The sequence below is a fragment of the Nonomuraea sp. NPDC049750 genome, from assembly GCF_040659625.1.
Classification (GTDB): domain Bacteria; phylum Actinomycetota; class Actinomycetes; order Streptosporangiales; family Streptosporangiaceae; genus Nonomuraea.
Genome location: NZ_JBFANB010000002.1, coordinates 56,162 through 111,815 on the forward strand (window position 1 = coordinate 56,162; position 55,654 = coordinate 111,815).

The window sequence follows — 55,654 nt, forward strand, 5'->3', positions numbered from 1 at the left end:
CCACCCGCGCCCCGCCGGACTCGACGGCATGGCGAGCGTAGGAGGTGCCCCGAGAACCCGCGCCGACGATGGCGAGAGTCACCATGTACGCCTCCACTTATGTAACCAGTTTCCGTATGTCGGCCGATGCTAGGATCCGCGGAGTCGGTCGTCAATAGGGAAGTTATGAGAGAGGGTCACGAAAGTTGACCGAGCTCCGGCCGGGAGACGCTTCGCTGTTGCGCAAGGTCAATACCCAGGCGACGCTCAGGGCCCTGCGGCGCGAGGGCGTGTCCACGCTGACCCGGCTCGGCCGGATCACCGGGCTGTCCAGGCAGACCGTCGAGACGGTGCTCGACGAGCTGACGGAGCGGGGCTGGGTCAGGGAGGTGCCGCCCGACGAGGGGGTCATGGGACGGCCCGCCCGCCGGTTCGAGTTCCGGGCGGACGCCGGCCACGTGGTGGGCGTCGACGTGGGCGGCGAGCGGATCGTCGCCTCGGTGGCCGACCTCAACGGCCAGGTCGTCGCCTGTGAGCGGGCCGCCGTCTCCGAGGAGGCCGCCGCGCCCGAGCGGCTGGCGGCGGCCCGCCGCGCCGCGCTGGCCTGCGTCGACGGCGCCGGCATCTCGCGGACGCGGGTGCTGGCCGTGTCGGTGGGCACACCGGGCATCGTCGACCGCTCGGGGCGGGTGTCGCTGTCGATCACGCTGCCGGGGTGGACGGGCGTGGACCTGGCGGGGGTGGCCGGACGGTGGTTCGGCTGCCCGGCGCTGGCCGCCAACGACGCGAACCTGGCGGCGCTCGCCGAGCACTGGCGGGGCAGCGCCCAGCACGCCTCCGACGTCGTCTACATCCTGGTCGGCCACCGGCCGGGTGCGGGCATTCTCATCGGCGGGCGCCTGCACCGCGGCCGGTCGGGAGCCGCGGGCGAGATCGGCACGCTGCGCCAGGTCGGCTGGGAGGACGCCGCGATGGAGCTGGGCGCGAGGGAGCTGGGCGCGAAGGAGTTGGGCGCGAGGGAGTTGGGCAGGGAGGGCGGCGCGGCGGAGGTGTTCGCGGCGGCGGGCGCGGGTGACGCGCACGCGGCGCGCCGGGTGGACCGCTACGCCGAGAACCTGGCGATCGGCGCCTCGGCGCTCGTGCTGACCGTGGACCCCGATCTGCTGGTGATCGGCGGCGGTTACTCGCGGGCGGGCGACGTGCTGCTCGGGCCGCTCCGCCGCCACCTGGCCGAGCTCTGCCTGAGCGCGCCCGAGGTGGTCGCCTCGACGTTCGGCGACGAGTCCGTCGCTCTGGGCGCGGTACGGCTGGCACTCGATCACGTCGAAGGCGAAGTGCTGGGCCTCTAGCCGGTGACCCGTCGCTGATCCTCGAACGAGGCATCATGAAATAGCGGGATAACGGCCGACAAAGGAGAGAACCCTTGGCAACTGGATCGTTGGCCATGCTGAACGAGTGCCTGGACCGTGTCGGTACCGATCAGGACCTCTCCCGCACTCTTGATCCGGCGCTGCTCGAACACGCCCACCGCCTGTTCGCGGCCCACGATGACGAGTTCCCCGACATCGAGGTTCTCTCAGCTGTGGGGTGCTTCCACTATTTCCGGTTTCTCGCGCTCGACGGGAAGAGCCCCGATGAGATGGAAATGGCGGTCAGGGCGTTCGCCCGCCTTCAGATCTATGGCGACGAACCCCTGCCGCAGAGCATCGTTCCTCATGTGCTCGACGAGGCCATGGATCTGGCCACCGACCTCTTGCACCGGACAGCGGCCTCCGACGACTCAGACCTCGCCGACCAGGCCGTGGACGCGTGGCGCCGCATCGAGGCCGCCATGCCCGCCGACAGCCTCAACCGGGCCTCGGTGCTGAACAACCTCAGGGTCGCGCTGTTGATGCGGTTCGGGGACACGCTGGAACTGGCGGATCTGGAGGAGGCGGTCGCCGTCGGAAGGCAGGCGGTGCAGGCCGCCACCGCAGACGACCCCGACCGGGCCACGTACCTGATCTACCTCAGTGACACGCTGCGGATGTGGTCCCGGCAGGCCGGGGAACCCGCGCACGCGGAGGAAGCGATCGCCGTCAGGGAGCAGGCGGCGCGGGCCGCCGAGGATGCGGGAGAAAGCGAGTGACGGGCCGCTAAATGGCCAGGGCGGTGCGGACCAGCAGGTCGCGTACCGTCTCCTCGGGCAGGTCCATCGTCTGCACGACGCCCCACTGCAGGGCGCCGATCACGGCCCAGCCACGGATCCTGGCACCGGCGTCGGGGTCGGGACCGGCGAGTCTGGCGAAGATCTCGTCCCTGAACGGCCTGATGGCCTCGCCCCGCGAGCCCGGCAGCGCGTCGTCGGCGCCGACGATGTCCTCCATCAGCAGGCGGATCACCGTGCGGTGCCGTACCACGAAGGTCGCCAGCGCCTCGACGAACGCCTGCCTGTCGCCCGCGAAGTCGGTGTCCAGCAGGACCAGGACGTCGTCGCCGGCGGGCGCGGTGAGCTCGGCGGCCAGCCGGTCCTTGGGATGGAAGTGGTAGGCCACGGCCGTCTTGGTCAGGCCTACGGCGGCGGCGATGTCGGCCAGCGAGGTGGCCGCGTAGCCATGGGTCGCGAACAGCTCCCTGGCGGCGGCCAGAATCCGGGAACGCGTGTCGTCGGGTGTGTTCATCATCTCATTTCCCCGTGATCTACAGCCTTCCGGATATTTCGTGTTTAACGTAGCTCTGTACGACCGTACAGGACGGCCGTCGAGTTGGGGGATCTGGCGATGACGCGCTTTCTTGGACGACTGGGTGGCTGGTGCGCGCGGCACGGGCGGATCGTGCTTGCGTTATGGGTGATCGCGGCGGTCGGACTGATGGGCGGCAGCCTGGCGCTCGGCCGTCCGGTGAGCAGCGACGTGACGATCCCCGGCACCGACGCGCAGCGGGCGCACGACCTGATGCTCACGGGCTTCGGCCCCGGCCTCGCGCCGGGCGGGACCGTGCAACTCGTCCTCTACGCGGACAAGGGCACGCTCATCGACCAGCCCAGGAAGCGGGCCGTGGAGCAGGCGGCGGACCGCATCCGCACGATGCCGCACGTGGTGGCCGTCGATACGCCGGGCCGGAGCGGCGGCCTCGCCCCGAACCTGCGCATCGGCCTCATCACCGTGCGCATGGAGGGGCACGACAACACCAAGATCGCCGAGACCACGCAGGCGCTGTCCAAGGCCGCGGACCCGGCTCGGGCCGCCGGGCTGGAGGTCGTGCCCGCGGATGCCTCGACTCCGGCCGACAAGGAGATCAAGACCGGGCCCAGCGAGATCATCGGCGTGGTGTGCGCGCTGCTGGTGCTGGTGTTCGCGTTCGGGACGCTGACGGCGGCGCTGGTGCCGATCTTCACCGCGCTGGTCAGCGTGACGGCGGGACTGGGCGTGATCGGCCTGCTCGGGTACGTCGTGGACGTGCCGAAGCAGGCGGGCATCATGGCCACGATGATCGGGCTGGGCGTGGGCATCGACTACGCGCTGTTCCTGCTGTCGCGCCATCGCCGGCTGCTGGAGACCGGCGTGGGCGTGGCGGAGTCGGTGCGGCGTACCGTGGCGAGCTCGGGCGGCGCGGTCGTGTTCGCGGGCGGCACGGTGATCATCGCGCTGAGCGCGCTGATGTTCGGCGGCTTCCCGCTGCTCAGCACGCTCGGGTGGATCACCGGTGTCTCCGTGGTGAGCGCCGTGCTCACCTCCGTCACGCTGGTGCCCGCCCTGCTGGGGCTGCTCGGGCACCGCGTCAACTCGCTGCGGATCCCGTTCCTCGGCAGGAAGCGGCCCGAGGGGTCCGGGTGGGCAGGTCTGGGGTCGTGGGTGGCGCGGCGGCCGTGGCGGGCGCTGCTGTCGAGCGTGCTCGTGCTGGGCGCCCTCGCGGCGCCCGCCCTGGCGCTCAAGCTCGGACCCCTCGACGCGGGGTACGGCGCGCAGGGGACGGACTCGCGGCGCGCGTACGAGCTCATGGCCACCGGGTTCGGCCCCGGCGGCAACGGCCCGCTGATCGTCATCGCCACGCTGCCCGGCAAGGTCGCGCGGGCCACCGATCCCGTCGTGGACCGGATCTCGCGGGAGATCGACGCGGTGGACGGTGTCGCGCACGTGGCCCCGGCCAAGGTGAACACCTCGGGCCGCTCGGTGATGATCCAGGCCATTCCCGACTACTCGCCGAGCGACACCCGCTCCGCCCAGGTGGTGCGGGACGTCCGGGCCATCTCCGTGCCCGGCGTCGAGCTGCACGTGGGTGGGAAGGTGGCCGCCATGGTGGACGCGGGCGACCTCATGGCCGAGCGGACGCCGCTGGTCATCGGTGTGGTCGTGCTGTTCAGCGCGCTGTTGCTGCTGCTGGCCTTCCGCGCGCCGGTGGTCGCGATCAAGGCGGCGCTGATGAACCTGGTCTCCCTGGGAGCCGCCTTCGGCGCGCTGGCGCTGGTCTTCTCCTTCGGCCTGGGGAGCGGGCTGGTCGGCATGGACGCGCCGTCCAACGCCTCGTACCTCCAGACGATCTTCTTCAGTGTGCCGATCGAGAGTTATGTGCCGTTGATGCTGTTCGCGGTGCTGTTCGGGCTCTCGATGGACTATGAGGTCTTTCTGTTGACGTCTGTACGGCAGGCGTACCTCAAGCATGGTGACAACAGTCGCGCGGTCGCCGAGGGGCTGGGTGCGACGGGGCGGGTGATCACGTCGGCGGCGCTGATCATGGTGGCGGTGTTCGTCGCGTTCATCGCCTATCCGGATCCGATGGTCAAGACGTTCGGCGTGGGGCTGGCCGTGGCCGTCGCGGTGGACGCCACGATCATCCGGGGGTTCCTCGTTCCGGCCACCATGGTGCTGCTCGGGCGGCTGAACTGGTGGTGCCCGCGGTGGCTGGACCGCCTTCTGCCCAACCTGTCGGTCGAGGGGCATGAGGAGGAGGCTGCCGCCGAGGGGCCGGCCAAGGATCTCGTCACCGCTGGTTCGGGCGGCGGGTCTCAGACTCTGTGACGGTCCGTGGGGGCTGGTGTCCTTTTGGAGTGATATCCCCCTTCGGGGGAGAGTGCTAGCGGATCCACAGGCAGAAGGGGTGGCCGGCGGGGTCGAGGTAGACGCGGACGTCCTCCTGTGGCTGGTAGTCGGCCAAGGTCGCGCCTGCCGCCACCGCGTGGGCGCCGGCCTCGTCGAGGTCGTCCACCTCAAGGTCGAGGTGCATCATCATCTGCTGGTCGCCGGGGCCGGCCGGCCAGACGGGCGGCACGTGTGCCTCGTCGGTGTTGAACGCCAGTCCGGCGCCACCGCCGTGCGGGGGGCGGAGGGTCACCCAGCCGGGTTCGTCCTCGCCGATCTGCCAGCCGAGGAGGCGCTGGTAGAAGAGCGCCAGGGCCTTGGCGTCCCTGGACTCCAGCACGGTGGCCGAGAGGGTGAAATGTGGCGTCACGGGACCATGTACTGGTCGTGGCGCAGGTACAGGTCCGTCCACTCCTCGTCGGTGAGCTGCCTGCCGGTGCTGACGATGTCGGCCAGCTCCTCGAAGTACGCCTCGCGTGGCGCCCCCGGCGTGAACAGGATCAGCATCGAGGCGGGCGCGCCGGACTCGTTGCGGAACCCGTGCACGCCGCCCTCCGGCACATGCAGGAAGTCGCCGGTGTTGCCCTCCGCCCACGCCTTGCCGTTGTAGAGCTTGACGGTGCCGGACAGGACGTAGAAGGACTCGGTGATCGTCCGGTGGAAGTGCGCTCCGGCGCCGCCGGGGCGGGGGCCCATCTCCCAGCGGTACAGGCCGAAGGCGCCGTTGGTCGTCGCGCCGGTGCCCAGGTAGTGGACATCGGTGCCCCGGGGATCGGCACCGGGGGCGTACATGCGGAGGTCCGGTGGTGTGTCGGCCGAGCGCAGGATGCCGCTCGCCTCACCGGTGTCGGCCAGGTATCGCGCGTCAGGGTATGACATGTCGTGACTCCTCGCTGTTCCTTATGGAATGCGAGGTTAGAAGACGACCACCGTTCTGGCCACCGCGCCCCGCCGTACCTGCTCGACGGCCTCGTTGATCTGCTCCAACGCCACCCGTTCGGTGATCAGCCCGTTGAGGTCGAGCCGGCCGCGCAGGAACTGACCGGCCAGCATCGGCAGGTCCCGGTGCGGGGCGGCGTCGCCGCCCTGGGTGCCCATCAGGCGGCGCGAGGAGAACAGCAGAGCCGGGTCGATCTCGACAGGCTGACCGGCGGGCGGACTGCCGACCATGACCGTGGTGCCGCCCGGCGCGGTCGCCGCGAACGCGCTCGCGAGCACGCCGGGGACGCCGGTGACGTCGAAGGCGTAGTCGACGCCGCCTCTGACCAGCTCGCCGACCTGGGCGGGGAGGTCGTCGGGCACCAGGGTGTGGGTGGCGCCGAACCGCTCGGCCAGTTTGAGTTTCTGGTCGGCCACGTCGGCGGCGATGATCGTGGTGGCGCCGGCCAGCACCGCGCCCTGGATGACGTTGAGCCCGACGCCGCCGCAGCCCACCACGAGGACGCTGGAGCCGGGCGCGACCTGGGCGACGTTCATGACGGCGCCGACGCCGGTGACCACGCCGCAGGCCAGCAGGCACATCGCGTCGAAGGGCGCGTCATTGGGGATCTTCACGCAGGTGGCCTCGCGGACCACGGCGTACTCGGCGAACGAGCCGATGCCGATGAACCGCCGGGTCTCCTGGCCTTCGAGGGTGATCCGCGGCTCGCCACCCATGATCGCGGTCATCCTGGCCGGGCCGGAGCACAGGGGGAAGCGGCCGGCGCCGCAGTTGCGGCACTTGCCGCAGGGTCCGCTCATGGAGATGATCACGTGGTCGCCCGGCTTGACGGCGGTCACGCCGGTGCCGACGCTCTCGACGACGCCCGCGCTCTCGTGGCCGAGGACGAACGGCAGCTTGTGGACGACCGGGCTCTTGCCGTCGATGGCCTTGAGGTCGGAGCCGCAGACGCCGGACGCCTTGATCTGTACGCGTACCTCGCCGGGGCCGGGGTCGGCGATCTCCACCTCGCGGATCTCCATGGGCTGGTGGAAATCGGTCAGTACGGCCGCGCGCATCAGCATGGGGCTCACGCTAGCCGGGCGGTCGATCGTGAGCAAGCGATTGCTCGGCACCGTTGACACCCCTCGCGGGCAAATTTACGCTGACCAAAAACCAAGCGAGCGCTAGGCCAAAGCGGCTGCGCGCCTTGCCGTACAAAGGTGAGAACGATGATGCGACGACATCAACGGCGGGCCGCGGCGGTGATGCTGGCGGTAGCCCTGCTGGCAGGGTGCGCGGCCCAGCAGAAGAGCGCCGGCGGTGGCACGGCGGGCGTGACCGACACGAGCGTGAAGGTCGGCGGGGTGCTCACGAAGACCAGCGCCAGCGGCTACTCCACAAAGGACGCCGAGATCGGGGCGAAGGCCAGGTTCGAGCGGGCCAACGCCGAAGGCGGCGTCAACGGGCGGAAGATCGAGTTCGTCGGCGCGGAGGACGACGGGCAGGACGCGGCCAAGGGCGACGCCGCGGCCAAGAAGCTCGTACAGAAGGACCAGGTGTTCGCGCTGGTGCCGGTGCACGCGCCCAACTTCGGCGGGGCCGCCTTCCTGGAGCAGCAGGGTGTGCCGTGGTTCGGCTGGGCGACCGGGCCGCAGTGGTGCGGCACGAAGACCGGGTTCGGCTACAGCGGCTGCCTGGCGCCCAAGAAGGGCGCGGGCTCGCAGACCTGGTGGGGCAGCCAGATGGCCGACCTGCTCGGCGGCGCGAGCGGCAAGACCGTGTACGTGCAGACCACCGACTCCAGCGGCAGCAAGTACGGCGGCACCACGATCTCACAGTCGTTCCAGGCGGCGGGGTTCAAGCTGGTCGGACTCAACTCCGGCCTGCCCGCCGCAGCGCCGCCGCCCGACTGGCTGCCGTACGTCAACAAGATCATGACGTCCAACGGCGGCAGGGCGCCCGACGTCCTGGTGTCGATCATCGCGGGCACCAAGTTCAACGTGGGCCTCTACTCGGCGCTGAAACGGGCCGGCTACAAGGGCGTGCTGACCGACGCCACCAGCTATGACCCGGCCATCCTGAAGGACCCGGCCAGCGCGCAGGCGCTGGAGGGCGTGGTGGCCGCGCCGATGTTCGAGCCGTTCGAGTCGAGCGCGCCGGAGATCGCCGCGTTCAAGGCCGACGTGGAGAAGGTGTCGCCTGGCGCCACGCTGACCCAGCACATGGCCATCGGCTACTGGGCGGCCGACATCTTCCTCGACATGCTGAAGAAGACCGGCAAGGACCTGACCAGGGAGAAGTTCTTAGCCGTCGGCAACGGCTCGTACACCTACGAGAACGCCGGCTTCGGCCGGGTCCAGTACCCCAAGGACCACAGTGAGCCGAACGGCTGTGGCGCCCTGGTCAAGCTGGAGGGCGGTGCCTTCCAGGTGGCCAAGAGCATGAAGTGCTTCGACAACGTGCCGCTCAAATGATCCTTGGCTACCTGCTCAGCGGCCTGGTCACCGGGGCGATCTTCGCCGTCATGGGGTCCGGCCTGACGCTGTCGTACGCGGCGACCGGGGTGTTCAACTTCGCCCACGGCGCCGTCGGGTTCCTGACCGCCCTGCTGTTCTACCAGCTCAACCTGGCCGCCGGGCTGCCCGCCTGGGCGGCTGGGCTGCTGGCCGCCGGGGTGTTCGCGCCCGCGCTGGGCTACCTGCTGCACCTGGCCATGTTCAGAGGGCTCGCCCAGGCGGGGGAGACCGCGCAGATCGTCGGCACGATCGGCCTGACGATCGCGCTGCCCGCGCTCGGCCTGTTCGTCGTGGACCTGCTCGGGCTGCCGAGCGTCGATGGCACGACGCTGCCGCGCGGGCTCGGGCCGCATCCGGCGCTCGGCTTCGAGGTGCTCGGCGCGCGGCTCGACACCGACCAGCTCATCACGTTCTGCTTCTCGGCGGTGGCCGCGCTCGGGCTGTGGGCGTTCATGCGGCACACGCCGTACGGGCTGCGCATGCGGGCCTCCGTCGATCGGCGGCGGCTGGCCACGCTGCGCGGCATCGACGTGGACGCCACCTCGGCCCTGGCCTGGATGCTCGGGTCGGGGCTGGCGGGACTCGCCGGGGTGCTGGCCGTACCGGTGCTCGGGCTGGACGCCACCGCCTACACCGTGCTGTTGTTCGCCTCGGCGACGGCCGCGGTGTTCGGGCGGCTGCGGTCGATCCCGTGGACGTTCGCCGCCGGGCTGGCGCTCGGCGTGGTGCAGAACCTGGTCGCCGGATACACCGACTTCCTCCAGGAGATCACCGGGCTGCGGACGGCGGTGCCGGTCATCCTGCTGTTCGCCGGGCTGGTGCTGCTGAACCGGTCGCGCGAACGGGTGGCCGGGAGCGCGGCCGAGGACGCGCCGCCGCCCGACCACCTGGCGGGCGTGCCGCTGTGGCGACGGCGGCTGCCGTGGGTGGCCGGGCTGGTGGCGCTGCTCGGCTTCACCTTCGCCGGTTCCGAGTACTACGTGGGCCTGGCCGCCCAGGGCCTCGTGCTGGCGCTGATCTTCTGCTCGTTCGTGGTGGTGACCGGGATCGGCGGCATGGTGAACCTGGCCCAGGCCGCCTTCGCCTCCATGGCGGCGCTGACCTGCGGGTGGGCGTTCTCGGCCGGGTGGCCGCTGTTCGCGGCGATCGTGGTCGGGGTGCTGGCGGCCGGCGCGGTGGGCATGCTGGTGGCACTGCCCGCGCTCCGGCTCGACGGGCGGGTGCTCACCCTGGCCACGCTGGCGCTGGCCCTGCTGGCCGACCAGGTGCTGTTCCAGGTGGACGCCTTCAGCAACGGGACGATCGGCTGGGCACTGCCGGCGCTCGGCTTCGGATTCGCCGACACCTCCGATCCACGGGTGCGGGTGGTGCTGCTGCTCGCGCTGATCGGCCTGGTCGGGCTGCTGGTGCGCAACCTCGAACGATCGGCGTCCGGGCGGGCGATCCTGGCGGTCCGCTCGGCTCCGGCCGCGGCGACCACCTCGGGGCTGTCGGGGCCGCGGGCCAAGATCGTGCTGTTCGCGCTGGCCTCGGCCATCGCCGGGCTGGGCGGCGTGCTGTTCGCCGTGTCCAAAGGGTCCATCACCGCCACCGACCTGCCGGCCTTCTCCGGGTTCGTCTGGCTGGCCGTGGTGGTGCTGCAGGGGGTACGGCGGATCGGCGGGGCCGTGCTGGGCGGGCTGGTGGCCGTGGCGGTGCCTGAGCTGCTGGCCACGTGGGGGGTGTCGGCGCAGGTGGGGGCCATTCTGTTCGGGGCCGGAGGGATGATCCTGGCCAAGCATCCGGACGGGGTGCTGGCCCAGCTCGCCGAGTCTCGCCACCGGAGGCGTCAGGGACGGGCTCGGTCCGCCGTCCCGACACAACCCGTGGCCGCCGCCACCCCGGTACGGGCCACCTCCGCCGTGCCCATCACCCCGAGCGTGCCCGCCACCTCCGCCACGCCCGTCGCCCCGAGCGTGCCCGCCACCCCGAGCGTGCCCCTCGTCCCGAGCGCGTCCGGTGCGCCCGTCCCGGAGGCGTTGTTCCGGCTCGACGGGGTGGTGGCGGGGTACGCCGACTGCACGATCCTGCGGGGCGTGGATCTCGACGTACGGCCCGGCGAGGTGGTGGCGCTGCTGGGCGCCAACGGCGCGGGCAAGTCGACCACCTGCGCCGTCGCGGCCGGCGATCGGCCGGTGTCCGCCGGACGGGTGCTGCTCGACGGCGTCGACGTCACCGCCTGGCCGGCCCACCGCCGGGCCCGGGCGGGCGTGCTGCTGGCTCCCGAGGGGCGGGGGGTGTTCCCCGGTCTCACCGTGGAGGAGAACCTGCGTACCTGGCTGGCCGAGCCCGACGCCGTCTACGAGCGGATGCCCCAGCTCGCGGCCCGTCGTACGGTGCTCGCCGGCGCGCTGTCCGGCGGCGAGCAGCAGTTGCTCACGCTCGCCCCCGCGCTGGCCCGGCCGCCCAGGGTGCTGATCGCCGACGAGCCGTCGCTGGGCCTGGCGCCGCTGATCGTACGGCAGGTGTTCGAGGTGTTCGCCGAGCTGCGTGAGCGCGGGGTGGCGCTGCTGCTGGTCGAGGAGAAGGCCACCGAGGCGCTGGCGATCGCCGACCGGGTCGCCTTCATGCGGCTCGGCCACGTCGTGTGGGCCGGACCGCGCGCCGAGGTGGACGGCGACCGCCTGACCGCCGCCTACCTGGGGGTGACGTGATGTCCGTCGTACGGGACGCCGAGCGCACCGACTACCTGGAGGTGCCGTGATGTCCGTCGCGCGGGAAGCCGAGCGCACCGACGTGATGCTGGCCGTGCGGGACTTGTCCGTGGCGTTCGGCGGGGTCACGGCGCTGGACGCGGTGTCGTTCGAGGTGCCCGAGGGACAGGTCTGCGGGGTGATCGGGCCGAACGGGGCGGGCAAGACGACGCTGTTCGACGTGGTGTCGGGGCTGCGCCGGCCGAGCGGTGGCCGGGTGCGCGTGGCGGGCGCGGACATGACCGCGGTGGCGCCGGTCAGGCGGGCTCGCGCGGGCGTTCGCCGTACCTTCCAGCGGACGCAGGTCTTCGGGCGGCTCACCGTGGCCGACAACGTGCTGGCGGCGCTCGACTGGCACGGCGGCGGGGGCGGCCTGATGGCCGACCTGACCGGCCTGCCCGCGCGGCGGCGGCTCGAACGCGAGCGGCGGGCGCGCGTGGCCGAGGTGCTGGAGCTGTGCGGGCTGGCCGCGCTGCGCGACGCCTACGCCGCCGCGCTGCCCGTCGGCCAGCGCAGGCTGGTCGAGCTGGCCCGCGCCATCGCCGACCGGCCGCGCCTGCTGCTGCTCGACGAGCCCACCTCGGGCCTGGACGCGGACCAGACGGTACGGCTGCGCGCGGTCGTCGCCGCGCTGGACACCACGGTGCTGCTGGTCGAGCACGACATGGGCTTCGTCATGGACACCTGTGACCGGCTCGTCGTCCTGGACCTCGGCCGGGTCATCGCCACCGGCACCCCGGCGCAGGTCCGCGACGACCCCGTGGTGCGGGCCGCCTACCTCGGCTGAAGGGATTCTGTCCGCCGGGAATATTGACAGTTAAACCGTGCAGGTCTGTCGTTCGCCTAGGAAGAAAGGTGACCGGCATGAACCAATGGGACGCCACCTCGTACGAAGGCAAGGACACCATCCTGCGGGTCGTCGGCGACGAGGCCGAGCGGCTGTTCGCGCTCGCCGAGCCGGAGGAGGCATGGGAGGCGCCGACGGCGTGCGTCGGCTGGACGACGCGCGACGTGGTCGCGCACATCGTCGACACGACCGAGGGCTACCTCGCCGCGTTCGACCTCGTACGCTCGGGCGGGAACCCGGACGCGGCCTTCGGGCTGCCCGGCATGGGCGAGCGGGTCAACGAGCAGGCCATGGCGCTGCGCGGGGTCCCGCAGAAGGAGCTGCTCGACCGGCTCAAGACGGACTTCGAGCAGATGATGGCGATCCTGCGCGACCTCGGCCCGGACGACTGGGCCGGGCTGACCGTCCCGCACTTCTACATGGGGCCGCTGCCCGCCTACTTCTACGCGGCGGGCCAGCTCATGGACTACGCGGTGCACTCCTGGGACATCCGCCAGGGCACCGGCCGGGCGCACGGACTGTCGGGGGAGGCCGCGGACCTGCTGGTGCCGTTCATGTTCGTGCTCTGGCAGTCGACGGTCAAGGCGGACGCGGACCTGACGCCGTTCCGGCTCGGTGTACGCGTGGGCGGCGTCAACGGGGGCGACTTCCGGGTGGAGGTCGGGCCGCAGGGCATGAGCTACACCCCCGGTGATCTGGGCGACCTGCCCACGCTCATCGAGTTCGACGCCGGGAGCATGGTGCTCACGACGTTCGGCAGGAGCAACGCCGGAACCGCCAGGGGGGACCTGTCCATCGCCGACCGCTACCTGAACTTGTTTTTTCGGATCTGAAGGGTCCTCGTAGCGGGCCGCCTTGACCACGGCGCCGCGCCCTGTGGTCAAGGCTCCAGCGTGATTCCCTCCCGGCGGAGGTCCTCGATGATCCCGTCCACCAGCCGCGTGCTGACCGTGTGGTCCAGCCGCCCGTTCTCGCGCAGCTCCCGTACGGCCGGCACCGGGTCAGGGTCGGCGAACAGGCGCTCGTCCGCGTAGTCGACCGGCCGGCCGGTGGGGTCGATCGTCCACCAGGAGGCTTCCAGCGCGATGCCGTTGGGGTCGCTGAAGTAGATCGACCGAAGGAAGCCGTGGTCGATCACGTCGGTGACCTCGCAGGCGTGCGCCTTGAGCCGGTCGCGCAGCCTGACCAGGGCGTCCTCGTCGGGCAGGTGCAGCGACAGGTGGTCGAACTGGGCGGCCTTGGCGTAGGGGACGCCGGCGGGCTTGGCGAAGCTGTCGAGCTCCTGCCCGGTGTATTCGAAGAAGGCGACGGTGTTACCCGGCGCCACCTCGAAGAAGTAGTGCTTGAACGCGGGGATCGCCAGCGTGGTGACGAGGCGGGCGTCGAGCACGCCGTGCCAGAAGCGCACAGTGGCGTCCATGTCCGCAGTGACCAGGGCGAGGTGGTGCACACCCCGCCAATGCACCGTTTCAGGGTTTTCAGCCATACGTTGACCGTACGCCTTTCAACTATCGCTGGCTATGAGGCCCCGTGTCAGTAAGCGGGGGCTGATTTGAGTGCCGCCAGCAGATGCGCGTGCACCCTGGCGACGGCGGCCCTGGCCAGCCCGCCCGAGCGGACCGCGAGATATCCGGTGTTGATCGGCGCCAGCTCCGGCTCCGCGAGCGTGACCAACCGGCCCGCCGCCAGATCGGCCCGGCACAGGTACGCGGGCAGGACGGAGACGCCCATTCCGGCCCGTACCGCGTTCAGCACGCCCCGCAGGTCGGGGATCACCACCTGCGCGGCCATCGACGGCCGCTTGCCGAAGACCGTCCGCCAGTAGCGGCGCACGATGGGCAGGTCCTCGGCGTAGGCGATCAGCGGCACGTCGGCCAGGCGCCCGGCAATGGCGCTCTCGGCGGCCACGCTCTTGGTGGTCAGGTTTCGGTCCGCCGCCAGGCAGGGGTCGGCCACCAGCAGGAACTCTTCGTCGTAGGCGGCCTCCGCCTGGATGCCCCGCGCCCTCGGCCTAATCGTGGACACCACCAGATCAAGCCGTCCTACGGTCAGGTCGGTGAGCAGCTCGTCGGACAGCCCGAACGTCGTCCGCAGCCGCAGACCCTCCCGCACCAATGGCGCGAGCAGCGGGATCACCACCTCCGAGAGGAACTCGGCAGGGCCTCCCAGCGTAGCAGCTCGATCGCGCGCTATTACAACACCTATTGGGTGAGCGCGATCGGGGAATTGCAAACCTGCCGGTCAGCGATCGAACAGGCGGGCTATCGGATCAGATTGGTCGTCGACGCATCCGAGAGTCAGCTCCCCTACTGGCGGCTCAGTCTCGCCTATTCATCCCTTGCCGAGAAGGACCGTACCGAGATTCGTCAGCGGGAAACGGCGCACTTTCATTCCGCCATGCTAAGTGCGTACCGAGCGGGGGAGGTCCAGTATTTCCACGTGATCGCGTCGCGTTCGGAAACCGCGGCGTCCTCAATGCGATGAGAAAGGTACAGCAATGGTGCCCGTAGTTCGCCCGTCCGGCATATCGCCATATCGGCCGACGGTAACGGCAGATGGGCGACGAGTCGCGGACTGCCCAGATCCGCGGGACACGATGCCAGCCGGGAAGCCTTCGCGTCAGGCCTTTCCGCCTGCGTCGAGCTGAACATACCTTATCTCTCGATTCATGTGTTCTCGTCCGAGAACTGGGGACGTCCCGAGCCGGAGGTCCGCAAACTCATAGAACTGTTCAGCCGAGTGCTTGCGTTGTCACTGCACGACTTCAACGAGCTTGGTGTGCGATTCCGGCGCACCGGGAGCAGGCTGGAGGTTCCCGCTGACCTGCGTCGGACAGTGGAGGCGATCGAGAAGACCACCTCCGCGAACGGCCACGTCACGCTGCAGTTCGGGCTCAATTATGGCGGCCGCAAGGAATTGGTCGATGCCGCGGCCGGCCTGGCGAGAGCCGCGATGGCAGGAGAGATACGTCCTGAAGAGGTGGCCGGATTTCCGCAAGCCGGACCTGATGAGCGCCTTGGAGCTGTACGCCCGAGCGGAGCGGTCATTCGGGAATGTCGAGTAAGCACACCCGACGACGACCCGCCCCGAGACGTCCCGCAGGAACCCGGCTCGGTCGTCGATGACGAATCCCCGGAGCTGAGCCGACCGGTTGGCGGGCAGAGCAGGGGGAAACGCCGCCGCTTGGCGGTTGTCCCCCTGCCGCCGCCCTTCCATCATCGAGACGTACGGTGAGGTCTCGTGGAGGGAAGCGACATGGCGGTTCATCCCAATCTCGACCCGGAGCTGAGGGCGGCACTCGACCAGTTGGTCATGCCGTCGACGGATCTCAGCGACCCGGCCCTCGATCTCAGCGGGCACCGGGCGCAGATCAACGCCATGCTCGCGGCCGCCCCCAGGCCGGACACCGAGGTCGTCATCGAGGACCGGTACGTGCCGGGGCCCGAAGGCGCGCCCGACATACGGCTGCGGATCTACCGGAAGCCGGGGACGGACACCGGCCGGCCTGGCCTGTACTGGATCCACGGCGGCGGCATGATCGTCGGCACGCCGGACATGGACGACCTCATGATGATCGGGTTCGCCGAGCAGCTCGGCGTCGTGATCGTCTCCGTGGACTACCGGCTCGCGCCCGACAACCCGCATCCGGCGCCGGTCGAGGACTGCTATGCCGGACTGGTGTGGACCGCCAAGAACACCGGCGACCTCGGCATCGACCCGGCCCGGCTGGCCGTGGGCGGGGCGAGCGCGGGTGGCGGGCTCGCGGGGGCCACCGTGCTGCTGGCCCGTGACCGGGGCGGCCCCGACATCTCGTTCCAGCTGCTGGTCTGCCCGATGCTCGACGACCGCAACATCACGCCGTCCAGCCACGAGTTCGCCGAGGCGGTGGTCTGGAACCGGGCCGCGAACCTGTTCGGGTGGAAGGCCCTGCTCGGTGACAAGGCCGGGACCGAGGACGTCTCTCCCTATGCCGCTCCGGCGCGGGCCACGGACCTGTCCGGGCTGCCGCCGACGTTCGTGGACGTGGGCGAGCTGGAGGTGTTCAGGGATGAGTGCATCGACTATGTGCAGCGGCTGGTGCAGGCCGGGGTGTCAACGGAGTTCCACCTCTACCCGGGGGCCTTCCATGGGTCTGACGGGCTGATTCCGGACACGGAGCTGAGCAGGCGGGCGCGGGCGGCTCGGCTGGCGGCGCTCCAGCGGGCGTACCGGCAGGACGGCTCGCAGGGCGGCTGAGCGCTGGGCGGCGTTCCGTTCGGACGGTTCATAGTACGGCTGAGCGCGGAGCGGCGTTCCGTTCGGACGGTTCCTAGAACGGCTGAGCGCTGGGCGGCTACGGAGTCGAGGTCGGGCGTCGGTGGAGTTTCAGGTCGGAGGGCAGGCCATGGCGGGCACGGTAGCCCGCCGCGCCGATCTGGTGCTTGGCGACCGCGTGCGCGGCCAGGCCGCGGGTCCATGTGCCGCACTCCAGGCACACGAGCTGGCCGTCGCGTTCGGGCTGTCGGCCGTACGGGACCGCCGCCAGCTCGGCCGCCGACAGCGGGGGATGGGGGCGCGGCGTCCTGGGCACGAAGCCGACCGGCCGCGCCCCTTTCGGCGGGGTGAAGCCGTGCCGGTGGCGTAGCTCACGGGTCTTGCGCTGGGTGACGCCCAGCAGTGCGGCCAGGTCGGTGCCGTTCCAGTCGGCGGTGGCGGTGAGCAGGTCGGCCAGCGAGGCGTAGCCGAGCTCACGGGCCCGTGTCTCATGCGGGTCGATGTCGTGCCGGGTCAGGTAGTCGGCCATCTTGACGCCGTGCATCACCGACACGTGCTGGACCAGGGTCTTGAACCAGCGCCCGCACTCCAGGCACAGCAGGTGACCGTTGCGGGTGGGCTGCGTGCCGTTCGGTACGGCCGCGAGCTCGTCGGCCGGGATCGCCGGGAGCAGCGCCGGGTTTTTCACGACATAGTCCTTGGCCCAGCGGCCGGGCGCCTCGAATCCCAGCCGCCGTCGCAGCTTGTAGACCCGGCCCTTCGAGATGCCCAGCATGGAGGCGATCTCCTGGTTGGTCAGCTCCGGGTGGCGGGTGAAGAGCTGCTCGATGCTGACGTACCCCGCCGCCCGGCACCGCTCGGCGACCTCGGCCGCGAGCTTGGCCTTGCGGGCCGCGGTCCCCAGATGGCCGTATTTGACCACGGTTCCGCCGGTGCGGCGCGCGGCCCGTACGCCCGCGCGGGTCAGAGAGTCGCGCCCGGCCGCCTTCGACAGCTCGGCCAGCTCTTCCCGGGAGCGTTTGGGGCGCAGCCGGGCCCGGAACTCCAGGTCGGTGTCCCATTTGGCGCGCTGCGCCTGCCTGCGGACCGCCTTGACCGGGGTGGAGTGCAGGCCGAAGCCTCGGGGCAGTTCGTGGTCGCGCCGGTAGTCATCGGCAGACATGTCGTGTTTTGCCACGACGTGCTGGCCGAGCTGCTTGAACCACAGGCCGCATTCCAGGCAGAGGAGTTTGCCTTCGGACTCCGGCTGTACGCCCGGCGGGATGTCGGTGGGCTTGCCGGGCGGGATCCAGTGTCCTGGCCGGCCGTTCTGGTTCTTGGTCACTGGGTCCCACTTCTGAAGATCATCCAGTTTCGCCATTGGCGCGCAGCCGTACAAGGGCCAAAGCCAGGTGGGCGCGGAGCCGTCCGGCGGAGTCGGCGAGGGAGAAGCCCAGGGCCGATTCCGCTCGTGCGATCCGTACGGCCATCGAGCTGTGGTGCAGGTGCAGGACAGTGGCGGCCCGGCGTACCGAGCCCTCGGCACAGAGCGCCCGCACGGCCGTGCGGCCCTCGCCGCCGAGCCGCTCCATCGACCGCACGTCGGCCAGCTCGGCGATCGCCGCGTCCGGCACGTCGGCGTAGAGGGCCAGCGCGCCCAGCTCGGTCCAGCGCACCACGCGGTCCTGTGGGCCGGTGAAGCGCAGCGCCGTACGCGCGCCCGCCCACGACTCGGCCACCCGCGAACCGGGCAGCTCGGGGCCGATGCCGACCCGCGCCGAGTCGGGCAGGCGTGGCAGCGCGGCGGCCACCAGCACCGCCTCCGTGTCGCCGATCCGAGCCGCGCGTACGTGGTGCCCCATCGTGCGCATTCCGGGCACCAGGGCGAAGCCCTCGTCCGCGGGGACCGCGATGGCCAGCGCCTGCAACGGCGTCGCGGGATCGAACCCCAGCAGCCGCAGCGCCCGCGCCCGCTCCGCCTCACCGGTCTCCGCCGACAGCGCCAGCTCCACCAGCGCCGGGTCCCTGCCCTCCCGGGCCAGCGCGGCGGCGCGCTCCAGCGTGACCTCCGCCGCGGCCGCGAACCGTTCGAGGACGATCTCGTCCAGCCCGTGCGGGGTGCCCTCGCGCTCCATCCAGACCGCGCCGAGGCCCGCAGTCAGTTCCCTGAGCGAGGCAAGTCCTGCGGCTAGTTCCCTGACCGTGCCCGGCTGGTCGGGGTGGTCGATGTGGTCGACCTGACCGCCGGGGTGCCTGCGGGTGGCCCTGCCGGTGGCCGCGTCGAGCAGCCCCACTGGGCACTGGGTCAGGTGGGCGGTCGCCGAGAGCAGCACCGGGACGCTCACGTGGTCGCGCACCAGCGAGTCGAAATAGGCGATGACGCGCACGGCGCTCTCCGCGTCGGTGTCCAGTGTCGACAGGCGGAGCAGCAGTCCTTGCACCGCTTCAGGGTATGTCCGATTACCGCCATCTGGCGACGCGACCAAGCGTGCGCTAGGTTGGTCTTTGTGGATCTCGACTTCTCCGCGGCCGAGCAGGATTTCCGTGCCGAGGTTCGCGACTGGCTGGCCCGGCACGTACCCGGTGGGCTGCCGTCGATGGACACTCCCGAGGGTTTCGAGGCGCATCGCGCGTGGGAGGCGCTGCTCGCCTCCGCCCGGCTGTCCGCCGTCTCCTGGCCGGAGGAGTACGGCGGGCGGAACGCCTCACTGATCGAGTGGCTGATCTTCGAGGAGGAGTACTGGGCCGTGGGCGCCCCCGGCCGGGTCACCCAGAACGGGATCTTCCTGCTGGCCCCGACCCTGATGGCGTACGGCACGGAGGAACAGCGACGGCGCTGGCTCCCCGGGATGGCCCGCGCCGACGAGGTCTGGGCACAGGCATGGTCCGAGCCGGAGGCGGGGAGCGACCTGGCCGCGCTGAAGTCCCGCGCGACTCGGGTGGAGGGCGGTTGGCGGCTGTACGGGCAGAAGACGTGGAGCTCCCGCGCCTCTTACGCCTCACATGGGTTCGGCCTCTTCCGTACCTCGGAGGAGGGTCGGCACCGGGGGCTGACGTACTTCATGTTCCCGCTTGACCTCGACCTCGGCGAAGTGACGGTCCGGCCGATCGCGCAGCTCGACGGGCTGCCGGGGTTCGCCGAGCTGTTCTTCGACGGGGTCTTCGTGCCTGACTCGATGGTGCTCGGCGCGCCAGGGGAGGGGTGGCGGATCGCGATGGCTACGACCTCGTCCGAACGCGGTCTGGCCTTGCGCAGCCCCGGCCGCTTCCTGGCCACCGCCGACCGGCTCGTCCACCTGGCCCGCGACGCGGGTCCCGAACTCGCCGACCGGGCGGTCCGCTGCTGGACCGATGCCGAGGCGTACCGCCTGCACACCTTCGCCACCGCCCGCAGGCTCATGTCGGGTGCCGAGATCGGGTCCGCGTCCAGCATGGGCAAGGTCTTCTGGTCCGAGCTGGACCTGCGGATGCACACCCTGGCCATGGAGCTGCTCGGCGAGCGGGCGGGGGAGACGCCGTGGCTCGACGGGTTCCTGTTCGCGCTGGCGGGGCCCATCTATGCGGGCACGAACGAGATCCAGCGCAACATCATCGCCGAACGAGTCCTGGGGCTGCCTCGATGAGAACTCCAGTTCCACGAACTCTGGCTCGACGAACGGCGGCTCCATGAACTTCGCCTTCACCGATGAGCAACTGGCCCTGGCGGCGACCGTACGGGATGTGCTGCGCGCCCACTGCCCGCCCGCCGCACTGCGCTCCGAACGCCGCCCGGCCTGGGAGCAGCTGGCCGAAATCGGGTTCTTCGGACTGCTCCTGCCCCCGGACGCCGACGGGCTCGGGCTCATGCTGGTGGACGCGCTCCCCGCGCTGGAGGAGACCGGTCGGGCCTGCCTGCCCGGACCGATCGTGGAGACCGCCGTGGCGGCGCCGTACCTGCTGGACGACATTCCCAAGCTCGCCTCCGGGTCGGTCTGCGTGAGCGTGCTGCTGCCCGGCCAGACGTACGCTCCTGACGCCGACCTGGCCGACCTGCTCGTGGTCGCGCGCGCCGACGGCCTGCACCTGGTCACCAAGGAGTCCGTACGGCTGGCGGCCCGGCCTGGTGCCGACCCGTGCCGGAAGCTGTTCGATGTCTCCTTCGACGACTCCGTACCGCTGGACCGCTCGTACGTCCCCGCCCTGCGCCGGGCGACCGTGGCGACGGCGGCGCAGCTCATCGGGGTGGGCAGGCAGCTGCTGGCGACCGCCGTGGCGCATGCCCAGGTCAGGACCCAGTTCGGGGCGGCCATCGGGTCGTTCCAGGCGGTCAAGCACCAGCTGGCCGACGTGGCCATCGCCCTGGACTTCGCCGCCCCCCTCGTCCACCGCGCGGCGCTGTCAGTGGACGAGCCGGTGCTCTCGGCGGACCGGCAGGCGGACGCTCCGTCGGCGGCGCGGCCGGGACGCGAGCCTGATCATCCGGTGACGAGCGTGGACCGGGACGTCAGCGCCGCCAAGGCCGCGGCGGGCGAGGCGGCCGCGCTGGCGGCCCGGGTGGCGCTCCAGGTGCACGGCGCGATCGGCTACACCGACGAGCTGGACCTGCGGTTCTGGCTGGCGCGGGCGTGGTCGCTGTCGGCCGCCTACGGTGGCTCCGCCGTACACCGGGCCCGTGTGCGAGAGTCGTTGATCGGCGGCGATCTGAGGCGGTACCCGTGAGGTACGGCGTCCCGCTCGGCCTCATCCACCCGGCCGCGTGGAAGGACGTGGCGGTGGCCGCTGACGAGCTGGGCTTCGAGTCCGTGTGGCTGCCCGAGCACCTCGTCTTCAGCACCGACCTGTCGCTGGCCCTCTACCCGGGCACCTCGGAGCCGGGCATCAAGCCGGGCACGCCGCTGTTCGACGCGCCCGCGTACCTGTGCTGGCTGGCCGCGCTGACCTCCCGGATCAGGCTCGGCACGGCCGTACACCTCTTCGCGCTGCGCCATCCGTTCGTCTCGGCCCGCGCCTTCGCCACGCTCGACGTGGTGTCGTCAGGCCGGGCGATATGCGGAGTAGGGGCGGGTTGGTACCAGGGGGAATGGGACGCGGCCGGCATCCCCTTCGCTTCGCGCGGGGCCCGGCTGGACGAGGCGATCGAGGTGGCCAGGCGGCTGTGGAGTGAGCCGGTGGTCACGCATTCGGGGCGGTTCTACTCCTTCCCAGAGGTGGCGTTCGAGCCCAAGCCCGTACAGCACCGGCTGCCGATCCTGTGCGGCGGCGAGTCGCCGGCCGCCCTGCGCCGGGCGGCGACGCTGTGTGACGGCTGGATCAGCATGCCGCACACCCTGGAGTCGATCAGGCCGCAGCTGTCCCAGTTGGCGGCGCTGCGGGAGGAGCGGCGTTGCTCGGTGACGGCGCACGCGTACTCGCTGGCGTCGCCGGAGGAGGTGGCGGACTGGGCGGAGCTGGGGGTGGACCGGTTGATCGTCCGCCCGTGGAAGCGCAGCCGCGACGCCGTCGCCAGCCTGGCCGCGTTCGCGGCCGAATACGGCGTCACATCGCGTTAGTGGTTCGAAGGGGTTCCGAGCCTGAGTCGCCCGACAAGGAATTGCCGCCGCCCGGCAGATCGCCAGGCAACGCGCGGATTAGGATCACGCCGTATGGGACCTGTGGCCGGTACGCGCGGTGTTCTCTACCTCATGGCGTGCGCAGCACCTGCGGCAGCCGATCTGCATCACCTGGTTCCGCGGGCCCAGGCGGCCGGCTGGCAGGTGCATGTCGTAACGACACCGATGGGTGAGCGTTTCCTCAACGTTCCGGAATTGGAGCGGCTGACCGGTGATCGGGTGCGCAGCACGTACAGGATGCCGGAGGAGCCGAAGGGCCTGCCTCCCGCAGACGCCGTGATCGTCGCTCCGGCCACCTTCAACACGATTAACAAGTGGGCGGCTGGGATCGCCGACACGTTCGCGGTCGGTCTGCTCTGCGAAGTAATGGGCTTCGGCGTGCCGATCCTGGCCGTACCGCTGCTCAAGGCGGCGCTCGCCCGGCACGTGGCCTTTGTCCGCAACCTCGCCTGCCTTGAAGAGATGGGCGTGCGGATCCTGTTCGATCCCGACGCTCCGCCGGAGTCCCGCATGCCATCCTGGGAACGCATCATGCAGGAGCTGCACACCGTGGTCGGGGAGAGACAAGCGCGGGAGTGATGTTCATGGGCGTCCGGCAGGAGATCGGCGAACGTATCGCCCGCGCCCGCCGTCGGCGGGGTCTGTCTCAAGCCGTCCTGTCCGGCCTGGTCGGCCGCTCTGAGAGCTGGCTTAGCCAGGTGGAACGAGGGGAACGCTCGGTAGACAACCACACCGTGATCAACGCTCTCGCCGAGATCCTGGGCCTGCCCGTCGACGAACTCACCGCGAAGAAGAGCACCGCCATGATGCGCTACCAGGCCGCCCCCGGCATTCGGCGGGCCATGATGGGCTACGACGGTTTGTCCGCGTCCATCGACTCCCGCCTCGCTGAAGGATCGGTGGAGTCCCTCGTCTGGCTCCAGCATGAGATCCGCAGGGTGAACGGGCTATATCAGGCGACGCGCTATGACGAGGTCGGTCGAAGGTTGCCGCGCCTGATCGTGGCGACGGAGCTGGGCAGCCGTCACGCGCCCGCAGGCGCGCGACGGGCTTATCAGACGCTCCGGTCACTTACGTACCACTGCACCACGACCACGCTTCGGCGGGTGGGCGAGCCTGAGCTGGCGTGGGTGGCGGCGGATCGCTCTCTCGCCGCCGCGGAGGAGGCCGACCGGCCGCTGCTGGTGGCCGTGAGCGCATACCGGCTCGGGTACGTCCTGATCAGGCTGCGGGAGACAGAGCGGGCGCTGCGAATGGTCCTTGAGGCGGCTGACTCATTGCGCCGGAGTCCACGATCCCTGCCCGTGCTCGGCGCGCTCTACCTGATCGCCGTAACGGCCGCTGCGGCAGCCTACGACCGGGCCGCTGTCCTGGGCTTCCTCGCTCAGGCAAGGCAGGCAGCCGAGACGATCGGCGAGGATCGCAACGACTTCTGGACGGCCTTCGGTATGACGAACGTGGCCATCCATGAGGTGTCGGCAGCCATCGAATTCGGTGACGTACGGCGAGCGATCAGCACGGGTGAGTCCCTGAACCTGTCGGCGCTGGCAACCGGCCTCGTCGGGCGACGGGCTCAGGTGCATCTGGACCTTGCGCGGGCGTACGCGGTCCAGCGTAAGGACGCCGCATCGGTGAACATGCTCCTTCAAGCGGAACGGCTCTCGCCCGAGCTTGTGCGGTACGGCGGGCGTCCTCGCGAACTGCTGACCCAGCTTCTCAAGCGTGAGCACCAGGCGAGCACGCCTGAGCTCCGGCCGCTGGCACACCGCGCCGGCATCGTCTGACCCGCACTTCTCTGCGGGTTTTTGACCTTCACGGCGCTGCGGGCTGTCCTGATCGGCCCTGCCTATGGTTCCTGCTGACCCGATCCCCCGGCGTCAGGAGGCACTACCCATGAGCGTTCCCGCCGAGTATGAGCAGGCGACTTCTCTTCCCGCCTTGGCCGCCGAAAACCTCCGGATGGCCCTAAAGGATCACGGCATCGCCGCTGATGTCCATGACGGGTATGGGCTCGCACTGGTTTCGGTCTGGGTCGGGTTGGTGGTGTGGTGTGACTCCAACCGGTACTGGTGGCGCGCGGGCTGGGACGCAGAGAGGAAGAGCGTCGTCTACGCCTGGCACCCGGCCCTGGAGCCTGAGCGAGCTGCCCGCCGCATCGCCTTCCGTTACGCGATCCTTCGGCGGTCGGACTCGCTGTCGGAGGTGATCACGGATCTTGCCGCCGCCAACGGTACGGCGGGTGCGTTCCCGCGATGAACGAGCCTCGGTCGGTGGTCGGAAGTAGAGCGAAGGTCGTCGATCTGCTGCACAGTCCGGCGCGAACTCGTTCCTACTCAAGGTGGCTGCTCAGCCGGTGTGGTCTCATCAGGGCTCTGATGCGATACGGCTCCGTCGCCCTGCTCGAACTCGACGGTGAGGCACACCAGCTGCCCGCTGGCGCGCGGCGTTGGCCGGTGCATCTGGACGATCTGCTCATTGAGCCTGCTGCGCAGACCTCTCGTCAGGCGGGCAGCTTGTACACCATGGGTATCTCAGCTGTTGATGGCGCGATGGTTCTGCACGCGGTGCTGGGGCTGGATGAGCGCAAGGCCCTGTGCGGGGTGCAGGTCCGCCCACTGCCGATATGCGGCTGGTCCCTGTCCTTCGTGTCTACGGCCCGGCGAGCCTGCCCAGGCTGCCTCCGTCTAACAGCAGAACGCAATGACGAGGAGTTGGGGCTTACTCCGCTTTCACCACCTGGCCAAGGCCGCCGTCGCTTGGCTCGCCACTTCCGGATGGGGGTCCTGGGCCAGGTTCTCCAGAATGCCGAGGGGCGTGGTCGGACAGGTGGCTAGCCACCACCTGACATTGACCGATCGATCGTTGGCCAGCAAGCGGAGCTCCTCTTCTTCCAGTTCCACGAACTTCAAGAGGTTTGCCCGTACCAGCGCGGCCGGATCACGTGCCAGAGAGTGCCGTTGCTCGGGCGTCGTCTTCGGGTTCTGTGCCGCACCAGCGCGGACTTTGGGGTTTGGATGGGCGGCCAGCGTGCTGAGCACATCGGGAAGAGTGGTGTGTGCCGCGAGGCTCTCCTTGATCTCAGGCGAGTCGTCCATGAGAAGGCGGGCAATTTCTGGCTCAAGTTCATCGGATTCGGCCAGGAGCCGACGGAGCGTGCTGTCCTGGGATGCGGTGATCGCTCTTCTCACGCTGATGTCTGTTCGGGGGTGGGACGGTATCGCCCAGCGAACGGATTCATGGGGATCGTTGACGAGTTCGCGGAGGACGTCAGCTGAGCAGTGTGGGTTCGCGACGACGGCTTGGCGTGTCTTCAGATCGGGGTCGCCGCCTAAGGTTCGGAGCAGGTCGGCAACCTCCGGACCCTCCCACGCGGCGACAGTTCGCCGCACGGCCGATGCTTCATCGGCAACCAGAAATTCAAGTATGTCCCGGCTGGCATCAGGGGACCGCGCTGCGGTCACGCGGGACTTCACGCGCTTGTCCTTGGCGAGCTTCCACAGCATTTCCGTGTTAGTGCGTTCGCCGCTTTCCGGGTACATCGCTACTTCCGGCCTTTGTTGGTTGTGACTCTATGATGCACTGCTCGTGGGCGAGCGGCGGCGGCACGAGGTCCGCCGCCGTCGCTAGGTCAGTCGCAGTGGACGGTCGAGGCGGTATATGTTCCGTTTGGACCGGTCACCGTGACGGTCATGGTGTAGCAGACAACCTCGCTGGCGATGCTCTTGAGCTTCATCCAGAAATCGGAATCACCGTTCCCGCCGCTCCACGGCATGGCTTCGACGCCTCCCGGATATTGGGTCCAGCCACCGCCGCCTCCGGGGGAGATGGGGACAAAGCGCGGCATGTCCCTTGGGTCGCACACCGCGCCCTGAGACATCAGCCTCATGCCCTTCTTGGCGCGGTTGCCGACCTGCTTCGCCCATTTCGAGTTCTGCATTTGTATCGAGGCGGCGAGGAAGTTGCCGGACTTCACGGCATTGATCACTCCCGTGAACTGCCCGAAGCGTGTGGGGCCGAGGTTGTACATCATGTCGATCAGTACGACCTGCCTCGCCGACGACAGCGAGTTGAAGTTGTCGATCACCCGGCCGACGTTCGCGACGGCGGCGCGGTAGTCGCCCTTGAACAGGGTGATGATCTGCAGCGGGGTCAGGTCCTGGGTTCCGGCACGCACCGCGGCGTAGTTGGCGCCGACGGCCGTCAGCAGGGCTTCGGCGTCGGAGCGGTCGAGGTTGAAGCCCACACCCACCGTGGGGTGCGGGGGGACGGCGCTGTCGAGGTAGACGTGCGTGTCTCCGTACAGCCCGTTTCGGCTCTCGTTCTCCGCTACGTAAGCCTCCATCTGCTCGGGCGTCAGCTGCGGCTCCTGGCTCGGATCTTGGTCGGGGTCGTCCGGGATGCCGCCGGGGCCGCTGCCGCCGGGGCCGCCACCGGTGCTGGTGGAGCAGGGGCCGTCGGCGAAGGCGGGGGCCGCGGCGACCGTGATCGTGGTGAGGGTGGAGAGGAGGAGGGAGGTGGTGGCGAGTACGGTCGCGAGGAGTTGTCGGCGCGGAGCTCTGCGAGGGGTCATGAGACCTCCTGGTCCGGGCGGGGGGGTGACCAGCTCATGATCACCGCGCGGAGCTGTTCATGAATATCCCAGGAATCTGGGATATTCCGGGCGCCCGGTTAGGCTGCCGCCGTGATCTCGCGCAGGACAGCAGAGCGCCAGGTGATCTCCGATTTACGGGACCTGGCCGGGGCGGAATTGACCGCGGCGCAGGTGTTCCGGCAGGCCGATCCGGTGCTGCGGGACGCGCTCGGATTCGACGCCGTGTGCTGGCATACGACCGATCCCGCGACGGGCCTGGTCAACTCGGTGCTCACCGAGGACCTGAGGCTGGACGATTTCCACCAGGCGGTGCAGCTGGAGATCTGGGGCGACGACACCGCGCGGTTCCCCGAGATCCGGCTCAGCGGCCGAGGCGCCGACACGCTCAGCCGCGCCACCGGCGGGGTCCTGCGGCGCAGCCTGCGTTTCCGGGAGCAGATCGCGCCGGCGGGCTTCGGCGATGAGCTCCGCGCCGTCTTCGACGCCGGAGGCGGGATGTGGGGCTGCGCGGCGTTCATGCGCGCTCCTGACCGGGGTCCGTACCGGCCCGGTGAGCTGGCGCTGGCCCAGCGCGCGGCCCGGTACCTGGGTGTCGCCCTGCAGCGCAGCCAGCTGCTGCGGTCGCCTGCTCCGCCGGCGCCGATGCCGCCCGCCGTGGTGCTGCTCGGGCCGGACAATCACCTGGTCAGCGCCGACGAGCGGGCCGAGCGGCTGCTGGGTGAGTTCATCGATGACTCGGCCTCGATCTTCACCGTGCCGACGTCGTTCGTCATGGTGGCCGAGCAGGCCAGGGGAGCGGCGGCCAGCGGCCGTACTCCTCCTCCGCTTCGGGTACGTGGCCGCGATGGCACCTGGTTCGTGCTGCACGCCTCGCTGATGGGCGGCAAGGCGGACGGGGCCTCGGCGGTGGTGATCGCCCCGGCCTCGCCCGCCGACATCATGCCAGTGGTGTTCGCCTCGTACGGACTCACCCCCCGCGAGCGCGAGGTCGCCGTGCGCGTCGTCCAGGGCCGAGCTACCGAGGACATCGCGCGGGCCCTGTGCACCACGGCCCTGACCGTGCAGGACCATCTCAAATCGATCTTCACCAAGGCGGGTGTCCGTAGCCGGCGCGAGTTCGTCGCTCAGCTTCTCACGGCCCATCCCCCGGAGGTGTGGACCTGACGGGCGTCCCGTCCCTGGGGGCGGTCAGGCGCGGTGGCGGCCCCTGCGGGAGCCCGGCTTACGGGATTCTCGCGCCTCGACGACGGTGCTGCCTTGCGTGTGTGCGGCCGTCTGCAGACGGTCGTCCTCGGTACGCCTGGCCGCCCAGAGGAGGTCGTTCGCCGCGCGCTCGTCGTCGCCTCCCACAGCCAGGGAGGTGGATGTCACGGTCTCGTGGTTTCGGTGGCGGCGGCCATGGAGGGTGGGGTCGAAAGGCTCGGTGCCGAACAGTTCGAGATGGGACGGGGCGGCCAGCGGAGAGCGGTGGCGGCGGCCGTGCGGCGAGGAGTCCTGAGCGAACCCCTCGGTGGGGTGAGGAGCGGGGGAGCGGTGGCGTCGGCCGCGCAGCGGGCCCTCGGACGTGAAGGGGGCCGGTTCCTCGATCGGGTGCCCGCTGCGGCGACGTCGGCCGTAGTAGCCGCCCGTCTGAGAGCTGTGCGTCTCGCCGGGAGCGGGCCAGGGCTCGGTCGCCCTTGTGTACGGCGTGCGCCCGCCGGGGTGCTGCGACGCGGCACTGACACGTCGTGCGGTGGCACTGGAACGGGCGCCGGGGTGTTGTCCAGCGCGGGACATGGGGTGGTGTGGGGTGGCGGCGCGGCGGGTGGAAGGGGTGAAAGCGTCGAACGTCGCCGTCGTCTCCCAAACAGTCGTCTCCCAAACAGGGGAGAAGGCGTCGAATGGCGCCGTCGTCTCCTGAACGGAGGAGAAGGCGTCGAATGTCGTCGTCGCCTCTGGGATGGGGATCGAGGCAATGGACAACAACGCGGCGATCGGCTCGACCGGCTCCAGGCGGTTCGCTGCCGGCGCCAAAAGCTCGGCCGGCTCTAGGTGGACCGCTGCCGGCACCGAAAGCTCGGCCGGGACGGTCGATCCCACCAGCTCCAGGTGGGTCGTCGCCGGGATGATGACGTCCGTGGACGGCGTGGTGACGTCCGTGGACGTGCTGGCGCCTACCAGCACAGGGGCCGCGTCGGTGCGGGGCTTGCGACGGTGGCGATGGCGGGTGGCCGGGCCAGTGGAGCGTGCGGCCGGGGCGGCGACAGCGGCCGCGCGGACCGGGCGTACGCGCAGCTGCCGGGTCTTGGCGACGGCGAGGACCGCGAGGGCGGCCACCAGCGCGGAGCCGATCAGCGCGGGAGACGAGAGAGTGGGCACCGGTGCGTTGGACGACGCGTCGACGATGGTGGGAAGGGGGGCAGGGTTGCTGGTGACCGCGTTGGTGTCGGCGGTGGCCGGCTTGGCGTGCTTGCCCTTCTTGGGTGCCTGCTCGGCGGCCTTCGTGGTGGCCGCGGGCGACGACTTGCGGGTGGCCGCGGGGGTGGGGGCGGCAGCCTGCTGGGGAGTGTCCGCGCCCGTGGCCTGCTTGGGGCGGGCGACCAGCGGGGCCCCGCCCTGCCCGATACGGGGGATCATGCCGACGAGCGGGGTGCCGTCGGGGAGCTGGAGCTGGCCCACGTCGGTCGTGGAGGTGGACGCCTGGTCGTCAGCCCGGTGCTGCGCGTCCCACTCGCCCTCGACCTGGTTCTTGGCGGCCTCGCTCTCCAGGCGGGTCTTGATCTTCTCCGGGTAGCCGTAGCCGACGACCTTGCTGGTGTCACGTTCCTTGCGCTTGGCGACGCCGCCGTCGATGTTGCCCTCGATCGTGAAGATCTTGTCGCCCTCGACCTTGGTCACCAGGCCGACATGGTCGATGGCGTCGATGTCGTTCGAGCCGCTCCAGTCGTAGAAGACCAAGGCGCCGGGCTTGGGCTTGTGGCCCCAGGCGCCCTGTTCCTTGAACCACTCGGCGTGCTGCACGGTCCAGGCGAACTGGCCGATCCAGTCCTGGTAGCCGAGCTTGTGAGCGGCCCACGACAGGTACATGTCACACCAAGGGGCGGAGGTGTAGTCGGCGTCGAACTCGACGTTCTTGCCGTACCAATGGCCGAACTTGGTGTACTCGTCGGCCTTCTCGGAGTAGCCGAGCTGGCTCTCGAGCAGGTCGATGTACTTCTTCATCTCAGGCGTCATTGACGTGCGAGGGAACCTTCCGGGCAAGACCGGGTTTACCCACACAGCCCTGGGTAGGGGGACACATGTGGCAAAACCGGCGGCCTGTCGTCTTCCGTGCTGAAGGAGGCTACCGTGACGTAAGGGCAGGTCAGGTACGGGTCAACGGAGCTCCAAGAGGTCATGCGACCCTAAACCGCAGGTCAAAAGCTTGCCAGAAATGTCCCAAAGAAGACTGGTTGATAGTAAAAGATCTACCTTTGGGTGTCTAGAACGTGTTTTGGTAGAACCTGTTCTAAGATGCGGCCATGACGATCGACGTCGCCGCCGGCGAGTCCCGCACCGCCGCCCTGTGCGCCCTGGCGCAGCAGACCAGAGAACTGATGGACGCGGTGATAGGCACTGGCGTCGAGGAGGACGAGCTGGTGGCTGTGGCCGCCGAGCTCACCGCCCTGACCGAGCGGCTCGAAGCGACCGTCCGCGTGTCACCGCGGTCCTACGACATCGCGCCCGACGGCACCGTACGCCACCTGGGCAACGCCGCCATCGGCGCCGCGAACCCGTTCGCCGTGCCGCTGGTCGTGGAGCGGCTGGCGAGTGGCGGGGTGCGGGCGGAGGTGTCGTTCCGGCCGCTGCACGAGGGGCCGCCCGGCGCCGTGCACGGCGGGATCACCGCGATGGCCCTCGACCACCTGCTGGGGCAGGCGGTGGCCGTCGCCGGGCTGGCGGGCATGACGGGCACGCTGACCATCCGCTACCGGGCGCCCGTACCGTACGACCGGCCGGTGATCGTGACGGCGGAGCACACGCGTACGGAGGGGCGCAAGGCGTGGGCGGACGCCCGCGTGACGCTGCCGGACGGCACGCTGCTGGCCGAAGCGACAGGCATCTTCATCACCCCGACCGCCTGGCTGAACGGCCCCCCGATACCGACGGCCCCCGAAAGCGGCGGTCAATAGCCCGCGCCGGTCAGCAGTCCGCCGTCCACCGTGAACTCGCTGCCCGTGCAGTAGCTGGACCGGTCCGAGGCCAGGAACGCCACCACGTGCGACACTTCCACCGGCTTGGCGAAGCGCTTGATGACCATGCTGCGGAGGAACGCGTCCGCGTCCACCTCGCTCATGATCTCGGGATCCATGGCCATCGAGGTGTTGATCGCCCCGGGATGTACCGAGTTGACGCGGATCTTGTAGCGGGCCAGCTCGCGGGCGGCCGACTTGGTGACGCCCCGGATGGCGAACTTCGAGGCCGCGTACGCCGACAGCCCCTCGGCGCCGACGAAGCCCTCGATCGAGGAGATGTTCACGATCGAGCCGCGCCCGGCCGCCCGCATCGGCGCGATGGCGGACTTGACGCCGAGCCAGGTGCCCCTGAGGTTCACGTTGATCACGCGGTCGAACTCCTCGACCGCCATATCGGCGATACGCCGAAATTTCAGGATCCCGGCGTTGTTGACCAGGATGTCTAACCTCTCGTGCAGATCCGTCACGGTCGCGATCGCGCGGTCCCAGTCCTCTGGGGAGGTGACGTCGTGATGGACGAAGGTCGCGCCCGTCTCCTCGGCCAGCGCCTTGCCCTCTTCATCCAGTACGTCACCGAACACCACGCGCGCCCCCTCCGCCAGGAACAACCGCACATGCGCCTCGCCCATGCCGCGCGCCCCGCCGGTGATCAGTGCCACCTTGCCGTCAAGCAGTCCCATTGCGACCTCCCGCCGCGACGGCCACCGCGGCCGCCTCCATAGTTCGGTAGACGGGGATCCCGGCCGCCGCCACGATCGCCCTGACTTCGTCCTCGACACCGGGGGGCGCGCACTCGCCGTTCCTGGTGACCAGGGTGACTCTGGTCTCCGGGAGGGCGTCCTGTGCGGCCGCCAGCGCCCGCGCGTACTCGAACAGCGGCTCGGCCCGCGTCCCATAGGTGAAGAAGCTCTGTACGTTCACATGCGCCACCACATCCGGGTACGACCGGTGCCGCACGATCGCCTCGACGGCCCGCTGGACCAGGTCCGGCCCGCTCCGCGGGCCGACGGGCACCTCCAGCGGGTTGGCCAGGGATGACCCGGCCCCCAGCCCCAGCCCGCGCAACTCCCCGAGCGCCGAGTCCGGCAGCGGCCCGAGTGACACCCCGGCCCGGTCGAAGGCGTCGGCGGCCAGCACACTCGCCCCACCACTCGGCCCGATCACCAGCGTTCCGCCACGCGACTCGAAACCCGTCTCGCCGACCGCCGCCTCGCCTTGGGGAATCCCCTGCGTGCCTCCGGAGCCCGTCTGGCCACCCGAGACCACGGCCCCGCCGTCCGGACCCGCCAACCGGGCGCCGTGTGCCTGGAAGAAGGCGAGGACGCCGATCAGGTCGTCCTGGGAGGTCACCAGCGTCGCCCCGGTCTGGTCGGCGAGCGCCTGCCAGATCCGCCCATCACTCACCAGCCCGCCGGTGTGCGAGGCCGCGGCCCGCTGCCCCTGCGCGCTGCGCCCGCCGACCAGCAGCACCACGGGCACCGGAGCGGCCGCCAGCGCCTCGTACAGCGCCCGCCCGTTACGCGGGTCCTCCAGGTAGAGCCCGACGGCCCGCGTCTCGGAGTCGGCCGACAGCCAGCGGAGCAGCTCGGCCGGGGTGACGTCGGCCGCGTTCCCCACGGTGGCCACCCGGCTGAAGGCCAGCCCACGACGCTCGCCGACCTTGATCACCTCGCCGGCCAGCCCGCCGCTCTGTGAGATCAGCGCGACCGTCCCCGCCGTGCCCATCCCCCCGCCGACGAACGTCTGCCGCCCGCGCGGGCAGTACACGCCCATGCAATTGGGGCCGAGCAGTCGCGTCCCCGCCGCCCGCGCCGCCGCGACGAGCTCCCGCTCCAGTTCCGGCCGTCCCGCCTCGCCGAAGCCGCCGCTCATGACCTGCACGTACGGCACGCCGGACGCCTCACGTACGACCTGGGCACATCGCTCCGCGGGCACCGCCACCAGCGCGTAGTCCACGTCCGCCACGGCCAGGGACGGCACGGCGGGCACGCCGCTCACCTCCCGCGCCTCGGGATGCACCGCGACCAGGGGGATGCCGGCGGCCTTGTAGAACTCGAGGAACATGTTCCCGAAGTTCGGCCGCGTGGTGGAGGCCCCGGCCACGGCCACCGCCCTGGGCTCGAAGAGCGGCCCGAAGTCCGTGGGCTCACCGAGCACTCCGTCCTGACCGCCGTTCGAGACGTGGGCCGCCGGGAGATACCGCGCGTCCACCGCCACAACGCCCGACTCGGTAGCGATCACCGGATTGATCTCGAACTCGCCCAGTTCCAGCCGCTCCCACAACCCGCCAGACCCGCCGACCGTCATGAGCAGCTTCACCACCGCGTCCACGTCCACCCCTGGACGCCCGCGCAGCCCGTACAGCACCGGAGACCCGCGCAGCGAGCCCAGCATCCGCCGCGCGTCCCCCTCCGAGATCGGGCAGAGGCCCAGTGCCGTGTCCCGCAGCGTCTCGGTCCATACTCCGCCCAGCCCGGCGAGCAGCACGGGCCCGAAGCCCGGATCGTGGACCAGCCCGACGATCAGCTCCACGCCGCCGGGGGCCTGCTCTTCGACCAGAAACCCCTCGGCCGCCACGCCCGAGGCCAGCATCCTGGCGGCCTCGATCGGGACGTCGGCCCGGCTCAGCCCGAGCACCACGGCCCCGGCCTCGGACTTGTGCACGATCTCGGGCCCGTACGCCTTCAGCACCAGCGGCTCGCGCAACTCCGCGACCGGGGCGAAGTCCATGTCGCGCACCACCACGCCCCGCGGCACCGGTACCCCGGCCTCGCGCAGCAGTTCCTTGGCCTCGTGTTCGGCGACCACGGCTCAGGTCTCCAGCAGGTGGCCGTGCCGTTCTCTGATCTCCCTGCGTAAGAGCTTGCCGGGCCCGCCGGAGGCGTCCTCGAAGTGCGGCAGCGCGTCGGCCACCAGGATGTGGTCAGGTCGCTGGTGCGGCGCCAGGATGTCGTCCAGGGCCCGCGCGAGCTTGGCCGCGTCGAGCGAGTGCCCGGAACGCGCCACCACGGCCAGCAGGATCCGCTGCTCGGCCGCGTCCTGCCCGTCGACGTGCGCGGGCACCCCGACCGCCCCGGCCTCCGCCACGCCGTCGAGCGCGGCCGCGGCCTCCTCGACCGCGACCGGCTGGGTCCAGACGCCGCCTTTGAGAATCGCGTCCTCGCGCCGCCCGAGCACGCGCAGCACGCCGTCGGGGGAGACGGAGCCGAGGTCGCCGCCGACATACCATTCGCCGCGCAGCACCTCCGCCGTCTTGTCCGGCAGGCCGTCGTAGCCGGACATCCGGTGCGGCCCGGACAGGTTGATCTCGCCGACCTCGTCCACCACGCGCCGGCCCGACGGGTCGGTCACCCGGACGGCGTTGCCGGTGCGCGCCCGGCCGGACGAGCCGAGCGGCGTGGAGCCGTCGTCCACCCGGCCCATGCAGGTGTAGGGGGCCTCGGTCTGGCCGTAGTAGGAGTAGACGCCCGCGTCAGGGAGACGGTCCTTGATCCGGCCGAGCATGGTGGCCGTCAGCGGCTCGCCGCCCAGCATGATCACCCGGATGGACGACAGGTCCACCGCCTCGTGCTCCGACGAGCCCAGCAGCGCCGCGTAGAACGACGGGATCTGCGACACGTGCGTGACCCGCTCGCGCGGCACGACGCGCAGGAAGTTCGCCGGGCCCCAGTCCTGCTCCAGCACCAGCCGCATCCCGGCGTACAGGGCGGGCCCGACGATGGCCGGGAAGCCGATGCCCCAGATGATCGCACCCGTGCCGAACACCGCGTCGGGCCCGCGCGGCACGTCGAGCCAGATCTGCGCGGTCGCCAGCGACGAGGCGTGCGTGTGGACGACGGGCTTGGGCAGCCCGGTCGTCCCCGAGGTGTAGTAGAGCGCGAGTGGATCGTCGTGGAAGCCGCCGAGCGGCGGCTCCTCCTCCGAACCGTCCGTAAGGTCGGACGCGTTGATCCAGGTGGTGATGGCGGGCAGCGACGGCCTGATCTCCGCGACCACCCCCTCCACGGTCGAGTCGTACACGAACGCCGTGCACCCCGACTGCTCCACCACCGCGCGCAGCGTGTCAACCGGCCAGTACGGATTCAGCGCCGCCGTTACCGCGCCGATCTTGGCCTGCGCCAGGTACACCTCTGCCACGTGCAGCGTCTCGTTCAGCAGCGCGGCCACCCGCCGGCCCGGGGTGACGCCCGCCGCGAGCAGCGCGTGCGCGCGCCGGTTGACGGTCCTGTTCAGCTCGTCATAGGTGAAGCTCCGCTCGCCGCAGTAGGTGAGCGCCACCCGGTCGGGGGTGCTCATCGCCGCGGCGGTCAGGATCGCGTGGCCATAGTTGCCGTACGGTGATCGCGCCATCGGGGGGTGCCTCCGTCGTCAGAGGGGCGAATGCCGGTAGAGACGTGAATGCTGTCAGAGGGGTGAGTAGAGGACGAAGACGTTTCCTGAGGGATCGCGCAGCACGGCCCGCGTCTCATGCGGCCCGTCCTCGGGCTCGCGCACCACTTCGGCGCCGCGCGCCACCAGATCGGGTACGGCCTGCCGAACGCTGTCCACCTTGAACGACGGCGCGGCCGAGGCGGTGACATGCTCGGCGGGGCCGGCCAGCGCCACGGTGACGCCACCGCCGTTCAGCGCGGCGAACCTGTCTCCGTCGCGGAACTTCACCGGCAGCCCGTAGAAGGCGATCGCCTCGTCCAGGTCGGCCACGGGTATGAGCACGTTGCCAACGATCACGCCGGCCTCCAATGCGGTAGGTCGTCCACGAACGTCACCCGCACCGGCATCCCGATGCGGACCTCCTCCGGTGCGCACTCCACGACCTGGCCGAACACGCGCGCGCCTTCAGCCAGGTCGACCCAGGCCAGCACGTACGGCTCGCGGCCCCGGTAGCCGGGCGCGAACGAGCGGTGCACCACGGTGTACGTGTGCACCACGCCCGCGCCGGAGACCGGCTCGAAGACGAGGTCGCCACCGCACCGGGGACAGTCGGCCTCGGGGAGGTGGACCCGCCGATCGCAGGCCGTACAGCGCTGAACGACCAGCTCGCCGCGCCTGCAGGCGGCCCAGTAGGCGGAGGTGTCACAGGTCATCGCTAGCCAAGCTAGCGCACGCTTGGTTGCTCGACAACCCTAGTCGGCGGGTTCCTCGGCGAGCGAGGCCACGGGCTCCTCCGAGGTCAGCGAAGCCGAGTCGGGGGTCACCGAATCAGCGCTCGGCCCGGCGAAGGCCGGTGCGTCGGAGGAGCGAGGCGAGGTGAGGGGCGGCGCGTCGGAGGAGTCCGGCGAGGCGAAGGCCGGGGCGTCGGAGGTGCGCGGGGCGTCGGAGGTACGCCGTGGGTCGGAGGGCAGCGCGAAGGGTGGCTGGGACGGCGTCGGAGTGGCGTGCTCCTGGGTGGTCGAGGGCGAGGGCGAGGGCGAGGGCGAGGGACTGGGCGCCGGGCAGGGCGGCCCGTCCACGGTCACCTCACTGACCTGCGGGCCGTTGGCCGCCGCCGGCTCGGTCGATAACAGGAGGCCGAAGTGCGCCTGCTTGCCGCACCCGACGGAGCCCAGGTCGCGGGCCACGGGGTCGGTGTAGGCGGTCCGGCCGGTCAGCGTGCGGGTCTCCTGATGCACCGTGCGGGCTTGGCCGTCGCCGTCGCGCCGCGTGTACGTGATGCGCAGCCGCACCGGCCCCCGACCGTCGGCGGCCACGCGCACCGCGCCCGCCGAGCCGGTCCACTGGACGATGTCGGCCGACCGCACGGCCGGACTGGGCAGCGCCCGGGAGGGCTGGCGGGACACGGTGGGAGGGGGCGGCGTGGGAGCGGTGGCAGACGGTACGGGAACGGCCGTCGACGTCCTGGCCGTGGGACGGCTGGTCTCCGAGGCCCGGCGGGCCGGGGTCTTGTCATCGACCGGGGTGGGATCCAGCTGCTCGGACGTCTTCGGCTGCGGCATGAGCACGGTGCCCGCCGGGCCGGTGGCCAGGCGCCCGTCCGAGAGCACCACCGCGATCAGCACGGCGACGGCCGTCGCGCCCGCGATCCACAGGTGCGGCGGCAGCTTGGGCACGGTGATCCGCCGCCCGCGGACCGCCCCCAGGGTGGCGGTCGGCGTGTCGGTCTTGGCCAGGGGGAAGCGGAGCGCGAGCAGCGTGGCCAGCTCGCCGAGGTGGCGGCGCCCGCGCTTCTCCCAGTCGGGGCCGTAGCCGGCGACCGCGTCCTCCTCCAGCTCCGCCGCGAACTGCCGGGCCGAGGCGTACCTGACCGCCGGGTCCTTGGCCAGCCCACGCCGGAGCAGGTCGCGCAGCGAGTCGGGGGCGACCTCCAGCGGCACCGGCTCGACCAGGTGCTTGTCCCGCAGCGACGCGACGTCCTCAGCCTTGTACGGCGGGCGCCCCTTGACGGTCTCGAACAGCAGGCACGCCGCCGCGTAGAGGTCGGCGGGCGGCCCAGCGTCCCCTTGCGTCCACAGCTCGGGCGACATGTACGGCGGGCTGCCCGCCGGCACCCCCGGCTCCTCGGCGTGCACCACCACGCCGAAATCGCTCAGCTTGCTCGTGCCGTCGGCCTGGACCAGTAAGTTCTCCGGTTTGACGTCCCGGTGGGCCACGCCCTTGTCGTGGGAAGCGGCCAGGGCCAGGAGCGTGCTCTTCAGCACCGCCAGCGCCGCCTCCGGGCTGGTCCTGCCGTGCTCGGCCAGGATCGTCCGCAGCGACACCCCGTCGACCAGCTCCATCACCACCGCGGCCCTGGTCGGGGTCTCCACGAACTCGTAGAGCTGGACCACGTTCGGGTCGTCGAGCTCGACGAGTGAGGGGGCGTCCACCCGGAAGCGGTCCATGAACTCGGTGTCCCGGCGCAGGGTCGCGTTCAGGTATTTGATCGCGACGTAGGCTCCGGTGGCCTGGTAGGTGGCGAGGAACACGCGGCCCGTGTGCCCCGCGCCGAGCTGGCGTACTTCTCGGTAACCAGGGACCAAGGCGAACCCCCATAGCGCAGCCGTCTCTCGTTCGACGGTCTCATCTGGGGTTCCGGTTGTCACGACTCCAGATATTTCGCCAGATGTCAGGGGATTATGGCCCCGAGGTCCGGGTGATATGTTCGAAGCCAAGCAAGCGCTCGGCTAAGTGGAGGCTTCGCATGGATCGTACGGCCGTGCTGGTCATGGAGATGCAGCGGGGCGTCGTCGGCGATCTAACGAAATTTCCGGACCTGGTGGTCGCGTGCCAGCAGCGTGGCGTCGTACGCAACGCCGTCTCCGTACTCCAGGCGGCCAGGACGGCCGGCCTCCCGGTGATCCACTGCACCGCGGCCTTCCGCGCCGACCGAGCCGGCTCCCACACCCACAACAGCCCGTTCATCGCCGCCCTGCTCAAGGACCCCGGCCACATGCTGGAGGGCACGCCCGCCGTGGAGGTGCTGCCCGAACTGCTGGCCGACACGGACCTGGAGAGCCGGCGCCACCACGGGTTCTCCCCGTTCACCGGGACCTCGCTCGACATGACGCTGCGCTCGCTGGACGTCGCGCACGTGGTGGCCGTCGGGCTCTCGCTCAACCTGGGCATCCCTGGCCTGGCCCTGGAGGCGGTGAACCTCGGCTACCGGGTCACCGTGGTGACCGACGCCGTCGCGGGCGTACCGGACGGCTACGCGCTGGCCGTACTGAAACACACGATCCCCCTCCTGGCCGCCCGCACCACCGCCGCCGAGCTGGTCGAAGAGTGGAAGGCGGGCGGCGAGCGGTGATGGAGGGGATGCGGCTCGACGGACGCGCGGCCGTCGTGACCGGGGGAGCGGGCGCGATCGGCGCGGCGATCGCCGCGGACCTCGCCGCACTGGGCGCCCGGGTGGTGGTCGCCGACGTGGACCTGCCGGGGGCTGAGAAAGTGGCCGCACGGCTGCGGGGGGCCGAGGAGGTGATCGCGGGGCGGCCGGGAGCCGAGGAGGTGACTGCGGGGCTGCCCGGAGCCGAGGAGATGACTGCGGGGCTGCCCGGAGCCGAGGAAGCGACTGCGGGGCTGCCGGAGGCTACTGCCCTGGCCGTCGACCTCGCCTCGCCCTCCTCCATCGAGCGGTTCTGTGACGCGGCCGGGCCGGTCGACATCCTTGTGCACAACGCCGGGGTGTCGATCGTCGAGCCGTTCACCGCCAGTGACCCGGCGAACTGGGATCTCATGTGGCAGGTCAACCTGCGCGGCCCGATGCTGCTGACCAAGCTGCTGCTGCCGGGCATGATCGAGCGGGGGTGGGGGCGGCTGGTGTTCATCTCGTCGGACGGCGCCAGGGCGGGCTCCGGCGGCGAGGGCGCCTACGCGGCCACCAAGGCCGGGCTGTTCGGCCTGGCCAAGACGCTCGCCCGCGAAGCGGCCAGGGCGCATGTCACCGCCAACGTGGTCTGCCCGGGACCCACCGACACCCCGATGCTCCGGCGCGTCTCGGCGGCCGAGCCCGGGCTGGTCGACAAGATCGTCAGGGCCGTCCCGCTGCGCCGCCTCGGCACGCCCGCCGACGTGGCGGGCCTGGTCGCCTACCTGTGTACGGAACGCGCCGCCTACATCACCGGCCAGACGCTGTCGGTCAGCGGCGGCGTGACGATGCAGTGACGACGCCGACGAACGACATGAACAGCACGACGCGGTGATGACGCGAGTGGGCGACGCGGATGACGACACGATGACGATCCCGATGCGACCGACACGATCACAGGGATCGGTAGACGGCTTCCATGAGGCGGATCGCCCGCTGGTTACCGGAGAAGACGTCGGCCATCTTGTTCATGACATATCCGGCGGCCACGCCGTACTTGGGGTCGGCCAGGCCGATGGACCCGCCCACACCGGTGTGCCCGAACGCGGTCACCGACGGCACGAAGAACGACATGCCGGGCCGCATGAAGCCGAGCCCGAACGCGCTCTCCAGCAGCAGGACCTGGTCGGGCCCCGACGCCCGGGGGCGGATGGCGTCCGTCAGTGTCTCCGGCCGCAGCAGGTCGCCGGCGAGCAGCGAGCGGTAGAACGCCGCCAGGGACCTGGCCGTCGTGACGAGGCCCACGGCGGGCCACCCGGCACGCAGCATCACCGGGTTGTTGGCCCCGCCCTGAAGGTCCTGGATGCGCGGGTTGCCCATGGTGCGGTTCATCAGGCTGTCCGGGTCCTTGGCGGCCATGGCGATCGCGGCGATCGGATCCTTCGGCGGCCCGATGGGCGTGCGAGGCAGGGCGCCGGGGGCGCGGCGGGCCTGGCCGCCCCCGGTCTCGGGCGCAGGCAGGCGCCGGTCGCTCTCGCTGCCGGGCGAGGGCTCCGCCGTCAGCCGGGCGGCTCTGGCGATCACGTCGTCGGGCGCGCCGACCCACAGGTCGAGGCCGAGCGGCCCGGCGATCTCCGCCGCCACCAGCTCACCCACCGACTTGCCCGTCACCCGGCGTACGACCTCGCCCACCAGGAACCCGTACGTCAGAGCGTGATACCCGTGCGCCGACCCGGGCCGCCAGATCGGCCGCTGCCCGGCCAGGCGCGCCGCGATGGCGGGCTGGTCCTCGAACTCCGCCACCGGCACCCGCTCGTCCAGCGCGGGCAGTCCCGCCTGGTGGCTGAGCAGGTGCTCGACGGTGACGCGCTGCTTGGCCCGCACCCCGAACTCCGGCCAGACCTCCGCCACCGGCGCGGTCACGTCCACCAGTCCCCGCTCGGCCAGCTGGAGCAGCACGGTCGCGGCGATCGCCTTGGTGCAGGAGTAGGCGAAGACGGGGGTGTCGGCCTCCCACGGCCGTTCCGTGCGGCGGTCGGCCACGCCGTCCCACAGGTCCACGACCAGTTCGCCGTCGAGGTAGACGGCGAACGCGGCCCCCAGTTCGAGGCCGTCGGCGAAATGGCGTTCGAACACCTCGCGCACGCGGGAGAACCGGGGATCGCAGTGCATCAAGACCTCCGACAGGAAGGGAGCACGTACTTGGCTGCCGAGCCTAACAATTGGGGACGTTTCGGCCCAGAGGATCAACGGGGCACGCTCAATCTGCTCACTGGCAACTTGGTACTGGCCGGATTGGCCACCGCGCGGACCGGCCAGGTTCTCAGCCTGTCCATGCCGATCAGGGGTGCCACCTCCTCGCCCGCGCCCGGCACCGTGCCCCATCTGAAGGGCCGCCCGCTGCCGCAGCACTTCATGTCGGTCGACGGTGGTGACTACGCGGCCGGCGCCCGGCCGGTGGGCGCGGGGCTGCGGATGGCCGATGACGCGCTGATCGTCACCCACCACGGCACGACCACGCACATGGACGCGCTCTGCCACATGTGGTCGGGCGAGGAGCTCTACAACGGCCACCCCGCCGCGCGGGTGCGCTCCTACGGCGCCACCCGGTGCGGCATCGAGCAAGTGGGCGGGGTTGTCGCGCGGGGAGTCCTGTTCGACGTACCCCGCCACCTCGGGCTCGACCACCTGCCCGCCGACTTCCGTATCCCGGCGGAGCTGCTGGCGGAGATCGCCGTGCCGCGCGCGGGTGACGTCGCGGTGATCCGTACCGGCTGGCCCGCCGTGTGGGAGCGCTCGCGTGAGGAGTACTGGTCGGGACAGCCGGGGCTGTCGGCCGAGGCGGGGCGCTGGCTGGCCGAGCGGGACGTCTCGGTGGTGGCCGCCGACAACGCCGCGATCGGCGGCCTGAACGCCCACCAGCTCGCCGACGAGCCGCTCGACGACGACCTCCACCTCATCCTGCTCCACCGCCACGGCATCCACCTGATCGAGCTGCTCTGGCTGGAGGAGCTGAGTGCGGCGGGCCGTACGGAGTTCGTGTTCGTCGCGGCCCCGCTCAGGATCGAGGGCGGGACCGGAAGCCCGCTCAACCCACTGGCGATCCTCTGAGCCCGGTCAACCCGATCCTCCGGGCCCGATCATCACCACGTGACAGGCAGGGACTCGACGCCATAGACCCCTGAGCGCTCCTTCAGCGGCACATCGGAGGCGGGCACGGCCAGCCGCAGGCCGGGGAAGCGTTCGAAGAGCCTGCGGTAGCCGATCCGCATCTCGATTCTGGCCAGCTGCTGCCCCAGACACTGGTGCACGCCGTGCCCGAAGCCCAGGTGCCGCCGCGCCTCGGCCCGGTCGAGCCGCAGCTCGCCCGGATCGGCGAACACGCTCGGGTCCCGGTTGATCGCCGGCAGCGACAGCGCGACCGTCTCGCCCTTCCTGACCAACTCGCCAGCCACCTCCACGTCCTCCAGCGCGACCCGGTTCGGCGCGCCCGCGTGCAGGATCGACAGCCAGCGCATCAGCTCCTCGACCGCACTCTCAACCGCGCCCGCGCCCGCGCCCTCACCTCCGCCTTCGACCGAGCCTCCGCCTCCGCCTTCGCTTGCGCTCCCGCCTGTGAGCGCGTTCGTGCTCGCGCCGCTGAACAGGGCCCGCTGCTCCGGGTGCTCCAGTAGCGCGAACACGCCCAGGCCAAGCATGTTCGCGGTGGTCTCGTGGCCGGCGACGAGCAGGATGAGCGCGAAATTCGTCAGCTCCTCGTCGTCGAGGTCGCCGGTCAGGCCGCTGATCAGGTCGTCACCCGGCTCGACGCGCTTGCGTCGTACCAGCTCGCCCAGATAGCCGACCAGCGCCGCCAGCTCCGGCACGCCCTCCTCGTCGATCGCGACCAGCCGCGCGGTCTGCTCCTGGAAGAAGTCGTGGTCCTCGTACGGCACGCCGAGCAGCTCGCAGATGACCAGGGACGGGATCGGCAGCGCGTACGCCCGCACCAGGTCCACGGGCGGCCCCGCCGCGACCATGGCGTCGAGGTGGTCGGCGGTGATCTGCTCGATCCGCGGTTCGAGCAGCCGCATCCTGCGGACCGTGAACTGGCCGGTGAGCAGGCGGCGGTAGCGGGTGTGCACGGGCGGGTCGGTCGTCACGAACCTGCCGGGTGGAGCGGGCTGGTCCTGGCCGAACTGCGAGGTCATGCGTACCGCACTGTGCTTGAGCTCCTGACGGTTGCTGAATCGAGGGTCGCTCAGCACGGCCCGCGCGGCCTCGTAGCCCGTCGCGAGCCAGCCCGCGTGCCCGTCCGGGTAGTCCAGACGCGCCATCGGCGGCAGCTTCGCCAGCTCGGGGGGTGGGTCGAAGGGGCAGCCGGGAGTTCTCTTCATGGGAAGTCGCATATTTTGAGAGTAGACTCCGATTTGAGAGTTGTATAGCGGAATTTGGGATCTTGTGAGTGGACGGCTTCGTGCCGCAACCCCGACAATTGGCGACATGAGCGATCGACCGGCCCAGGGACTGCGCGAGCGGAAGAAGGCCAAGACGCGGGCGCTGATCCAGAAGGAGGCGCTGCGGCTGTTCCGCGAGCAGGGCTACACCGAGACCACGGTCGAGCAGATCGCCGAGGCGGCGGAGGTCGCGCCCAGCACGGTGTTCCGCTATTTCGCCTCGAAGGAGGATCTGGTATTCGTCGACCACTTCCCGGCCTTCGCCGAGGCCCTGAAGGCCGCTCCGGCCGATCTACACCCGATACGCGCGGTCCGCGTCGCCCTGCGGGAGGTGACGGCGGCCCAGACGCCCGAGGAGCTCGCCGAAGGGGTGGAGCGGGAGAAGCTCATGTTCACGGTGCCCGAGCTGTGGGCGGCGAGTCTGACGAACGTCTCCGGGACGCTCAGGTCCATGCAGGAGATCCTGGCCAGGCGGGTGGGGCGGGACATGTCCGATCCGGAGATCCGCAACATCACGGGGGCGATCACCGGCGTGATGTTCGCGGTCTGGTTCGAGTGGGTGAAGGACCCTGAGCTGGACGGGCCCGCCGAGATCGACAAGGCCCTCGCCCATCTGGAGGAGGGCCTGCGCCTGTGAACCGTCCGGTGCGAGCCCTCCCGCGCCTGTGACCCGTCAGGTGCGAGCCCTCCCGCGCCGGTGAACCGTCCAGGCGCGGGCCCTCCTACGCCGGTGAAGCGTCAGGCGCCCGGATAGTTGCCGCCGCCGTGGGCGGCGTCCAAAGCGTCGTAGTCCGGGGTGAAGCCGCGCTTGGGGATCGCGTCGACGAACGCCACCTCGCGCGGCTTCTTGTAGGAGGCGAGTGCGCTCTTGACGTGCTCGATGAGGTCGCCGGCCGTGGCCGTCGCACCCTCCTTGAGCGCCACCACCGCCTTGACCGCCTGGTGCCAGGTCGCGTCGGGCACGCCGATCACGGCGGCGTCGGCGACGGCCGGGTGGGCTTTGAGCGCGCGTTCGACCTCGGCCGGGTAGACGTTCTCGGCGCCGGACTTGATCATGCGCAGCCGGGGGCCGATGAAGGTGATCGTGCCGTCGGGCTCGCGACGTCCGAGGTCGCCGGTGTGATGCCAGCCGTACGCCGACTTTGCCGCATTTAAGTCGGGGCGGGCGAAATATCCGGAAAAGAGGGTCTTGCCGCGGGCGCAGATCTCGCCCACCTCGCCCGCCGGCAGCTCGGCCCCGTCGGGGGCCAGGATGCGGACCTGGACCAGCGGCGACGGCCGACCGGCGAAACCGGCGGCGCCCGGCGCCAGGCCCAGGAAGGTGAGCATGCCGCCGACCTCCGTCTGCCCGTACCCGCCCATCTTGGACCGGCACCAGGGAGAGTCGTCCACAGTGATCATCGCGTCCCACTCCGCGGAGTGCGAGACGAACCTCAGGGACGACAGGTCGTACTTGCCGCCGGTGTTCGCCTTCGTCACGGCGTCGATCATCGGGCCGAACAGGAACGCCTGCGTGACCCGCTCGGCGTCGATCAGGCGGCACACCTCCTCGGCGTCGAAGGCGGGGGTGAAGACGTTCGTGCCGCCGATCTGGAGGGTGGCCAGGCAGAACATCATCGTGCCGACATGGAAGAGCGGCCCATTGTTGAGGAAGGTGAAGCCGGGCTCCATCTGGCGCACCACGAGCAGGGACGCGCCGTGGGCCAGCAGGGCCGCGCTGCTGAGGAGCGCCGCGTTGGGACGGCCGTCGAAGGCGGCGGTATAGAGCGCCAGCACCGGCTCGGCGTCCTCGACGGGCGGGAAGTCCCTGGCGGTGCCGCTCTCGACCAGCCGCTCGTAGCCGGCCCCGGCCTCCACCCAGAGCGCCGTGCCCTCGGTCGGGGTTGCGGTGGCGTCGGGCTGGGCGGTGCCCTCGCTCAGGGCCATGGTGGCGTCGGACGGCTCCCGCACGATCACCCGCGGCGTCAGGTCCTCGACCACGAAGCGCAGCTCGTCCGCCGACTGCCGCCAGTTGGCCGGGCAGAAGATCGCCCCCAGCCGTGAGCAGGCCAGCAGCAGCTCCAGCACCGCGTGCGAGTTCTGGCCGAGCCAGAGCACGCGTTCGCCGGCCGTCACGCCCGCCCCGGCGAGGGCGTCGGCGAGGCGGCCGACCCGCCCGTCCAGCTCGGGGTAGGTGAGCCGCACCTCCCCGTCCACCACCGCCGTCACCTGGGGGCGGCTGCGCGCGTGCTCGGCGAGTACGTCGGACAGCGACAAGCTGTGGATCATCGCAGCTCCTGGGAACGTCAGTGGAACGCGGGCATGACCTCGGCGGCGAAGAACCGCATGACCTTCTTCATCTCCTCCAGCGGCATCGGCCGGGTGCTGCCGAAGTCGCACAGAAGGTTGGCGAACCCGGCGTCGCGCAGCAGCGAGATCTGGTCGATGACCCGCGCCGGGTCGCCGATCACCTCCAGCTGCTCCCAGCGGAAGTCGGCCGATACGGAGCCGCCCTTGAGGTAGCGGTCCTGGTAGTACTCGAAGCCCTGCGCGGCCTTGCCCGTCTTCGGGTCGATCGGCGCGCTGCGCTCGTTGAAGATCCGCGACCGGTCGAAGGACGCCTCGAACCTGGCCTGGTCCTCGCGGGCCTGTTCGACCGTCGGCGCCACGTAGACGCTGCGCGCCACCACCAGCTCGCTCCCGTTCGCGTGCCCCGCCTGGGCGGCCGTCTCCTGCCAGGTCTCGGCCGCCCTGACGACCTTGCGGAACGTCGCCGCCGGGTCGGCCAGGATGGGCAGCCCGCGCTCGCCGTACATGGTGACGGTCTCGGGGGAGACGGCGGCCACGTGGATCGGCGGGTGCGGCGCCTGGAGGGGACGCGGCGTCAGCGAGACCTCGGCGCCGGTCTTGTAGAACTTGCCCTCGTGCTGGAACGTCTCCTGGGTCCACAGGCCCAGGATCACCTCCAGCGCCTCGTTGAACCGGTCACGGGCCTCGGCCAGGTCGATCCCGAAGCCCTCGAATTCGAAGCTCTGGTAGCCGCGCCCTATCCCGAGATCCAGCCGGCCGCCCGAGAGCACGTCCACCAGCGCGGCCTCCTCGGCCACGTGGATCGGGTTGTGCAGGGGCAGCACCACGATGCCCGTGCCCAGGCGGATATGCGAGGTGCGGGCGGCCGCGTGGGCGAGCATGGTGAACAGGTTCGGCGCGACGCCGTAGTCGCGGAAGTGGTGCTCGGCCAGCCGTACCCCGTCGAACCCCAGTTCCTCGGCCAGCTCGATGAGCTCCAGGTGGTAGTCGTAGACGTCCTTGAAGCTCTGCCCGTCGAACCGGTGGAAGAGGTGGAAGGTCGAGAACTTCATGCGGCGGCCCCTCAGTGGTAAACCAAGCGCTCGCTTGGGAGAGTACCACGGGCCCCGTTTCCTAGGCGAGGGCGGTGAGCAGCCCCATCGTCAGGGCGGTGCGCTCGGGAATGTGCTCGATCAGCACGTGCTCGTGCCGCGCGTGCGCACCGGCGCCGACCGCGCCCATGCCGTCGAGCACCGGGCGGCCCAGCGCGGAGACGAAGTTGCCGTCACTGGCCCCGCCGACCGCCGCATCCTTCAGCTCCCAGCCGAACCCGGCCGCGACCGCCCGCGCCTCCTTGAACAGCCGGCGCGACGGCGGGTTGGGCGTCATGGGCGGCCGGTTCCAGTCGCCGGTGACCGTAACCGTCACGCGCGGGTCGGAGGCGCGCAGGCCGGCGAACACCTCGTTCATGCGCTCCATCTCCGGCGCCTGCGCGACCCGGACGTCGATGCCGCAGGTGGCGCGGCCCGCCGCGACGTTGCACCCGGTGCCGCCGCTGATCAGCCCGACGTTCAGGGTGGTCCCGAGCTCCCGCGCGTCGGATCCGGCGAGGTGGCTGACGAGCTCGGCGATGGCGTGGATGGCGCTCGCGCCCGAGTCGGGGTCGAGCCCGGCGTGCGCCTCGACGCCCTTGACCGCCACCTCGAACTTCCCGACGCCCTTGCGGGCCGTCTTGAGCAGGCCGTCCAGCGACGCCTCGAAGACCAGGCTGGCCAGCGCGTCCGCACTGGCGGCCTCGATGTGCCGCCGGGAGAACAGGCTGCCGATCTCCTCGTCACCGTTGAACAGGTAGGTCAGGCTCGGGTGCGGCAGACCGAGCTCGCGCAGGCCCCTGAGCGCCCAGACCGACTGCACGAGCCCGGTCTTCATGTCGAACACGCCCGGCCCGGTGATCCTTCCGTCCGACATGGTGAACGGCCAATCCGCGAGCGTCCCCGTCGGCCAGACGGTGTCGTAGTGGGCGAGCATGAGCACGGTGCCGGGGGCGGTGCCCCGATAGGTCAGCTCCAGGACGTCGCCGTACTGGCCACCGTCGCGCACGACCGCCTGGTCCGGCACGCCGAGCCGCTCCTCCACCAGGGCACGGACGGTGCTCAGCCCTCGGGTGAGCATGGCCTTGTCGTAGCTGTGGGTCTCCAGCTCGACGACCGTCCTGAGGTCGTCGAGCATCGCGGGCAGGACTTGGCTGGTCCAGCGGGTGATGGGCACATGAATCCCTTTTCCAGGACACATGACCCTGACACGAGACGCGAATGTGACAGTTCCCACGCCTTTGGTGCCAAGCCTGTGGCACCTTGTGCGGTTTCCTTACGCGGCCGGAGACGCGGCGGCCGAGGCCTCGCGCAGCGGCAGCCGTACCTCGAACCATGTGTCGCCGGGCGTAGACCGTGCCTTGAGCTCGCCGCCGTGCCGACCGGCCACGATCCGGTAGGAGATGTCCAGCCCGAGACCGGTGCCCTGGCCGACGCTCTTCGTGGTGAAGAACGGCTCGAAGATCCGGTCCTTGATCGCGTCCGGTACGCCGGGGCCGGTGTCGCCGATCTCGATGATCGCCTCGTCCTCGTCGTGCGCGGTACGGATGGTCAGCGTGCCCTCCTCGCCCATGGCGTCGAGCGCGTTGTGGATGAGGTTCGTCCACACCTGGTTGAGCTCGCCGGCGTAGGCCGGGATCGCCGGCAGTGTCCGGTCGTAGTCGGTGACCACGCTGATGCCGGGCGGGATCTTGCCGCGGAAGATGGCGATCGTACTGTCGAGCAGGTCGTGCACGTCGCAGACCTGGAACGGCGCGCGGTCCATCTGGGAGTACTGCTTGGCCGAGGCGAGCAGCGAGGTGATCCGCTCGGTCGCCTCGGTCACCTCACCGAGCATCTGCGAGATCTCGACCGCCTCGGCCAGCCAGTGCACCGCGGCGCCCGCGTGCTCCTGGCCCACCTTCTTGTGCACCTTCTCCAGGTGCGCGCGGCTGAATCCGGCGTTGACCAGCGCCGGGGCCAGCTCCCACGCGTCCTCCACGCCGAGCTCCTCCAGCGCCTCGCCCAGGTCGTCCTCCGCGTCGGAGATCTCCATCGGCGAGCGCGGCGGCAGGTTGCCGACGGCGGCGGTGCACTGCTCCTGCATGTCGATCAGGGCCCGCAGCCGCTCCGGCGGTATGCCGTCCTCGGCGAGCTGGGCCAGCTGCACGCGGGAGGTCCTGATGAGCGTGCGCAGCTCGCTCACCGCCCGTACGGCCGCCGCCGCCGGGTTGTTCAGCTCGTGGGTGAGCCCGGCGGTGATCGTGCCGAGCGCGGTCAGCCGCTGGCGCCGGTCGATGACCTCCCGCTGCATGCGACCGCCCGACATCATGCCGTCGAGCAGGTGCATCGCCATCGGGAACCACTCGGCCACGATGTGCGCGAACTTCCTGGCCGGCAGCAGGAACATCCGGGAGGGCGCCGTGGCCCGCAGGCTGTGCTGGTAGCGCTCCGGGGCCCGGGCGCCGAGATAGGCGCTGGTGGCCCCGCCGTAGACACCCGGCTGGGAGCTGCGTGGCATGGCGACGGTCCCGGCCGTGACGGTCTCCTGGATCATCTGGATCTCGCCCTCGACGAGCACGGCGAAGCACTCCGCCGGGTCGCCCTGCTGGATGATGATCTCGTCCTGGGCGTAGTTGCGCATCTGCCCGCTGAGGGCCAGCTTGGTGAGCTGGTGGTCCGTCAGGCGCTCGAACAGGAAGAGCTTGCGGAGTTCGTCGATGTCGATCGTCATTGCTTCTCCAGGTAACGATGCACGAGCGCGACTGCCATCGCGCCTTCACCGACGGCGGAGGCCACCCGCTTGATCGACTCGGCCCGCACGTCACCCGCCGCGAGCACTCCCGGCACGTTGGTCTCCAGGAAGTAAGGCTCGCGCCTGAGCGTCCAGTTGCGTGGCCGCTTGCCGCCCTGCACCAGGTCCGGCCCGGTCAGCACGAACCCCTTGTCGTCGCGTTCGACCGTGTCGCCCAGCCAGGAGGTGAAGGGCTCGGCGCCGATGAACGCGAACAGCCACTGCGTCTCGGCCACCCACTCCTCGCCCTTCGTCGAGAGCGTGAGGCGCTCCAGGTGCCCGTCACCGGCGGCGCTGGTGATCTGCGTCTGGAAGTGCACCTCGATGTTCGGGAGCGCGTTGATCTGCTCGATGAGGTAGTGCGACATGGACTTCTCCAAACCGTCACCTCTCACCAACAAATGAACCTTGCTCGCAAATCCCGCCAGGTAGACCGCCGCCTGACCGGCCGAGTTGGCCGCGCCGACGATGTAGACCTCGCTGTCCTTGCAGGAGGGCGCCTCGGTCAGCGCCGCGCCGTAGAAGACGCCCCGGCCGACGAAGTCGTCCAGGCCGGGTGCCTCCAGGCGGCGATAGGTGACGCCGGTCGCCAGGATCACCGCGTGCGCGGCGATCTCGCCGCCCTCCTTGAACCCGACCACCCTGGCCTGGCCGCGCGGCTCCAGATGGCTGACCTTCTGCGCGCTCAGCAGCTCGGCCCCGAACTTCAGCGCCTGCCTGCGCGCCCGGTCGGTCAGCTGCTGGCCGGAGACGCCGTCGGGGAAGCCCAGGTAGTTCTCGATCCTGGAGCTCTGACCCGCCTGTCCGCCGGAGGCGTGCGCCTCGATGAGCACGGTGTTGAGCCCCTCGGAGGCGCCGTAGACCGCCGCGCCCAGCCCGGCCGGGCCGCCGCCGATCACGATCAGGTCGTAGAAGTCGGTCGCCGGCGTGGTCGACAGGCCCACGGCCGAGGCGAGCGACGCCTGGTCGGGCGACTGCATCGACACGCCGTCGGCGGTGACCACCAGCGGCAGCCGGCAGTCCGCGCCGACCGCCGCGACGAGCTCCGCGCCCTCCGGGTCCTCGGCCAGCAGCCACTGGTACGGCACGTGGCTGCGGGCCAGGAACTCCCGCACCTTGTACGACGGCGCCGACCACCGGTCGCCCACCACGCGCAGCTCGGCCACCTCGATGCGCTCGGTACGGTGCCAGGCGTCCAGCTGGCCGTCGATCACCGGATAGAACTTCTCCTCCGGCGGATCCCACGGCTTGAGCAGATAGTGGTCGAGGTCGACCACGTTGATCGCCTGGATCGCGGCGTCGGTGTCCGCGTAGGCGGTCAGCAGCACCCGGCGGGCATATGGATACATGTCCATCGCCGCCTCAAGGAACTGCACCCCGTTCATCTGCGGCATCCGGTAGTCCGCCAAGATCGCGGCCACGTCGTCGCCGCGCAGCCGCATCTCCTTCACCGCCTCCATGCCCTGGTCGGCGGCCTCCGCCCGGACGATCCTGTACTGCTGGCCGTAGCGGCGCCTCAGGTCGCGAGCGACCGCCCGCGATACGCCTGGGTCGTCGTCCACCGTCACGATGACCGGCTTGTCCATGGCCCTACCTTCCCCACTTATGTCCCTTAAGGAAGGATGTCATGTTCTGCCAAGTCAGTGAGCGCTCACTACTAAGATGCGCCCATGAACACGCGCGATCGCATCATCGATGCCGCTGAGCAGGCCATTCACGAATTCGGCATGGCTGGGGCGACCACGAAACGCATCGCGTCGCAGGCGGGCTGCTCCGAGGCGCTGCTCTACAAGCACTTTCCGGGCAAGGAGGCGCTGATCCTGGCGGTTCTGCTCGAACGGCTGCCCGCGCTCGCCCCGGCGCTGGCCACGCTGCGCGAGCGCGTCGGGCAGGGCGACCTGGCGACCCACCTCACCGAGTTCGCGCTGGCGGCCCTCGACTTCTACGGCCGGGCAGCCGCTATTAGCTCAGGGATGATGTCCGATCCGTCGCTGCTGGCCGGGTTCAGGCGCATGCTCGCCACGACGGGCACCGGCCCGCACATGCCGATCGAGGTCCTCGCCGAGATCCTGCGGGCCGAGCAGGAGCTCGGCAGGCTGGACGGCGCGATCGACGCCCGGGCCGCCGCCTCGCTGCTGATGGGCGCCTGCTTCCACCGCGCCCACCTGGCCTTCTTCGCCGACCCGCGGCAGCCGGCCGACGCGTGGGCCACCGCGATCGTCGCGACCCTGATCAGGCGATGACGCGGCTCTCCCCGCCGTCGACCAGCATCGAGACCCCGTTCACGAACGAGGCTCGCTCGCTGGCCAGGAACGCCACCACGTCCCCCACCTCCTCGGGACGCCCGACGCGCCCCACCGGCACGCCGCCGCCCCGCGCGGCCAGGCCCTCGTCGCCGCCCGCCAGCTCACGCAGCCGCTCGGTGTCGATCGGGCCGGGCAGCACGTTGTTGACCAGCACCCCGTCGCCGCCGACCTCGCGGGCCAGCGTGCGTACGATCCCGGCCACGGCGGAGCGGGTCGCGTTCGACAGGGCCAGGCCGTCGATCGCCTGGCGCACCGACCCGCTGGTGATCGTGATGATGCGGCCCCAGCCGCGGGCGCGCATCTCCGGCAGCACGGCGTACATCAGGCGTACCGTGCCGAGCAGGTTGCGCTGCACCGCGACGTCCCAGTCGCCCAGGCCGGCGTCGACGAACCGGCCCGGGGGCGGTCCGCCCGCGTTGGCCACCAGGATGTCCACGGGGCCGAGCACGTCACGCGTCTCGGCGACCACCCGCACCGCGGCGTCGTGGTCCTCCACGTCCGCGAGCACGGCGTGCACCACGCCGCCGAACTCCTGCAGCTCGACCACCGCGTCGGCCAGTCGTTCCGGATTGCGCGCGCTGACGCAGACGGCACAGCCCTCTCGCGCCAGGCTCTTGGCCGCCGCGAGACCGATGCCCGCGCTGCCTCCGGTGACCAACGCGACCTTGCCCTTGATGCCCAGATCCATGAAGGTGACTATAGGTCGTCAACCGGTCCGTACCCGTGAGAGCTTGTCCGGGTTGAGCAGACCGTACAGGCTGTGGATGCGGCCGTCGCGGATCTCGATCGCGACGAGCTGCTCGTTGCCCGCGACGCTGGTCAGGACGGCGGGATGGCCGTTGACCTCGACCAGCTCGGTGCGGCCGAAGTCGTAGCGCGACACCAGCCCGCCGACGAACGCCGCCACCTTCTCGCGGCCCAGGATCGGGCGGAGCGCGGCGCGGACCTTGCCGCCGCCGTCGTTCCAGGCCACGACGTCCTCGTGCAGCAGGTCCGTGAGCGCGCCCAGGTCGCCGCCCGACGCCGCCGCCACGAACTTCAGCAGCAGCTCGGCATGCTGCTCCGAGGTCGGCTGGAAGCGGTCACGGCCCTGCGCCAGGCGCGCCGAGGCCCGGTGGTGCAGCTGGCGGGCGTTGGCGAGCGAGCAGCCGACGATCTCGGCAATTTGGTCGTACGGCAGCTCGAACGCCTCCCGCAGCACGAACACGGCCCGCTCGGGCGGCGACAGGCGCTCCATGAGGTGCAGCGTGGCGTACGAGACGGTGTCGCGCAGCTCGGCCGTGTCGAGCGGCCCGGCCTCGGCCGTCGCGACCGGCTCGGGCAGCCAGGGGCCGACATAGCTCTCGCGCCTGACCCTGGCCGAGCGGAGCTGGTCGAGCGCCAGCCTGGACACCACGGTCACCAGGAACGCGCGGGGCTCCCTGATCTCGGCGTGATCCGTGGCCTGCCAGCGCAGCCACGCCTCCTGCACCACGTCTTCGGCGTCCCACATGCTGCCGAGCAGGCGATAGGCCAGCCCGAGCAGCATGGGGCGGTAGTCCTCGAAATCCACGACGGCATCATGCCGGGACGTCGAAGAAGGACGGGCGCCGGGGCCGCCAGTCGAGCGCGAGCCGGGCGCGGCTGTTGTCGGCGCCGCGCAGCCTGGTCATGTACGCGACGCCGAAGGGGCCGACGGCCAGCCGGGCCAGGAACGCGGGCACCCGCTTGGGGGCCGGAGCGCCCAGCGAGGCGGCGTAGGCGGGCAGCCAGTCGCCCATCCTGACCGGTTCGTCGTCCACCACGTTGAGCGCGCCGGTGACGTTCCGGTCGAGCGCGGCGATGATGGCGGTGGCCGCGTCGTGCGCGCCGGTGAACGACAGCACCGATCCGCCGTCGCCGACGATCGGCATCTTGCCCGCCCTGACCGCCTCGGTGGTGGACCCGTCCTCGTCGTACGCCGAGCCGGGGCCGGTGAGGTGGCCGAACCGGAGCACCAGCCCACCGGCGTCGGCGGTCTGCCGCTCCAGCTCACGCAGCGCCTGGATCACGGGCGCGAACGATTTGGGCGGATCCCGCCACAGCGGCGCGTCCTCGTCGGCCAACCCAGGGGCCGGGTCGTAGGCGTAGGCGAGGCCCTGGGCGATGAACCTGGCGTTCGGGGCCGCGTCGAGGAGGTTGCGGGTGCCTTCGACGCGCAGCCGGTTCGTCAGCTCGAACTGCTTGCCGATGCGCCTCGGGTCGATCGTCCTGGGGATGGCGGTCAGCAGGTGCACGACCGCGTCGGGGGCGGCCTGCCGGACGAACCGGCGGGTCGCGTCGCGGTCGAGCGCGTCGGCGTTCTTCGACCGGGACAGCTCGATCACCTCGTGGCCCACGGCTTCGAGCAGCGGGACGAGGCGGCGCCCGATGACGCCCGTGGCCCCGGCGACGAGAACTCTCATGATCACTCCAAAGGTCGGTGTATCTCGTCATCAGGACGGGACAGCCTCTGGCGATGTGACAGTCCGCGGGTAGAAATGCCGCGACAAGCATGATGAGGTTGGGACGTGGCGAGAAATCTGATTCTTTCGGGAGGCCTGTTCCATGACTTCGAGGCCACGTCGACGGCGCTCGCCGAAGTACTCGCCGGGGTGGGAATCGAATCCGACATCACCGAGGACATCGCGGGCGCGCTGAGCGAGCCGTCGGAGGTCCAGCTCATCACCGTCAACGCGCTGCGCTGGCAGATGGGCCTCGACCGCTTCGCCGACCTGCGTGACGAGTGGCGCTTCGAACTGCCCGCCGAGGCCCGCACCACGCTGCTCGACCACCTCGATCGGGGTGGCGGCCTGCTGTGCATGCACTCGGCGTCCATCTGTTTCGACGACTGGCAGGGGTGGCCGCGCGTGCTGGGCGGTTGCTGGGCCTGGCCCAAGTCCCACCACCCGCCGCTGGGCTGGACCGGGGTCCGCGTGCACGGCGGCCACGAGATCGTCGAGGGGCTGCGCGACTTCGACCTGGTGGACGAGGTCTACAGCGACCTCGACGTGCTGCCGGACGTGCAGCCGCTCGCATCGTCAGCCAGTGGGCAGCCCCTGGTGTGGGCGCGGCCGGTGCGGCGGGGGCGGGTCGTGTACGACGCGCTGGGGCACGACGTCAGGTCCTACGAGAACGAGATCCACCGCACACTGCTGCAACGGGCCGCTCTGTGGCTGCTGAAACGCCCGGTGGCCGTGACCGACTGAGAAGCGCTTACGCGCCGGCCACGAAGCAGCGGATGGCCTTGGCCAGTTCGTCCGGGACGTCCTCGGCCAGGTGGTGGCCGCTGTCCAGGGCGTGCCCGCGCACGTCGGACGCCCACTCGCGCCAGACCGCCAGCGGGTCGCCGTACAGATCCTCCATGTCATCCCTTGTCGCCCAGAGGAAGAGCATCGGGCACGCGACGCGCCGTCCGGCGGCCCGGTCCGCGTCGTCGGCCGCCCGGTCCACCCCCAGTCCTGCCCGGTAGTCCTCGCACATCGCGTGTACGACCTCGGGGTCGTGGATCGCCCGGCGGAAGTCCTCGTACGCCTCCGCGCCCATCTGCTCGGGCCCCGCGCGGTACCAGGCGTCGGGATCGGCGTTGATCACGCGTTCCGCCGGTTTGGCGGTCTGGCCGAGGAAGAACCAGTGCCACCACCTGGCGGCGAAGCCGGCGTCGCATCGGGCGAGGGCCGCACCGATGGGCACACTGTCGAGCACGACCAGATGCGTGACCGCGTCGGCATGGTCGAACGCCAGTCGGTGGGCCACGTACGCCCCGCGGTCGTGACCGACGACGGCGAATCGCTCGTGGCCGAGCGAGCGCATCAGCGCGACCATGTCCCCGGCCATCGCGCGCTTGGAGTACGGCTCGTGATCGGCGGTCGTCGGCGGTTTGGACGAGCGCCCGTACCCCCTGAGATCGGGGCAGACCACGGTGCGGTCGGGGGCGAGCAGCGGGGCCACCCGGTGCCAGGTGGCGTGGGTGCGCGGGTGGCCGTGCAGCAGCAGGACGGGCGGGCCGGAGCCGCCGTGGCGGACGAACAGCTCGGCCTGGCCCACGTCGATCCGGTCGGTCACGAAGTCATCGAACATTCGCCCGCGCCTACCCCGGCTGATCACTTCCATCCACGCGCCCGCTCAGGTCTTCTGGAACGCTCAGGTCTTCCGGAACGCTCAGGTCTTCTGGAACGCTCAGGTCTTCCGGAAGATCGTCGCGCCCGCTCGGGCTTTCCCGGACGCCGCCGACCCGGCGCGCCGACTCCGACTCGTGGGCCAGGCGGCGCAGGGCGTCGAAGGCCCTCCCGTACAGGACCGTGCCCAGCACCAGCGCCTCGACGGCGGCCTCGCGCGGCCCGTCGAACGGCACCGTGTCCATCTCCACCTCGGCCACGAG

Annotated in this window: 53 protein-coding genes (2 of these 53 cut by a window edge); 23 read left to right on the plus strand and 30 right to left on the minus strand. The window is 70.7% G+C overall.

The genetic code is table 11. From position 1 onward, the window contains the following. A protein-coding gene (locus AB0J16_RS05450; RefSeq protein ID WP_358534953.1) for a Gfo/Idh/MocA family oxidoreductase crosses the window boundary here: on the minus strand, positions 1 to 85 show its 5' portion. It extends 1,169 nt beyond the left edge of the window; only the first 85 of its 1,254 coding nucleotides appear in the window; the start codon lies at positions 83 to 85; its stop codon lies beyond the left edge, outside the window. Positions 86 to 218: 133 nt separating this feature from the next. Between AB0J16_RS05450 and AB0J16_RS05455 the strand changes: the two genes are divergently transcribed. Both AB0J16_RS05455 and AB0J16_RS05460 read left to right on the plus strand, forming a co-directional pair. Continuing rightward, positions 219 to 1,328, plus strand: a complete 1,110-nt coding sequence (locus AB0J16_RS05455; protein ID WP_358534955.1) for an ROK family transcriptional regulator — start codon at positions 219 to 221, stop codon at positions 1,326 to 1,328. Positions 1,329 to 1,402: 74 nt separating this feature from the next. Next, complete coding sequence (locus tag AB0J16_RS05460; protein WP_358534957.1) at positions 1,403 to 2,107, plus strand: hypothetical protein; 705 nt, start codon at positions 1,403 to 1,405, stop codon at positions 2,105 to 2,107. A 7-nt stretch (positions 2,108 to 2,114) separates the two neighbouring features. Here the strand turns inward: AB0J16_RS05460 and AB0J16_RS05465 are convergent, their stop codons facing one another. Next, on the minus strand, positions 2,115 to 2,642 hold the full coding sequence (locus AB0J16_RS05465) for a helix-turn-helix domain-containing protein (protein ID WP_357654574.1): 528 nt from the start codon (positions 2,640 to 2,642) through the stop codon (positions 2,115 to 2,117). Between the two features lie 96 nt (positions 2,643 to 2,738). Here AB0J16_RS05465 and AB0J16_RS05470 point away from each other — a divergent pair, with 96 nt between their 5' ends. Then, positions 2,739 to 4,976 (plus strand): MMPL family transporter, encoded by a 2,238-nt coding sequence (locus tag AB0J16_RS05470; RefSeq protein ID WP_358534959.1) that lies wholly within the window; start codon positions 2,739 to 2,741, stop codon positions 4,974 to 4,976. 55 nt (positions 4,977 to 5,031) lie between these two features. On the opposite strand, the gene AB0J16_RS05475 is transcribed toward AB0J16_RS05470, so the two are convergent. Genes AB0J16_RS05475 through AB0J16_RS05485 form a run of 3 tightly spaced genes read right to left on the minus strand, consistent with a single transcriptional unit; the run spans position 5,032 to position 7,040 of the window. Continuing rightward, the gene (locus AB0J16_RS05475) at positions 5,032 to 5,406 is read right to left on the minus strand and encodes a VOC family protein (protein ID WP_358534961.1); all 375 of its coding nucleotides are present in this window, start codon (positions 5,404 to 5,406) and stop codon (positions 5,032 to 5,034) included. Then, complete coding sequence (locus AB0J16_RS05480) at positions 5,403 to 5,915, minus strand: cupin domain-containing protein (protein WP_358534963.1); 513 nt, start codon at positions 5,913 to 5,915, stop codon at positions 5,403 to 5,405. The genes AB0J16_RS05475 and AB0J16_RS05480 overlap by 4 nt, the downstream gene beginning before the upstream one ends. 36 nt (positions 5,916 to 5,951) lie before the next feature. Then, positions 5,952 to 7,040, minus strand: coding sequence for an alcohol dehydrogenase catalytic domain-containing protein (locus tag AB0J16_RS05485; protein WP_358534965.1), 1,089 nt, complete (start codon positions 7,038 to 7,040; stop codon positions 5,952 to 5,954). Between the two features lie 147 nt (positions 7,041 to 7,187). On the opposite strand from AB0J16_RS05485, the gene AB0J16_RS05490 reads away from it, so the two are divergent. From AB0J16_RS05490 to AB0J16_RS05505, 4 genes are all read left to right on the plus strand, one after another. Beyond that, complete coding sequence (locus tag AB0J16_RS05490) at positions 7,188 to 8,432, plus strand: ABC transporter substrate-binding protein (RefSeq protein WP_358534967.1); 1,245 nt, start codon at positions 7,188 to 7,190, stop codon at positions 8,430 to 8,432. Continuing rightward, positions 8,429 to 11,167 (plus strand): ATP-binding cassette domain-containing protein, encoded by a 2,739-nt coding sequence (locus tag AB0J16_RS05495; protein WP_358534969.1) that lies wholly within the window; start codon positions 8,429 to 8,431, stop codon positions 11,165 to 11,167. Before AB0J16_RS05490 ends, AB0J16_RS05495 begins: the two co-directional genes overlap by 4 nt. A 49-nt stretch (positions 11,168 to 11,216) precedes the next feature. Further along, entirely contained in the window at positions 11,217 to 11,993 is a 777-nt protein-coding gene (locus AB0J16_RS05500) for an ATP-binding cassette domain-containing protein (protein ID WP_358534971.1), read from the plus strand. A gap of 77 nt (positions 11,994 to 12,070) precedes the next feature. After that, on the plus strand, positions 12,071 to 12,886 hold the full coding sequence (locus AB0J16_RS05505) for a maleylpyruvate isomerase family mycothiol-dependent enzyme (RefSeq protein ID WP_358534973.1): 816 nt from the start codon (positions 12,071 to 12,073) through the stop codon (positions 12,884 to 12,886). Between the two features lie 47 nt (positions 12,887 to 12,933). On the opposite strand, the gene AB0J16_RS05510 is transcribed toward AB0J16_RS05505, so the two are convergent. Both AB0J16_RS05510 and AB0J16_RS05515 read right to left on the minus strand, forming a co-directional pair. Continuing rightward, the gene (locus AB0J16_RS05510; RefSeq protein ID WP_357946531.1) at positions 12,934 to 13,539 is read right to left on the minus strand and encodes a VOC family protein; all 606 of its coding nucleotides are present in this window, start codon (positions 13,537 to 13,539) and stop codon (positions 12,934 to 12,936) included. Between the two features lie 47 nt (positions 13,540 to 13,586). Further along, positions 13,587 to 14,285, minus strand: a complete 699-nt coding sequence (locus tag AB0J16_RS05515) for a substrate-binding domain-containing protein (RefSeq protein WP_358534975.1) — start codon at positions 14,283 to 14,285, stop codon at positions 13,587 to 13,589. A gap of 300 nt (positions 14,286 to 14,585) precedes the next feature. On the opposite strand from AB0J16_RS05515, the gene AB0J16_RS05520 reads away from it, so the two are divergent. Together AB0J16_RS05520 and AB0J16_RS05525 are read left to right on the plus strand one after the other, a co-directional pair. Continuing rightward, complete coding sequence (locus AB0J16_RS05520; protein ID WP_358536119.1) at positions 14,586 to 15,287, plus strand: undecaprenyl diphosphate synthase family protein; 702 nt, start codon at positions 14,586 to 14,588, stop codon at positions 15,285 to 15,287. A 21-nt stretch (positions 15,288 to 15,308) separates the two neighbouring features. Then, complete coding sequence (locus tag AB0J16_RS05525) at positions 15,309 to 16,289, plus strand: alpha/beta hydrolase (protein ID WP_358534977.1); 981 nt, start codon at positions 15,309 to 15,311, stop codon at positions 16,287 to 16,289. A gap of 97 nt (positions 16,290 to 16,386) precedes the next feature. Here AB0J16_RS05525 and AB0J16_RS05530 read toward each other — a convergent pair whose 3' ends face one another. Together AB0J16_RS05530 and AB0J16_RS05535 are read right to left on the minus strand one after the other, a co-directional pair. Beyond that, a complete protein-coding gene (locus AB0J16_RS05530; RefSeq protein WP_358534979.1) occupies positions 16,387 to 17,631 on the minus strand; it encodes a MucR family transcriptional regulator in 1,245 nt (414 codons plus the stop codon). Positions 17,632 to 17,650: 19 nt separating this feature from the next. Then, a complete protein-coding gene (locus tag AB0J16_RS05535) occupies positions 17,651 to 18,727 on the minus strand; it encodes a helix-turn-helix domain-containing protein (protein ID WP_358534981.1) in 1,077 nt (358 codons plus the stop codon). 66 nt (positions 18,728 to 18,793) lie between these two features. On the opposite strand from AB0J16_RS05535, the gene AB0J16_RS05540 reads away from it, so the two are divergent. The 6 genes from AB0J16_RS05540 to AB0J16_RS05565 all read left to right on the plus strand — a co-directional run bounded on the left by AB0J16_RS05540 (position 18,794) and on the right by AB0J16_RS05565 (position 24,130). Next, the gene (locus AB0J16_RS05540; RefSeq protein ID WP_358534983.1) at positions 18,794 to 19,909 is read left to right on the plus strand and encodes an acyl-CoA dehydrogenase family protein; all 1,116 of its coding nucleotides are present in this window, start codon (positions 18,794 to 18,796) and stop codon (positions 19,907 to 19,909) included. Between the two features lie 43 nt (positions 19,910 to 19,952). Continuing rightward, positions 19,953 to 20,984 (plus strand): acyl-CoA dehydrogenase family protein, encoded by a 1,032-nt coding sequence (locus AB0J16_RS05545; protein WP_358534985.1) that lies wholly within the window; start codon positions 19,953 to 19,955, stop codon positions 20,982 to 20,984. Continuing rightward, complete coding sequence (locus tag AB0J16_RS05550) at positions 20,981 to 21,814, plus strand: TIGR03619 family F420-dependent LLM class oxidoreductase (protein WP_358534987.1); 834 nt, start codon at positions 20,981 to 20,983, stop codon at positions 21,812 to 21,814. Before AB0J16_RS05545 ends, AB0J16_RS05550 begins: the two co-directional genes overlap by 4 nt. A gap of 93 nt (positions 21,815 to 21,907) precedes the next feature. After that, entirely contained in the window at positions 21,908 to 22,453 is a 546-nt protein-coding gene (locus AB0J16_RS05555) for a flavoprotein (protein WP_358534989.1), read from the plus strand. 5 nt (positions 22,454 to 22,458) lie between these two features. Further along, positions 22,459 to 23,658, plus strand: a complete 1,200-nt coding sequence (locus AB0J16_RS05560) for a helix-turn-helix transcriptional regulator (RefSeq protein ID WP_358534991.1) — start codon at positions 22,459 to 22,461, stop codon at positions 23,656 to 23,658. 109 nt (positions 23,659 to 23,767) lie between these two features. Then, positions 23,768 to 24,130 carry a hypothetical protein gene (locus AB0J16_RS05565; protein ID WP_358534993.1) on the plus strand — a complete coding sequence of 121 codons (363 nt, stop codon included), beginning with the start codon at positions 23,768 to 23,770 and terminating at the stop codon, positions 24,128 to 24,130. Between the two features lie 473 nt (positions 24,131 to 24,603). On the opposite strand, the gene AB0J16_RS05570 is transcribed toward AB0J16_RS05565, so the two are convergent. Both AB0J16_RS05570 and AB0J16_RS05575 read right to left on the minus strand, forming a co-directional pair. After that, positions 24,604 to 25,413: a hypothetical protein gene (locus AB0J16_RS05570; RefSeq protein WP_358534995.1), complete on the minus strand. Its 810-nt coding sequence runs from the start codon at positions 25,411 to 25,413 to the stop codon at positions 24,604 to 24,606. Positions 25,414 to 25,502: 89 nt separating this feature from the next. Further along, complete coding sequence (locus AB0J16_RS05575; protein ID WP_358534997.1) at positions 25,503 to 26,444, minus strand: hypothetical protein; 942 nt, start codon at positions 26,442 to 26,444, stop codon at positions 25,503 to 25,505. Between the two features lie 111 nt (positions 26,445 to 26,555). Here AB0J16_RS05575 and AB0J16_RS05580 point away from each other — a divergent pair, with 111 nt between their 5' ends. Beyond that, positions 26,556 to 27,629, plus strand: a complete 1,074-nt coding sequence (locus tag AB0J16_RS05580) for a helix-turn-helix transcriptional regulator (protein WP_358534999.1) — start codon at positions 26,556 to 26,558, stop codon at positions 27,627 to 27,629. A gap of 24 nt (positions 27,630 to 27,653) precedes the next feature. Here the strand turns inward: AB0J16_RS05580 and AB0J16_RS05585 are convergent, their stop codons facing one another. Further along, positions 27,654 to 29,678, minus strand: a complete 2,025-nt coding sequence (locus tag AB0J16_RS05585; protein WP_358535001.1) for a CHAP domain-containing protein — start codon at positions 29,676 to 29,678, stop codon at positions 27,654 to 27,656. Between the two features lie 287 nt (positions 29,679 to 29,965). On the opposite strand from AB0J16_RS05585, the gene AB0J16_RS05590 reads away from it, so the two are divergent. Continuing rightward, on the plus strand, positions 29,966 to 30,616 hold the full coding sequence (locus AB0J16_RS05590) for a PaaI family thioesterase (RefSeq protein WP_358535003.1): 651 nt from the start codon (positions 29,966 to 29,968) through the stop codon (positions 30,614 to 30,616). Here the strand turns inward: AB0J16_RS05590 and AB0J16_RS05595 are convergent. From AB0J16_RS05595 to AB0J16_RS05620, 6 genes are read right to left on the minus strand one after another with little or no spacing between them, the layout of a single operon-like run. Then, the gene (locus tag AB0J16_RS05595; protein WP_358535005.1) at positions 30,610 to 31,359 is read right to left on the minus strand and encodes a glucose 1-dehydrogenase; all 750 of its coding nucleotides are present in this window, start codon (positions 31,357 to 31,359) and stop codon (positions 30,610 to 30,612) included. The two genes, AB0J16_RS05590 and AB0J16_RS05595, sit on opposite strands and share 7 nt — an antisense overlap. Next, complete coding sequence (locus AB0J16_RS05600; protein ID WP_358535007.1) at positions 31,346 to 33,487, minus strand: acetate--CoA ligase family protein; 2,142 nt, start codon at positions 33,485 to 33,487, stop codon at positions 31,346 to 31,348. The genes AB0J16_RS05595 and AB0J16_RS05600 overlap by 14 nt, the downstream gene beginning before the upstream one ends. A 3-nt stretch (positions 33,488 to 33,490) precedes the next feature. Beyond that, a complete protein-coding gene (locus AB0J16_RS05605; RefSeq protein ID WP_358535009.1) occupies positions 33,491 to 35,029 on the minus strand; it encodes a class I adenylate-forming enzyme family protein in 1,539 nt (512 codons plus the stop codon). Positions 35,030 to 35,083: 54 nt separating this feature from the next. Beyond that, complete coding sequence (locus AB0J16_RS05610) at positions 35,084 to 35,407, minus strand: VOC family protein (RefSeq protein ID WP_225299260.1); 324 nt, start codon at positions 35,405 to 35,407, stop codon at positions 35,084 to 35,086. Continuing rightward, complete coding sequence (locus AB0J16_RS05615) at positions 35,404 to 35,763, minus strand: Zn-ribbon domain-containing OB-fold protein (RefSeq protein ID WP_358535011.1); 360 nt, start codon at positions 35,761 to 35,763, stop codon at positions 35,404 to 35,406. Before AB0J16_RS05615 ends, AB0J16_RS05610 begins: the two co-directional genes overlap by 4 nt. 39 nt (positions 35,764 to 35,802) lie before the next feature. Further along, positions 35,803 to 37,635, minus strand: a complete 1,833-nt coding sequence (locus tag AB0J16_RS05620) for a protein kinase (RefSeq protein WP_358535013.1) — start codon at positions 37,633 to 37,635, stop codon at positions 35,803 to 35,805. 161 nt (positions 37,636 to 37,796) lie between these two features. Here AB0J16_RS05620 and AB0J16_RS05625 point away from each other — a divergent pair, with 161 nt between their 5' ends. Beyond that, a complete protein-coding gene (locus AB0J16_RS05625) occupies positions 37,797 to 38,402 on the plus strand; it encodes an isochorismatase family cysteine hydrolase (RefSeq protein WP_358535015.1) in 606 nt (201 codons plus the stop codon). Further along, a complete protein-coding gene (locus AB0J16_RS05630; RefSeq protein WP_358536121.1) occupies positions 38,402 to 39,259 on the plus strand; it encodes an SDR family NAD(P)-dependent oxidoreductase in 858 nt (285 codons plus the stop codon). The genes AB0J16_RS05625 and AB0J16_RS05630 overlap by 1 nt, the downstream gene beginning before the upstream one ends. Positions 39,260 to 39,356: 97 nt before the next feature. Here the strand turns inward: AB0J16_RS05630 and AB0J16_RS05635 are convergent, their stop codons facing one another. Beyond that, positions 39,357 to 40,574 (minus strand): serine hydrolase domain-containing protein, encoded by a 1,218-nt coding sequence (locus tag AB0J16_RS05635; RefSeq protein ID WP_358535017.1) that lies wholly within the window; start codon positions 40,572 to 40,574, stop codon positions 39,357 to 39,359. Between the two features lie 30 nt (positions 40,575 to 40,604). On the opposite strand from AB0J16_RS05635, the gene AB0J16_RS05640 reads away from it, so the two are divergent. Continuing rightward, positions 40,605 to 41,513, plus strand: a complete 909-nt coding sequence (locus AB0J16_RS05640; protein ID WP_358535019.1) for a cyclase family protein — start codon at positions 40,605 to 40,607, stop codon at positions 41,511 to 41,513. Positions 41,514 to 41,545: 32 nt separating this feature from the next. On the opposite strand, the gene AB0J16_RS05645 is transcribed toward AB0J16_RS05640, so the two are convergent. After that, on the minus strand, positions 41,546 to 42,778 hold the full coding sequence (locus AB0J16_RS05645; RefSeq protein ID WP_358535021.1) for a cytochrome P450: 1,233 nt from the start codon (positions 42,776 to 42,778) through the stop codon (positions 41,546 to 41,548). A gap of 106 nt (positions 42,779 to 42,884) precedes the next feature. Here AB0J16_RS05645 and AB0J16_RS05650 point away from each other — a divergent pair, with 106 nt between their 5' ends. Further along, a complete protein-coding gene (locus AB0J16_RS05650; protein ID WP_358535023.1) occupies positions 42,885 to 43,475 on the plus strand; it encodes a TetR family transcriptional regulator in 591 nt (196 codons plus the stop codon). Between the two features lie 101 nt (positions 43,476 to 43,576). On the opposite strand, the gene AB0J16_RS05655 is transcribed toward AB0J16_RS05650, so the two are convergent. The 5 genes from AB0J16_RS05655 to AB0J16_RS05675 all read right to left on the minus strand — a co-directional run bounded on the left by AB0J16_RS05655 (position 43,577) and on the right by AB0J16_RS05675 (position 50,556). Beyond that, positions 43,577 to 45,106: an AMP-binding protein gene (locus AB0J16_RS05655; protein WP_358535025.1), complete on the minus strand. Its 1,530-nt coding sequence runs from the start codon at positions 45,104 to 45,106 to the stop codon at positions 43,577 to 43,579. Between the two features lie 17 nt (positions 45,107 to 45,123). Next, positions 45,124 to 46,179 (minus strand): LLM class flavin-dependent oxidoreductase, encoded by a 1,056-nt coding sequence (locus tag AB0J16_RS05660; protein ID WP_358535027.1) that lies wholly within the window; start codon positions 46,177 to 46,179, stop codon positions 45,124 to 45,126. A 61-nt stretch (positions 46,180 to 46,240) separates the two neighbouring features. After that, positions 46,241 to 47,374 carry a M20 family metallopeptidase gene (locus AB0J16_RS05665; protein ID WP_358535031.1) on the minus strand — a complete coding sequence of 378 codons (1,134 nt, stop codon included), beginning with the start codon at positions 47,372 to 47,374 and terminating at the stop codon, positions 46,241 to 46,243. A gap of 99 nt (positions 47,375 to 47,473) precedes the next feature. Beyond that, the gene (locus AB0J16_RS05670; RefSeq protein ID WP_358535033.1) at positions 47,474 to 48,910 is read right to left on the minus strand and encodes an ATP-binding protein; all 1,437 of its coding nucleotides are present in this window, start codon (positions 48,908 to 48,910) and stop codon (positions 47,474 to 47,476) included. Then, positions 48,907 to 50,556, minus strand: a complete 1,650-nt coding sequence (locus AB0J16_RS05675) for an FAD-dependent oxidoreductase (RefSeq protein WP_358535035.1) — start codon at positions 50,554 to 50,556, stop codon at positions 48,907 to 48,909. The genes AB0J16_RS05670 and AB0J16_RS05675 overlap by 4 nt, the downstream gene beginning before the upstream one ends. A gap of 84 nt (positions 50,557 to 50,640) precedes the next feature. Between AB0J16_RS05675 and AB0J16_RS05680 the strand changes: the two genes are divergently transcribed. Further along, the gene (locus AB0J16_RS05680) at positions 50,641 to 51,213 is read left to right on the plus strand and encodes a TetR/AcrR family transcriptional regulator (RefSeq protein ID WP_358535038.1); all 573 of its coding nucleotides are present in this window, start codon (positions 50,641 to 50,643) and stop codon (positions 51,211 to 51,213) included. Here AB0J16_RS05680 and AB0J16_RS05685 read toward each other — a convergent pair. The 3 genes from AB0J16_RS05685 to AB0J16_RS05695 are packed head-to-tail and all read right to left on the minus strand — an operon-like array spanning position 51,203 to position 53,699. Further along, positions 51,203 to 51,964 (minus strand): SDR family oxidoreductase, encoded by a 762-nt coding sequence (locus AB0J16_RS05685; RefSeq protein WP_358535040.1) that lies wholly within the window; start codon positions 51,962 to 51,964, stop codon positions 51,203 to 51,205. The two genes, AB0J16_RS05680 and AB0J16_RS05685, sit on opposite strands and share 11 nt — an antisense overlap. Before the next feature lie 18 nt (positions 51,965 to 51,982). Continuing rightward, positions 51,983 to 52,828 (minus strand): RNA polymerase sigma-70 factor, encoded by an 846-nt coding sequence (locus tag AB0J16_RS05690; protein ID WP_358535042.1) that lies wholly within the window; start codon positions 52,826 to 52,828, stop codon positions 51,983 to 51,985. Positions 52,829 to 52,835: 7 nt separating this feature from the next. After that, a complete protein-coding gene (locus tag AB0J16_RS05695) occupies positions 52,836 to 53,699 on the minus strand; it encodes an NAD(P)-dependent oxidoreductase (protein WP_358535045.1) in 864 nt (287 codons plus the stop codon). A gap of 105 nt (positions 53,700 to 53,804) precedes the next feature. Between AB0J16_RS05695 and AB0J16_RS05700 the strand changes: the two genes are divergently transcribed. Further along, a complete protein-coding gene (locus AB0J16_RS05700; RefSeq protein ID WP_358535048.1) occupies positions 53,805 to 54,482 on the plus strand; it encodes a ThuA domain-containing protein in 678 nt (225 codons plus the stop codon). Between the two features lie 7 nt (positions 54,483 to 54,489). Here AB0J16_RS05700 and AB0J16_RS05705 read toward each other — a convergent pair whose 3' ends face one another. Together AB0J16_RS05705 and AB0J16_RS05710 are read right to left on the minus strand one after the other, a co-directional pair. Then, positions 54,490 to 55,353 carry an alpha/beta hydrolase gene (locus tag AB0J16_RS05705; protein ID WP_358535050.1) on the minus strand — a complete coding sequence of 288 codons (864 nt, stop codon included), beginning with the start codon at positions 55,351 to 55,353 and terminating at the stop codon, positions 54,490 to 54,492. Between the two features lie 10 nt (positions 55,354 to 55,363). Further along, positions 55,364 to 55,654 carry the 3' end of a MerR family transcriptional regulator gene (locus tag AB0J16_RS05710; RefSeq protein ID WP_358535052.1) on the minus strand. The gene runs 462 nt beyond the window's last position, so only the last 291 of its 753 coding nucleotides appear in the window; its start codon lies beyond the right edge, outside the window; it ends in the stop codon at positions 55,364 to 55,366.

Bases quoted from the DNA above. Each gene is read 5' to 3' on its own strand.
- AB0J16_RS05470 (WP_358534959.1), top strand. From the start codon at position 2,739: ATGACGCGCTTTCTTGGACGACTGGGTGGCTGGTGCGCGCGGCACGGG.
- AB0J16_RS05695 (WP_358535045.1), bottom strand. From the start codon at position 53,699: ATGAGAGTTCTCGTCGCCGGGGCCACGGGCGTCATCGGGCGCCGCCTC.
- AB0J16_RS05570 (WP_358534995.1), bottom strand. From the start codon at position 25,413: ATGTACCCGGAAAGCGGCGAACGCACTAACACGGAAATGCTGTGGAAG.
- AB0J16_RS05705 (WP_358535050.1), bottom strand. From the start codon at position 55,353: ATGTTCGATGACTTCGTGACCGACCGGATCGACGTGGGCCAGGCCGAG.
- AB0J16_RS05645 (WP_358535021.1), bottom strand. From the start codon at position 42,778: ATGAAGAGAACTCCCGGCTGCCCCTTCGACCCACCCCCCGAGCTGGCG.
- AB0J16_RS05675 (WP_358535035.1), bottom strand. From the start codon at position 50,556: ATGGACAAGCCGGTCATCGTGACGGTGGACGACGACCCAGGCGTATCG.
- AB0J16_RS05660 (WP_358535027.1), bottom strand. From the start codon at position 46,179: ATGAAGTTCTCGACCTTCCACCTCTTCCACCGGTTCGACGGGCAGAGC.
- AB0J16_RS05485 (WP_358534965.1), bottom strand. From the start codon at position 7,040: ATGCTGATGCGCGCGGCCGTACTGACCGATTTCCACCAGCCCATGGAG.
- AB0J16_RS05495 (WP_358534969.1), top strand. From the start codon at position 8,429: ATGATCCTTGGCTACCTGCTCAGCGGCCTGGTCACCGGGGCGATCTTC.
- AB0J16_RS05590 (WP_358535003.1), top strand. From the start codon at position 29,966: ATGACGATCGACGTCGCCGCCGGCGAGTCCCGCACCGCCGCCCTGTGC.
- AB0J16_RS05655 (WP_358535025.1), bottom strand. From the start codon at position 45,106: ATGATCCACAGCTTGTCGCTGTCCGACGTACTCGCCGAGCACGCGCGC.
- AB0J16_RS05575 (WP_358534997.1), bottom strand. From the start codon at position 26,444: ATGACCCCTCGCAGAGCTCCGCGCCGACAACTCCTCGCGACCGTACTC.
- AB0J16_RS05565 (WP_358534993.1), top strand. From the start codon at position 23,768: ATGAGCGTTCCCGCCGAGTATGAGCAGGCGACTTCTCTTCCCGCCTTG.
- AB0J16_RS05480 (WP_358534963.1), bottom strand. From the start codon at position 5,915: ATGTCATACCCTGACGCGCGATACCTGGCCGACACCGGTGAGGCGAGC.
- AB0J16_RS05595 (WP_358535005.1), bottom strand. From the start codon at position 31,359: ATGGGACTGCTTGACGGCAAGGTGGCACTGATCACCGGCGGGGCGCGC.
- AB0J16_RS05635 (WP_358535017.1), bottom strand. From the start codon at position 40,574: ATGCACTGCGATCCCCGGTTCTCCCGCGTGCGCGAGGTGTTCGAACGC.
- AB0J16_RS05625 (WP_358535015.1), top strand. From the start codon at position 37,797: ATGGATCGTACGGCCGTGCTGGTCATGGAGATGCAGCGGGGCGTCGTC.
- AB0J16_RS05615 (WP_358535011.1), bottom strand. From the start codon at position 35,763: ATGACCTGTGACACCTCCGCCTACTGGGCCGCCTGCAGGCGCGGCGAG.
- AB0J16_RS05630 (WP_358536121.1), top strand. From the start codon at position 38,402: ATGGAGGGGATGCGGCTCGACGGACGCGCGGCCGTCGTGACCGGGGGA.
- AB0J16_RS05650 (WP_358535023.1), top strand. From the start codon at position 42,885: ATGAGCGATCGACCGGCCCAGGGACTGCGCGAGCGGAAGAAGGCCAAG.
- AB0J16_RS05505 (WP_358534973.1), top strand. From the start codon at position 12,071: ATGAACCAATGGGACGCCACCTCGTACGAAGGCAAGGACACCATCCTG.
- AB0J16_RS05490 (WP_358534967.1), top strand. From the start codon at position 7,188: ATGATGCGACGACATCAACGGCGGGCCGCGGCGGTGATGCTGGCGGTA.
- AB0J16_RS05510 (WP_357946531.1), bottom strand. From the start codon at position 13,539: ATGGCTGAAAACCCTGAAACGGTGCATTGGCGGGGTGTGCACCACCTC.
- AB0J16_RS05605 (WP_358535009.1), bottom strand. From the start codon at position 35,029: ATGGCGCGATCACCGTACGGCAACTATGGCCACGCGATCCTGACCGCC.
- AB0J16_RS05670 (WP_358535033.1), bottom strand. From the start codon at position 48,910: ATGACGATCGACATCGACGAACTCCGCAAGCTCTTCCTGTTCGAGCGC.
- AB0J16_RS05560 (WP_358534991.1), top strand. From the start codon at position 22,459: ATGGGCGTCCGGCAGGAGATCGGCGAACGTATCGCCCGCGCCCGCCGT.
- AB0J16_RS05585 (WP_358535001.1), bottom strand. From the start codon at position 29,678: ATGACGCCTGAGATGAAGAAGTACATCGACCTGCTCGAGAGCCAGCTC.
- AB0J16_RS05685 (WP_358535040.1), bottom strand. From the start codon at position 51,964: ATGGATCTGGGCATCAAGGGCAAGGTCGCGTTGGTCACCGGAGGCAGC.
- AB0J16_RS05500 (WP_358534971.1), top strand. From the start codon at position 11,217: ATGTCCGTCGCGCGGGAAGCCGAGCGCACCGACGTGATGCTGGCCGTG.
- AB0J16_RS05545 (WP_358534985.1), top strand. From the start codon at position 19,953: ATGAACTTCGCCTTCACCGATGAGCAACTGGCCCTGGCGGCGACCGTA.
- AB0J16_RS05555 (WP_358534989.1), top strand. From the start codon at position 21,908: ATGGGACCTGTGGCCGGTACGCGCGGTGTTCTCTACCTCATGGCGTGC.
- AB0J16_RS05680 (WP_358535038.1), top strand. From the start codon at position 50,641: ATGAACACGCGCGATCGCATCATCGATGCCGCTGAGCAGGCCATTCAC.
- AB0J16_RS05525 (WP_358534977.1), top strand. From the start codon at position 15,309: ATGGCGGTTCATCCCAATCTCGACCCGGAGCTGAGGGCGGCACTCGAC.
- AB0J16_RS05465 (WP_357654574.1), bottom strand. From the start codon at position 2,642: ATGATGAACACACCCGACGACACGCGTTCCCGGATTCTGGCCGCCGCC.